Below are 41,857 nucleotides of genomic sequence, written 5' to 3' on the forward strand. Positions count from 1 at the left end.
AGACGAAGAAACGTATACCATCGTAGGAAGTGCAGAGGCAGATCCTTTCGAAGGTAAAATCTCAAATGATTCTCCGATTGCAAAAAGCCTGATTGGCCGTACGGTTGGGGACGAAGTAACTGTCCAGACACCTGGGGGAGAAATGAACGTACGTATTGTCTCCATTAAATAATATTTTTAAATTCGAATTGTTTGAAATCAGAAAACCTCGTCAAGACTTTTGACGAGGTGTTTTTTATGTGGAGAAAAAGAGCAGTTGGCTGGCTTATTATAAGTTTTACGGTCTTATGTTTGCTTGGGGGAAGGCTGATTCAGCTTCAGCTCGTTTCAACTGAACATTTTACAGACAGGGAAATAAACCTGCTCGAATCAAGTGTTCGCCAGAGATCCCAGGAAATGGTCATAGATACTGGCAGGGGAAACTTTTTGGATCGAAACGGCAGGCCTCTAACTCATGAGAATATTCCTGTCCTTATTTTATTTCCGTTTCTGGCAAAAATGGATTGGGATATAGAAGGGGTTTCGGAAATTACAGGTGCATCGGAATATTCTCTCCGATATTCGGTTGAAAACGCCAAGGAGCCTTTTGCCTTTGGCAAGCCTGAACCGCTCCAGCTGACTGAGGAACAAATGGAGAAAATAAATGCTCTGAAGATTCCAGGAGTTTTTGCTGTTGAGAAGAAGTACAACCTTTTAGAGAGTCCCGCTGCACAGTTAATCGGAATTACCGGAGAAAATCAAAATCTCGTAAAGGAAAGATACCCTGATAAAGAGCTATCCATTAACACAATGGTCGGCATAACCGGAATGGAGAAGAGCTTCGATGAATTTTTGCTTCCCGAAGGTGCTTCTAAGCTTGTCTATCATGTGGATGCAACTGGAGGCCCCTTATTTGGCATTAATGTGAAATATGTAGAGCCTGCCAATCCTTTCTATCCTGTCAATATAAAGACAACCCTGGATTATGATCTGCAAATGATGGCTGAAAATTTGGCTGATCAGCATGCCATCAAAAAAGGAGGAATTGTTCTCCTGGATATTGAGACGAATACGGTATTGGCTATGGTATCGCGTCCATCCGTTAATAATGATAATCCTTTTGATAAAGAAAGCGGCGGAGCTGTTAATCAGATGATAAAACAGCAAATTATGGGGTCTGTATTCAAGACTGTGGTTGCCGCAGCAGCTATTGATCATGGACTGGATGATCCTGCAAGGCAATTTGATTGCAGTAAGAAAATTAATGGGCAGCCAGACCCGAAGTACCAGCATGGAATGCTAAATTTCAATGATAGCTTTGCAAGAAGCTGCAATAATACATTTGCTACTGTAGCAAAAGAATTAAAAGATATTGATTCTGAATTGCTGGAGGATTATGCAAAGAGGTTATCGCTAACGGGTCCTGTGAGCTGGCAAGGCGATATATACCATTTCAATGACTTCATGCAGCTTCAGGACGAAGAAAAGGGACGTGTATTTTTATCAGAAGATGCCAAAAAGGACCGCAATTTTGTTTCCCTAACAGGGATTGGCCAGCATGAAGTCAGAGCAACCCCCCTTGCTGTTGCCAATATGATGGCAACAATAGCGCGAGGCGGACAGAAGGACATGGTCCGGGTTGCTTCAGAAATAGAATATAAAAACAGTACATCTCTTTTGGAGTTTAAGGAGCAAAAGCTGGACGGAGAGACGATTGCTCCTTATACAGCAATGAAACTTCAAAAACTTCTCAGAGAGGTAGTGATCAATGAGGATGGAACCGGCAGATGGTTCAAAGAACTTCCATATGAGGTAGCCGGCAAATCCGGTACTGCCGAGACAGGAAGAATAGTTGGCGGCAAGCAGCTCCATAATAAATGGTTTGCGGGTTATTTTCCTTATAAAAACCCGAAATATGCTCTTGTTACAGTAAATCTTGGGGTAACAGAGGACACAGGTGGTGTAAATCCCCTATTTGCAGACTTGGTGAAAGGGATATACAACTTTAATCATAAAGGAGAAGTTCCGCCCTTTGGCTCTGCAGACTCATAAACAAATATGATATATTGTAACTTTCCTGAAGGCTGGAGGATCTGTTTTACTGATGGAAATAAACATACACCATCATTTTTTTCATGGAAAAGGTTATTTCTTTTAAGATAGCCTTATGTCGTGTTAGAATGTTCACAGCCGCAATTTGGGTAGTAACGACTTAAAAGTGGCGTGGCTAAATAGTATTATGCCTTTCATTAGCATTATTACGTGCAATCCTGATAAAAGTTTGGGGAGGAGAAAGTCTTGAAAGGGAATGAGCATTCATCAAGAGAGTCCCGATTAGGTAAACGGGAAAAAAGAAAAAAAACCAATATTATTTTAAATAGTCTAATTGCGCTTGTTATATTACTGATTATTGTTGTGTCTGCTAAAATTTTCTTTGGCGGGAACAATGATGAAGCGCTCCAGACGGATGAACAAACAGCATCTGAGAATGAGATAAAAGAAAATGAAAATAAAACAGATGATCAAGCCGGTGATCTTGAACAGGAAAAAGAAGATGAAGAAGAAATAGAAAAGGCAAGAGAAGGCGAAGAACAGGCAGCGGAAGAGAAGGAAGAAGCTGAGAAAGCCGAAGAGGAATCAGAAGAAGATGAAAAAGTCGTCACCGAAGGCGGCAGCTCGCCTGATGTTGAAAAAACAATCGAAAATCCAGCCTGGGAACCGGTTGGCACTTCCCAATCAGGTGAACACACAGCAGTCTATGACCAGAGTGCTGTGGACTGGCAGGAAATGCTCCAGGCAATCTCTTATGCTACTGGAGTGGACCAAGGCAATATGACGGTGTGGTTTCTTGGCAATAATGGGCCGAACAAATCAGTAGGAACCATATCAACAAAGGATCAAAGCGAAAAATATCGTGTCTATATAGACTGGGTGGACGGCCAAGGCTGGAAGCCGGTAAAGGTAGAAGTACTAAATGAAATTAATTAATAAAAAATAGACTATGTTAATGTTCATTGTTGATTTTGGCACTCTGTTGATTGGAGCGGAAGATGCGAGCTCCTGGAAAATGCCTTCGCATTTCCTTTGTGCGGTGTTTATTCACGGATGCTTATTCAAAGTCCTGGGGGGGAAGCGAGTCAAAAAGAGACCCCTCAGGAGCGTGTGCGCCGAGGAGGCTTCCGGACCGCCCGCGCAACGCTTGAGCGCCTGTAGCGAAAAACAACAGACACGTTAACAGGGCAAAAAAATAAGGACGTCTGTGCGTCCTTACAGACTGTAGACAAACTCGATGAAAATCGGATTTGCCTACAGTCTTTTTAGTCCGTCTGTGAAATGGGTCTGTTGATTTCCGTTCCAGGTGCTTCGCTTTCCGCGGGCGGCCCGGGGAGCCTCCTCGTCACTCCGTTCCTGCGGGGTCTCCCCTGACCCTTGCTCCCGCAGGAGTCTTCGCACCTTCCACTCCAATCAACAGAATTTTAAAATTGAATGTGGCAGTAGAATCTAGCATATTTTAAAATAGATCTATTTAACGCTTGAGGTGATGAACATGCTTTCGAAAAACAATCCGATTCAACGAGACCAACTGGAGAAGGTTGCTTTAGACCAGCTGGTTCCACAAGACCACTTAGTCCGCAAGATGTAAGGACGTCTGTACGTCCTTATTTTTTTGCTTTGAAATGTACAACGGCAGAGTAATAAGTTCTGCCATTCTCGTCGAGATGCATTTGATGGGAAACATGATGGACAGAAAGAAGAATCGCCTTATTGTGTTCGATTTGGCTATTTATTTTCTTTTCAAGCTCCTTTAAAGAGGGGGCCTCATAAAATTCAACTTTATCTTCAATTAAATCAAACTTAAAATTCATAGACAGAATCATCCTTCCTTAAGCAAAGTTCAAACTAACAATTTCTATCATTTATTTTAGTGCCGGCAGTCTGTTCTGGCAAATTTCTGCAGTATTTAATCATTCTGGCGGTGAATACACATAAGCTATTGCACTTTAAGAGATGCTGATAGAGACAATAGAATTGCGATATATGGAAAACTTCCTCGAAGTGGTGGTAGAATAGTTTTTGCAGATGCAAATAGCAATCTCCTGAAGTTTACATACAGCGTGGGTTCATGTTTCCCTGCACAAGTTTAGCATCTGCAGGAGCCATAAGGACTAGTTTGAAAAGCATGGCTGCTTGTGCCATTCACCTGGTAATATAAAGCGCCAAAGAAAAATATGAAAGAGGTTTTAAGATGAAAATAGCGATTATCGGAGCGATGGAAGAGGAAGTTACTTTACTCAGAGATAAAATAGAAGGCAATGGGCAGGAAACCATCGCCGGTTGCGAGTATACAACAGGAAAGATGAATGGAGCGGAAGTTGTCCTGCTGCGTTCCGGAATTGGGAAAGTGAATGCAGCCATGTCAACCGCTATCCTTTTGGAGCGGTTTAAGCCGGATTATGTTATTAATACTGGGTCGGCTGGCGGTTTTAATCCTGATTTAAATGTGGGGGATGTCGTTATTTCCACAGAGGTAAGGCATCATGATGTAGACGTTACTGCTTTTGGCTATGAATATGGACAGGTTCCGCAATTGCCGGCTGCATTTGCAGCGGATAGCAGCCTCGTGCAAATTGCAGAGGCATGTGCGAAAGAAATCCAGGATACCCAGGTTGTCAGAGGATTGATTGCGACTGGTGACTCCTTTATGAACGATCCGGCAAGAGTGGACTATATCCGTGATAAATTCACAGGTCTGCAGGCAGTAGAAATGGAAGCAGCTGCTATCGCCCAGGTCTCTTATCAATTTAAAACCCCTTTTGTGGTGATACGCTCTCTCTCCGATATTGCAGGAAAAGAGTCCGATATTTCTTTTGATCAATTTTTGGAAAAGGCAGCTCTTCATTCGGCCAACTTGGTTATGAAGATTGTTGAGGCCATTAGACAAAATAAATAGGAAAGCTATAAGAATATAGCAAACACAGGTTATGAGGCGGTTTTCATTGAGGACCGCCTTTCTCTTATTGGATGATCTTCTTGTGCTTACAATATTTACATCACCTGTACTACTGCTTTCTATGTTAAAGTAGGATTATAGTCTTTTAAAAAGACCTATAAAATAGAAGGTGATAAAAATGAAAAATGAAGCAAAGCGCTTATTTGAGAAAATGGTGGACTTCAAGCGGTTTGCTATTGCTCTGCTTGCTGTCGGCTCATTTTTTTACCTGGGTTTAATTATTCCGGACACTGCAAATACAATGCTGGAATTATATATAATGGCTGGATCTTCTACCGTTTTTTTGATTGGTTCCATTTATTTCTTTGCGCTCTCCAAGCATTGCCGTGCAAAGCTAAACGAAATGGATGATGGCCAGGAATTCCTGATGAAAAAATAATAGAATGCAAACGCCCTGATTCAGGGTGTTTTTTTATGGGCTCATACTTTCAAAAAAAATTTGAAAAATAGCCAAAAAAAGGTTTACAAACTATATGAGTGTGGATATAATTACCAGTGTAAGTGAAAAATTCAAACAAGGAGGTCGGATGAAATGATGGTTAAAGGAATTGCAGTAAAAGCAGAATTAAATAATTATTCTACGAATTCGACCTACATGGAATGGATCTCTTAAATTTTTGACATTACATATCCATGCCGCAGGGAGAATCGTGCTCTGCGGCTTTTTTATGCCTTCATGACCAAGCTGCAGAGAGTGTGTCTCTTTGCGGCTTTTTTGTGCCTTTAGGCGGGATATGAAAGAGGAGGTGGAAAATCTAATGACCTTAAATATATTATTTTTGACTGTAACCATTAAAAAACGTCAATTATCCGCAGAAGACATTATGCGTGAACAAATGATCAAAAAAATACAGGACCAAAACCGTGACCGTCAGTTTTCAATGTATCGCCCGTTTTAATAATAGTGATTTTAAAAAAACTTGAAAGGTGGTTAGGAAAATGATTTTTCTTATTCAAGGACGCCAGGCAATTTTCTGGGTGGAGAAAGACTCCACCTAACCATACTGTGTTAGGAGGCAATTAGGTATGTCACTGCATATTTTGATTTTAACTCTTGGATTCCGGAAAAAAAGGAAATAACCTTTCCCATAGCTGGGATTAACAGAATGTTCACATTCACCTGCTATTTAGGTGGAAAAACCATGGTACATTAAAGGAAACCAGGAATTTCTAAAGGGGTGTGGGAGATGTTCTCGATTGTTATGGGGTTAGTTATTTGCGGAGCAATTGGCTGCATCATTGCCGCTGAGGTAAGCGTAACAGAGTAGCAAGATAAAAAAGATTCGGGCAATAGCATGAAAAAAGGACTGACTGCAAATGAGTCAGTCCTTTTTATTTGGAAGTAACCATAGAAATACTACAATTGCGACTGTTGCCAGTAATAATAGTAAAGTCTTTAAAGAAAAGCCTTCAAAAATGAATTTTGCCAGGCTATCCAGCAAAACAATGAAAAAAACAAGTGCCAGAATTATACGCTGCGCGTTCAAAAGTAAGACCTCTTTCTCTTTTTATATAATCTCATCATAACGAAAAAACCTAATAAATGTCCATTTGAAGAGGAAGAAGGAAAAGGAAATAATTTCTGTGTGAAAATATCTATATGGGACAGACAAAAACAACTCCATACTTACATAGGAATTAGTTATAGGCTTTTTTTGAACACGCATTAAAAGCGGGGGTGGAACAATGTCCGGAATTTTAACTGCACTTGGTTATTTGGTTAAGGAAATTGTGTTCCTTGTATCTTATGTAAAAAATAATGCATTTCCTCAACCGCTGTCACCTGCAGATGAAAAAAGATACCTGCGACTGATGGCTGCTGGAGATGCGCATGCCCGTAATATGCTGATTGAACATAATCTTAGGCTGGTTGCCCATATTGTAAAAAAGTTTGAAAATACCGGAGAAGATTCCGAGGATCTGATATCTATAGGGACCATCGGGCTGATAAAAGCAATTGAGAGCTATTCAGAAGGTAAAGGAACAAAACTGGCCACTTATGCAGCCCGCTGTATTGAGAATGAAATCCTCATGCATTTGCGGGCATTAAAAAAGACCAAGAAGGATGTATCGCTTCACGACCCCATTGGACAGGACAAAGAGGGCAATGAAATATCCCTTATTGATGTACTAAAGTCAGAATCCGAGGATGTTATTAATACGATTCAGCTGAATATGGAGCTTGAAAAAGTGAAGGAATATATTGATGTTTTGGATGACAGAGAAAAAGAGGTCATTGTCGGAAGGTTCGGGCTCGATTTGCAAAAAGAAAAAACCCAGAGGGAAATTGCAAAGGAGCTTGGCATCTCAAGGAGTTACGTATCCAGGATTGAGAAGCGGGCATTGATGAAGATGTTCCATGAGTTTTATCGGGCAGAAAAAGAAAAGCGCAAAAATAATTAAAGGGACAGCTCGGCTGTCCCTTTAATTATTTTATTCTGCCATTTTTTAATAAAATCTTCCAGTTTTCGCCGCTATCTCCAGACTCATATAAATCTTTTAAATAGGTCGAGAAAGAGATTCTTCCGCTATTTTGATAATCAGCTGCAATGTATGTAATCGGGTTGTCATAGCTAAGAAAAGGGATTTCAACCGGAGAGGTTTCCATGGTTTCAAGGTCAATCTTGTTCAGTAATACCTTTTCCTGCTTTGCAAATGCATAGTACAAGCTGTCGTCCGTGAAAGCCAAGGCTGTAGCCATGATTGGTTCAGATACTAATTCTACTGTTTCTCCTTTATCTCGCGAGAAAAAGATTCCGCTCCTCGTGGACATAGCCATTATATCGGCATCATCAGGATGTGCTGCGATCATGCCAAGCGTGTCAGCCTCGAGCCCTTTTAAACTGACTGGCTCCCAGGTTTTCCCTTCATTTTCTGATCGATATACCCCAGGACCAAGCTTAGTATTCTCCTCCTGATTGATTACATAGATCATACCGATATTGTAGCCAGCGGATAAAAAAGGAAATGTACTTTCACCGTAAAACACCAGATCTTCGAACGATGCGCCTTTATCTGTGCTTTTAACGATGCCAAGGGGATCTTTTAAATCAGAATCTTTGTCTGGATGGCCGCTGGCAATATAACCATCTTTTATTGCCTGGAAACCCATGTAGTCGTGGTTATGGGTGGATGTTTCATGCCAGGAGCCATCTTTGAAAAGCTTTAATCCATCGCTGGATGAGAGATATAGCCCTGTATCATTTCCAGGATAGCCTATTCCTTGGATATGTTCAATTTGCTGGGCTGAAGCCTTGGTAAATTCATAGGGAGATTGCTCGTCCGCCTTTTTGGAAGGTTCCTCCGGTGGGTTTTCACTTTTTTGCTCTTCTGAAGAACAGCCAGTTGCAAGTAAAACAAGTGAGAATATGAATAGTAGAACCCCTTTCTTGCAGTGTTTCATTTTTTTCACTCCAATTGACCGTAGTCCGATGTTTCTTTCCGTTGTCATTATAAAGCATTTAAAGTCAAAATAAAAAACCCTTGCCTGCGGAAAGGGTCCATAGCTGGTGGGAACTGTAGGTTATGGGCCTAAAGGGGAATAAGTGAACTTTTATGTCTTTTCTCTTTCTTGATATCTGAAATGTTTTTTGTCATTTTTCCTGTTCCTTTGCAGACAGGGCAGGCTTTCTTTATAAATTTATAAGCGGTTATGCTGCCTGTTCCTTTGCATTTCTTGCAGATGGATATGATTTTCATTTAACACTCCTCCCTTAATTTTCCTTTTGCCATTATTATATGATACGTTTTTATGGCGGTGCTCAGGAAAATATGGATTTTGCTTATCTATCGCAGGAATTTTGATGTAAATGCCTAAACGCTCATCCTGTTGGACACATACCTTAATAATAGAAAGCGAAGGGAGGTAGAAGCATTATGCCTTATGGTTATTACGGCTATCCGGCCCCACCTTATCCTGGAGGATATTACGGGGGTGGAGGATTCTGGCTTGCTCTGGTGGTTGTGCTGCTGATCCTGCTGCTTGTTTTTGGAGGATTTGCATATTATGGCGGTTATTATAAATAGTAAAGATTACAACCTGGCTCATACCCAATGCGGTGTGGGCTTCTTTTTTTGGGATTAAATATCTTAAATGCATCATCCTTCTGTCTTTATTTAAAGGATCTGTTAAAGCTTATTGTTGTTTTTAGCACTGTTGATGGAGCGGAAGGCACTAATCCCGCGAAAATGCATTCGCATTTCCTTCGTGCGGTGTTTACTCAAGAATGCTTATTCAAGGTCCTGCGGGAGTGCGGATCAAAGGAAGACCCCGCAGGAGCAAAGCGACGAGGAGCGTCGGACCGCCCGCGGTTCGCTAAGCTTCTTGAGCGGAAATCAACAGGCAGTTTAAGATAGCCTAAAAAATAAACTATTCGGTCATTTTGATAGAAATTTCGGAAAAATTACTTTATAATACTTCTATATACGAAATATTATTACAGGGGGAAAATCATGACTGCTACAGCATATTCGACAGTTTGGGATTTGGATGTTTTTTTTAAAGGCGGAAGTGCTTCAGAGGAGTTTGGACAGCACTTGCAAGAAACAAGAAAACATATCGATTCATTCTATAATCAGGTACATAAATGGCAGCCTTCTAATTCAGCTGCAGATGCACAGGCAATCAGCGAGTATATAGATTTATTCCAGCAAACGGCTAAAAAGCTTCACCAGGCAGGAGCCTTTGTCAGCTGCCTGCAGGCTCAAAATACAGAAGATAAAAAGGCAAAAGCCCTTAGAGGATCAACTACTGAGCTGAGTGCATCTTTCCAAACTGCCTTAACGATTTTTGATCAGAAGCTTGCGGGTTATGGTCAGGAAGTATGGACCGAAATAATAAAGGACGAAAGCTTGAATGAACTGGCTTTTGTATTAACAGAGCGGCGTGAGAGTGCAGCAGAAAAATTATCCCAAGAGGAAGAATCTGTGATTAATGCTTTAGCAATTGATGGTTACCATGGCTGGGGCCAAATGTACGATGTTATTGTCGGGAATATTAAAATTCCTTTCCGTGAAAATGGAGAGGATAAACAGTTTTCTGTAGGCCAGGCAGCAAATAAATTTTCAAGCCCCGACAGAACTCTGCGGAAGGAAGTTTTTGAAAAGTGGGAAGAAGCATGGAGCAGCCAGGCAGATTATCTATCTAAGACCTTAAATCATTTGGGGGGATTTAGGTTAAATGTTTATAAATTAAGAGGCTGGGAGGATTTCTTGAAAGAGCCCCTCGATTTGAACAGAATGAAAAAAGAAACCTTGGATACAATGTGGGAGGTTATCTCTAAGAATAAAGCGCCGCTTGTTAAATACCTGAATAGAAAGGCAGAGCTTCTGGGCATTGAAAAATTAAGCTGGTATGACCTGGATGCACCGCTTAGCAAGACAGAGACGAAAGTATCCTACCAGGATGGCGCAGAATTTATCCTGGAACAGTTTTCTCTTTTTGGGGAGGAAATGACGGCTTTTTCCAAAAAGGCATTTGAAGATAAGTGGATTGAGGCAGAAGATCGCCCTGGAAAGGCTCCAGGCGGTTTCCATACCTACTTCCCGGAAAGCAGCCAGTCAAGAATCTTTATGACATATTCCGGAACACCATCTAACATTTCTACCTTGGCACATGAGCTTGGACACGGGTTCCACACTTATGCGATGAGAGACCTCCATTTATTGAACCGCAGCTATGCGATGAATGTAGCAGAAACAGCATCAACTTTCGCTGAAATGATCGTTGCAGATGCTTCAGTTAAAAATGCCAAGGCAGAAGAGGAAAAACTTGCACTTTTGGAAGAAAAGGTTCAAAGATCGGTAGCGCTTCTAATGAACATCCATGCCCGTTTCCTTTTTGAATCTCGTTTTTATACAGAAAGAAAACTGGGCAATGTGAGTACAGAACGATTGAATGAGCTGATGGTGGAAGCGCAGAAAGAAGCTTATGGAAACGCGCTGAATGAGTACCATCCATCTTTCTGGGCTTCGAAGCTGCATTTTTATATTACAGGCGTGCCATTCTATAACTTCCCCTACACCTTTGGCTATTTGTTCTCGCTGGGCATTTATGCTCAGGCTCTTAAGGAGGGGAAAGGATACGAGGAAAAATATATAGCTATATTAAAAGATACGGCTTCCATGACGGTTGAGGACTTAGCGATGAAACATCTAAATGCTGATTTAACAAAGCCGGAATTCTGGGAAAGTGCAGTTCAATTGTGCATTGATGATGTAGAAGAGTTCCTTTCATTAACAGAAAACAAATAAGAATGAAAGTAGCCGCGCTCAGGTGAGCACGGCTCTTTTTTACATTTTTTTAAGCTTGAAAGGGCTTATCATCAAAAAAGAAAGGATCAGCATGATAAAGAGGAAAAAAGGTTCGGGCCAATAAGGCACAGCAAGAAAACTCAATGTAGCAAGGCAGCCTGCAGCTGTAATGGGAAGACCGGTAAAATAGCCGTTATTTTCGCTTATATTAAACCGCGCAAGCCGAAAAGCTCCGCACCCGATATAAAGGATTGTGAAGAACGAACCAGGTACTCCCAATCCAGACAAAATCCCCTGATACAATATAAGTGCAGGAGCAACTCCAAAAGATATGATATCACTCATAGAATCAAGCTGCTTTCCCAAATCCGATTCAATATTCATTTTTCTTGCTGCCATGCCGTCAAAGCGGTCAGCAAGAGCTGCCACAAAGATAAGCAGCACACTTAAATTAAGATTTCCATTAATAGAAAATAAAATGGCGAAGCCTCCTAAAGACAAATTAGCCAGTGTAAGGACATTGGCTGTCTGTGCCTTTAGCTTCTTGATGGTTAAATCAAGAACATCAGATAAAAACATTTTATACACTCCTTGTAAGTCAAAGGGATAGCAGCTGGTTTGACAGATATATATACATTCTAAAAAAGGATGGCAAAGCTGGGGGAGTTTGTGGCAAACTTAGTTTAATTTGTTATATAATAATATTTTATTCTATGGTTTTTATGCCTGTTCGTAAAGAACATATTTCATTTAGGGGGCCTGCCAGTTGATTAAGTCTTTATATCGCCTGATGATTGAGCTTACAAATCGGAGATGGACATCCGCACTGCTGCAAAGTTTTGCACGATCAAAATGGAGCAGATGGGCCATTCCTTCATTTTCAAGGATCTATAACATAAATGAGAGAGAGATGGAAAGGGAATTAAAGGAGTACCCTTCTCTTCATGAGTTTTTTATCAGGAGGTTAAAAGAAGGGGCACGAATCACGGATGAAAGCCCTGATTCGGTTGTCAGCCCTGTAGATGCTGTTATTGAGAATATAGGGAGCATCCAATCCAGCCGTATCATAACTGTGAAAGGAAAAGACTACTCCATCTCAGAGATGCTGGGTGAGAATAAAGCAAAAAAATATACTGATGGCACTTATATGATATTTTACTTAAGTCCCAGCCACTATCACCGTATCCACAGCCCTGTAACAGGAAAGGTAGCAGACCAATGGGTACTCGGTTCAAAATCTTATCCAGTGAACAAATGGGGATTGAAATATGGGAGGAGTACCCTTTCAAAGAATTATCGAAGCATTACAGAGGTAATGCATGGAACTGCATCTATCGCAATTGTAAAAGTGGGTGCCATGTTTGTTAATTCCATTGAGCTTATCCATGAAGGAGATCAGCTGGAAAAGGGAAAGGAAATGGCTTATTTTACGTTCGGTTCAACTGTCATCCTTCTTTTCGAGAAAGGAAGGTTTGAACTGAATCCATCCATTAAGACACCGGCTCACATAAAAGTAGGGGAGCGTATTGGAAATATTTTATAGAAAGGCTATGTTAAACATGTCTGTTGATTTCCGCTCAAGGAAGCTCTGCGAACCGCGGGCGGTCCGACGCTCCTCAAGCCATAAGCATGCGGGGTCTCCCTTTGACTCGCTTCTCCCGCTGGACTTTGAATAAGCATCCTCTAATAAATACCGCACGAAGAAAATGCGAATGCATTTCGAGGATCTCGCGCCATCAGCTCAAATCAACAGAGTGCCAAAATCAGCAATGAGCTTTAACATAGCCCATAGAAAAAAAGCCCTGTTCAGGGCTTGTACTTTTTAAGAAGAGACTTTTATTCTGTTAGATAATGAGCGCCGGTGGATTTCTGTTTCTATTAAACGGATGAAGTCTTTGCTGAGCTGCAGTTCCCTTGCTTTATGATAGGATTCAATAAGTAATTCATCTGACAATTTGCGCATGCCTGCCCCACCTCCAGGAAAAAAAATGTACGGTTCTAACTGATTATTTTTATACATATAATGTAAGATTTTATGTTGTACCCCTACTCTAGCAAAATTAAACAATTAGAACAACTGTTCTGTTATCCACAGGCATTGGTGGATAACCTGTGATTATTTTGTTTATAAAAAGGGGAAAAGTATAAGAATCACATTGGATTATGTGCATAAAGTTATCCACAGCTATCAAAGGAAGTTGGATTTTGTCGAAAAATTTTTAAATTTAGGTAAAAAATCCTATATTCAGCATAGAATTTCCCTTTGTTTGAGTGTCTTTCAGCTTTTTGTGGAATCGTATAAAATAGTACCGCTGGAAAAGTACTGGCTGTCTTGATGTGGATATGTACTTTTTAGTACTTTAGTGAAGGCATATTGGTGTTTGTTTTGAAAGAGCGGATAAAATTGGTTATGATGTAATCGGTAATTGTCTTTTGCGGACAACAATTGGAAAAATGGACAATACGAATAATGATTGAGGTGTAAATATAGTGTTAAAGCATTTTTTGCCTGACCAGCATGTGAAAAGCATTTTTGAGATAACTCCTCAAAGTTTAAAGGAAAAAGGTGTTAAAGGAATTATAACGGACCTGGACAATACTTTGGTGGAATGGGACAGGCCAAATGCAACTCCCAAGCTGATTAGCTGGTTTGAAGAAATGAAGCAAAGCAATATAAAGGTAACAATTGTATCAAACAATAATGAAAATCGTGTTAAGGCATTTTCCCACCCTCTTAATATTCCGTTTATTTATCAGGCAAGAAAACCAATGGGACGGGCCTTTCTAAGAGCTCTATCAGAAATGGGGCTGAAAAAAGAAGAAACTGTGGTCATAGGCGACCAATTGCTGACGGACGTACTGGGCGGAAACTGCAGCGGCTTCCATACCATTTTGGTTGTGCCTGTTGCACAAACAGATGGATTTGTTACAAAGTTTAACCGCTTAGTTGAAAGAAGAATTTTAAATTGGTTTAGAAAAAAGGGAATGATTCGGTGGGAGGATTAAATAGTGAGTGAAGAGCAATTTGTTTGTATAGGATGCGGGGTTAAAATTCAAACGGAAAAACCTGAAGAGATGGGCTATGCCCCTCAATCAGCACTGCAAAAGGAAGCGATCATATGCCAGCGCTGCTTTAGGCTAAAACATTATAACGAGGTGCAGGATGTAAGCCTGACTGATGACGACTTCCTGAAAATCCTGAACGAAATTGGACAAAGTGATGCGCTCATCGTCAAGATTGTTGATATCTTTGATTTTAATGGAAGCTGGCTTCCGGGGCTGCACCGTTTTGTTGGAAACAATAAAATTCTTCTTGTCGGAAACAAGGTGGATTTGCTTCCGAAATCAGTGAAGACAAATAAGCTGATTAATTGGATGAAGCAGGAGTCAAAGCAGCTTGGCTTAAAGCCTGAAGAAGTGTTTTTGGTAAGTGCTGCGAAAGGCCATTTCATCACTGAAGTTGCAGCTGCTATTGACCAGTACCGTGAAGGCAAAAATGTATATGTAGTTGGCTGTACAAATGTTGGTAAATCTACTTTCATTAACCGAATCCTGAAAGAAGTAACCGGAGAAGGAGATGTCATTACTACTTCTCATTTTCCTGGTACAACATTGGATATCATTGAAATTCCTCTATCGGATGGAAAAGCTCTGGTTGATACACCAGGAATTATAAACCATCATCAAATGGCCCACTATGTCGATAAGCGGGATTTAAAGGTTATTACACCTAAAAAAGAAGTTAAGCCTAAAGTTTACCAGTTAAATGAAGGGCAGACGCTATTCTTTGGAGGGCTTGCAAGATTTGATTATATTTCAGGAGGCCGCAGTTCATTTGTTTGCCATTTTTCTAACGAAATTAATATACATCGCACAAAAATGGAAAAGGCCGATGAATTATATCAAAACCATGCAGGAGAAATGCTCACCCCTCCAAGAAAGGAACAGATGGATACCTTTCCAGAGCTTGTTAGGCATGAGTTTACAATTAAAGAACCGAAAACAGATATCGTTTTTTCCGGGCTTGGGTGGATTACAGTAAACGAAGCAGGTGCAAAGGTAGCTGCTTATGTTCCGAAAGGTGTTCATGCATTAGTGAGAAAATCTTTGATATAATATATTTTCGGTTTAAGGGGAGAGGAATTTGAAAAAGCTCTTTGGTGTTATAGGCGATCCAATATCACATTCGATGTCGCCTGCCATGCATAATGATCTATTTCATGCTTATGGCATTGACGCCCATTACCAGCCATTACATGTGAAAAAAGAAAACCTGGGGGATGCGATAAGAGGGCTCAGGGCGATAGGAATATCAGGATTTAATATTACTGTACCGCATAAAGAGGCGATCATGCCTCTTTTGGATGAACTGGATCCATTGGCAAGGGCCATTGGAGCTGTAAATACGGTCGTAAATCAAAACGGTAAGCTTAAAGGCTATAATACAGATGGAAGCGGATATGTAAAAGGTTTACTGGAGGAAATTTCGTCGGTAAGAGATAAGAAGGTTTTAATAGTGGGTGCCGGTGGAGCTGCAAGAGCCATCTATTTTACATTGGCAAAAGAAGGCCCCCAATTACTGGATATCTGCAATCGGACTGTATCTAAAGCTGATTTTATCGTGGAGGATTGTCCTTATCTTGTCCCCGCTCGGGCTTTGGATATACAGGAAGCTGAGAAAATTCTAGAGACATATGATCTCATCGTTCAGACCACGCCAATTGGCATGCTTCCGGACATCCAAAAGAGTCCGCTTTCTATACATAATCTTAAGTCCGGAACCTTTGTGAGTGATATTATTTACAATCCGCTTGAAACACAGCTTTTGCGGGAAGCTAGTAATAAGGGTGCCGGAATCCAAAATGGACTGGATATGTTTGTTTATCAAGGAGCCTTGGCTTTCGAAAAATGGACTGGCATTGAACCGGAAATAAAAAGAATGAGAGATAAAGTCTTAAAACAACTGGGAGGATTATAATGCTAACAGGAAAGCAAAAGCGTTTTTTACGTTCTAAAGCCCATCATTTAAACCCAATTTTTCAAGTTGGCAAGGGCGGGGTTAATGAAAACATGATTAAACAAGTAGGAGAAGCCTTGGAGGCCCGTGAATTATTAAAAGTCACTGTACTGCAAAATTGTGACGAAGATAGAGATACGGTTGCAGAGCAGCTGGTAAAAGGCACAAAAGCCGAGCTTGTCCAAGTTATTGGGAATATTATTGTTTTATATAAAGAATCTAAAGAAAACAAACAAATCGAACTGCCTTAAGAGACACTTTCATATTCGGGCATACGGAAATGGAGGGGCGAAAGTGGACAAAGTAGGTATACTGGGAGGCACCTTTAATCCTCCTCATCTGGGACATCTTATTATTGCAAATGAGGTTATGTGCTCACAAGAATTGGATGAAGTTTGGTTTATGCCGAACCAGGAACCGCCTCATAAGGAGAAATCCAATGCTGCCAGCAACCGTGACCGGATAGAAATGCTGAAGCTTGCTATGGATGGTCATCCAAAATTTAAATTGGAACTGATTGAGCTGGAAAGGCAAGGGCCTTCATTTACCTATGATACGATTTTGCTTTTAAAGGAAAACTATCCTCACAAGCAGTTTTACTTTATTATCGGGGCTGACATGGTGGAGTATTTGCCTAAGTGGCACAACATTGATAAACTCCTTAAAATGATTACTTTCGTTGGCGTGAAAAGGCCATCTTACAATCTTCAGACTACCTATCCCATTCTTTATTCGGAGGTTCCGGAAATGGGTATTTCATCCAGTATGATCAGAAGCAGGCTGAAGGAAGGTAGAACGGTTCGTTACCTAGTCCCTGATTCAACTAGGAAATATATTAAGGAGAATCATTTATATGAATCGTGATCAGGCCCTGGCAATTGTTAAGGAACAATTAACCGAACACCGCTTTCTTCATACTATAGGTGTTATGGAAACGGCCATAAAGCTTGCGGAAAAGTATGGTGCAGATGAAAAGAAAGCAGAACTGGCTGCAATCTTCCATGACTATGCCAAATTTCGGCCCAAAGATGAGATGAAGGAAATCATTATAAGCAATGGCATGCCCGTTGAGCTTCTTGATTACAATAGTGAGCTCTGGCATGCCCCGGTTGGTGCCTATTTGGCTGAAAAAGAAGCAGGAATTAATGATAGCGAAGTTCTCGACGCAATAAGATACCATACTTCCGGAAGGACAGGGATGACTTTGCTTGAAAAAGTCATCTACCTTGCTGATTACATTGAGCCCGGAAGGCATTTCCCAGGTGTTGAAGAGGTGCGAGAGTTGGCCGAGTCCAGTCTGGGTAAAGCACTAATAAAATCTGTACAAAATACGATTATGTTTTTAGTGAAAAAGGGGCAGCCTGTTTTTCCGGCTACCTTCCATACTTATAATGACCTTTTAATGAAAACGGAGGATTGATTGAATGAGTGAGAATACATTGCTGATGACTGCAGTAAAGGCAGCGGATGATAAAAGGGCAGAGGATATTACCGTCCTAAATATGAAAGGCATTTCCTTAATCTCTGACTACTTTATTATATGCCATGGGAACTCTGATAAACAGGTACAGGCCATTGCGCGGGAAATGAAAGAGAAGTCAGAAGAAGAAGGATTCAATGTGAAAAGAATGGAAGGCTTTGATGAGGCCAGGTGGATTCTTGTGGATATGGGGGATGTTGTTGCCCATGTTTTCCATCGTGACGAAAGAAGCTATTATAACCTGGAAAGGCTTTGGGGCGATGCGCCTGTTGAAAACGTCCAAAGCATGCTTAATCAATGAGCTACGGCAAGTTCGCATATCTTTACGATCAGCTGATGGAAGATGCACCATATGATAGCTGGGTGGAATTAATCATCCAAAAGGTAGAAAAGTTTAGTGTTTCAGGCAAAAAACTGCTTGATCTGGCATGCGGAACAGGTCAGCTTTCGATTAGGCTTGGAAAACAGGGATATGATGTTACGGGTGTGGACTTGTCCGGGGATATGCTGGCTGTAGCCCAGGTTAAGGCTGAACAAAATGGCCTGCGAATTCCCTTTTATCAACAAAATATGGCTGAGCTAGAAGGCTTTGGAGAATTCGATATTATAGGGATTTTTTGTGATTCATTAAATTATCTAGAGACAGAATCAGAGGTGAAAGCAACCTTTCAGCGTGTTCATGGACACCTAAAAGACGATGGTCTCTTTATATTTGATGTCCATTCCATTTATAAAATGATGCAAATCTTTATGAACCAGACATTTGCTGAAAATGATGAAGAAATTTCTTATATTTGGCATAGCTATCAGGGGGAATACCCCAACTCTGTTGAGCATGAACTCTCCTTTTTTGTTTTAGATGAAGCAACAGGAAAATATGATCGTTATGATGAACTTCATTTTCAGCGGACCTACCCTGTTGAAAGCTATGAGGGATGGCTCCGGGAATGCGGCTTTGAGTTGCTGGAGGTTTCAGCTGATTTTGAAGATACTGCTCCGGGCAGCCAGGCAGAACGGATATTTTTTATCTGCAGAAAAAGTGCATTCGCTAAAGATAAATAATTTTTCCGCTCCATAAGTCAAATCCATGATAAGCAAAAAGGCCAGATTGCGAATAGGCAATCTGGCTATAATTTTTTATTTTGAATAAGGAGGATTTTTATGCCTGATAAAGAATTATTATTGAAGTGTGTACTGTTTTTTTACCTGTACAAGATCCTCGTCAAATTTCGAATGGGTTGCCTGGAACAAATGCTCAAATACTTCACCAAGTTCGCTTTCAAGCACCCGGATTCCTTCTCCGGTAATTCCTCCTTTGACACATACTTTCTCCTGCAATGTCGGCAGAGTATAAAACCCTTCTTTTAGCAAATCCCCCAACCCGATTAGCATCTCGCCTGCAAGCTTAGTGGCAGTCTCCTGGTCAATTTCTGTTTCTGAAACTGCAGCGTTGATGAAGCGCTGTGTCAAATAGCTGAAAAAGGCAGGTCCACAGCTGACGATATCAGAAGAAACTCTTGTAATGTTTTCCTCAATAGATACTGGCGTGGAAATACTCTCAAAAAGCTTCTTGATTCGTCTTTTCCATTCCTCCTGGCACTGTTCCCCAAATGATAATAATGAGACTCCCGATAAAGCCCGATTCGTTATACTGGGAATAGCTCTGGCGGCAGAACAAGGCAATACTGATTCTAGCTGTTTTACACTTATAGGGCTCGTGATTGATACCACACACTTATCTTTTGACAGGAACGGCAGGATATCCTGAATTACATCATAAACATCATGAGGCTTTACGCATACGAAAATAAGAGAAGAGTGCCGCGCAGTCTCCCTGGCATCTTCCTTAACCGCAATTTCAGGGTATGTTGCCATTATCTCCATCGCTTTCGCAATTGTCCTATTGGTAATAGTCATGGAGGAAGGGGAAACGGCTCCTCCGTCGAGGAATGCCTCTGTCAATATTCTCCCCATATTACCTGTACCAATGATTCCGATTTTCATTGTTCCATCCCTCCTTCAAAAGCAGGCTCTCTCGTATAACAATATGTGTTGAAAAAACATTTATGCCAAAAAGAAAGGATAAGACGTTTATGGCCGAATGGATAAAGAGCAATAAACTATATTTTTTTGGAGGTGCACTTGCAATGTGTGCCCTCCTATATTATTTATTCATCCCCCCTCAAGAAACAGAAGCCCTTCCCGAAATTGACCAAGCGGCATTAGCGGAAAGGGAGGATAGTGTCCCAAAGAGCCTTGAAGATGAAGCCCCGGCAGATGGACAGCCTCAAGTTATAATAGTCGATGTGAAAGGAGCAGTTAAAAAGCCGGGTGTATATAATGCAACGGAGGGCGACAGGGTTATTGATGTCCTGAAAAAGGCAGGCGGACTGATGGAAAATGCTGATCGCAATCAAATAAACTTTGCTCTAAGGGTATCTGATGAATTGGTTATTTATATTCCTGAAGAAGGAGAGGGACTTTTTGAAACTAATGGAGCTGAGGGAACGACTTCGATATCAGTCCAACAAAATGATGGAAGAATTAATCTGAATAAAGCAACTGAAGCAGAATTGCAGACTTTGCCCGGAATCGGTCCGTCCAAGGCAGCTGCCATTCTTGAGCACCGGGAAACAAATGGACCATTTAAGGCTATAGAAGATCTAAAATTAATTGCAGGGATAGGAGATAAGACCTTTGAAAAATTGAAGGAGCGGATAAAGGTAAAATAGAAATTCTTCCTTCCATTGACCTTGTATCATTTGGGGCTTAAACTTATGGTGAGAAAATGAGGATTTCCTACAAGATTATAGCAGCGGCTGGTACCAGCTTGCGGAAAGATGGAAGGGAGAGGCAGACAAGATGGAACGTATATCCTGGAATCAATACTTTATGGCTCAAAGCCATTTGCTGGCTCTAAGGAGCACATGTACAAGATTGGCGGTAGGCGCAACAATTGTCAGGGATAAGAGAATCATAGCGGGTGGATATAATGGTTCGATTGCAGGCGGGGAACATTGCATGGATGAAGGCTGCTATGTTATTGATAACCATTGCGTTCGCACCATCCACGCAGAAATGAATGCGATATTGCAATGTGCCAAATTCGGTGTTCCTACAAGTGATGCAGAAATTTATGTTACACATTTTCCTTGTCTTCAATGCTGTAAAGCTATTATCCAGGCAGGTATTAAAACGGTTTACTACGCACAGGACTACAAAAATCACCCTTATGGGATTGAACTTTTTGAGAAGGCAGGGGTTAAAACTGTCCAGGTTGAAGCTGAAAAGGTTTCATTTGATGAAAGCAGGCAAGAAAAACACGATTTTATTGAGGAATTGATGAACGAGCTTGAGAAGAACGGAACAAATCAGGAATTATTGAAAGCTTACAAGGAAAAAAAGGACAAGCTATTTAATCCTTGATTTGTTTGCAGGAATAGAACTCGCGGAAGACGCGGATTTTATTCCTGCATTCTATTAAAACTAAAAAAATAAATAGCAAAGGAGCAAATTTCATGAAAGGCAGATGGATTTATGTAGCTGCTGCCTCACTTTCTGGAATATTAACAGTTTTTTTAAAACCGGCTGTTTTTATATTCATTATGATTATAGCAGCCATTCTGCTCTATAAAAGAAATATCCTTACTCAAAAGCAATCTGGCCTGCTATTAATCATCTTCCTTTTCTTTCTCATTCGAAGCGTAATAGCGGAAGACCATAATGTAACCCGTCTGGCTGGCGACGAAACTCTTTTTGAAGTAAGGATTAAAGAAGCTGTTAGAATAGATGGAGACCAACTAACTGTCCTTGTTGAAACAGTTTCAAATGAAAGGTTAATGGCTAAATATAAAATTAAATCCGAAAAAGAAGAAAAAATCCTCAGCAGCTATTTGCGGGTTGGACTGACATGCAAGGTAAACGGAAACTTGCAGCCCCCGCCAACAGCCACAAACCCCAACGCGTTCAGCTATAAAGAATACCTCGATCATAACAAAATCTTCTGGATCCTCGAAATTAAGCAGCTATTCCTCTCCGATTGCAATTACCGTGAAAACAGCCTCCCTTTATTACTTTTAAAAATTAGAGAAACGGGAACAAATTACCTATTGAAACATTTTCCTGAAAAGACTGCTTCCATAGCGGTTGCCCTCATATTTGGAGATCGAGACTTCATTGATCATGATATCCTTGAATCTTATCAGAGACTGGGAATCATCCATTTGCTTGCTATTTCCGGTCTTCATGTTGGAATGCTTGCGGGCATGTTTTTTCTTGCCGGAATTCGTGCGGGGATAACGAGGGAGAAAATGACAAGCGCACTGATCCTGATTTTGCCAGGATACGCCCTTATCACAGGCGCAGCACCATCTGTCATCCGAGCTGTTTTTATGATGCTTTTAGTGTTGTTTGCCAGGAAGTTAAAATCAACTGTCCTGATCATTGATGTATTCTCCATTGTTTTCATTATCTATCTATTTATTTCCCCTTATATCCTGTTTAATGCCGGCTTTCAGCTTTCATTTGCTGTTAGCTTATCACTCATCTTATCAGCTCCGCTTATATTAAAACGATTCTCCAGCCCCATTGCCATCATTTTGGCTGTGTCCTTTATTTGCCAAATCGCAGCCCTGCCGATATTGCTCTGGCATTTCTTTGAAGTGTCCATTATTTCCGTATTTGCTAATCTAATCTTTGTTCCAATGTTTTCAACTCTTGTTCTGCCGGCAATACTAATTCTTTTCCTGCTTCATTTGTTAATAGGCGGGAAGGCTGGTTTTTTGCTTATCCCTTTTGATAAATTTATAAATTTAATTGATTATATAGCTGAAAAACTTTCAGGGATTCCACATACATCTCTTGTTTTGGGCCGGCCTTCTGTACTAGCCCTGCTTCTATATGTTTTCCTCATACCCGCTTTTTTCGCCTTATGGGAAACGGCAAAAGGCAAGAAACCGTTTCTTTTAAGTTGTTCACTCCCTTTATTTGCGGTAATGATTCATTTTTTTACGACAGCTATTTCCCCAAATGGAGAAGTCACGTTTATTGATGTCGGACAGGGTGATAGCATACTGGTTAAGCTTCCCTATGGAAAAGGGAACTATCTAATTGATACAGGCGGCACAGTCAGGTTTCAAACAGAAGAATGGAAGATGCGGAGTGATCCATATGAAGCAGGGAAGGATACCGTTGTCCCTTTTCTTAAGAGCAAAGGAATCAGTACAATTGATAAGCTTATTTTGACGCATGGGGATATGGACCATATTGGCGGAGCTGCGGCGGTCATCGAAGAAATACGGGTTAAAGCAGTTATGCTGCCGATAGCCAGTGACATTTCTGAGTTCGAACAAGAAGTTATTTATAAAGCAAAAAAGAGCAATAGTATAGTTTTATTCAGTAAAGCAGGAGACAGATGGACTGAGGAAGAAGGCTTTTTTCAAATACTTTCTCCGTCAGAAGGAATAAAAACAGAGAGGAATGACGGGTCCATTGTGCTATATGCCAAATTGGGCGGCTTAAGCTGGCTGTTTACCGGAGATCTTGAAGCTGAAGGAGAAAAAAGGCTGGTTCAGTCTTATCCCAACTTAAAAATTGATGTATTAAAAGCAGGGCATCATGGAAGTAAAACCTCTTCAACAGATCTATTTCTCTCAAGTATTGAGCCGCAGATAGCCATCATTTCGGCGGGGAAAAACAACCGCTACGGGCATCCCCATACGAATGTAATTTCCAGGCTTCACAGCAGGAATATTCGAATTTTAAGAACGGATGAGCATGGGGCGGTTACCTATATTTTTAAAGGCAATTCAGGAACCTTTTATGTTCAGCTTCCATAGTATATCTTAGAAAGTACAGTACTTGAGCCCTTTACTTATTTAAGATTCACAAATACCTCGAAAAATGAAAAAGAGACTGCAAGTATGCAGCCTCAATGTTTTGGCCTGGGCCATTCATTTTTACTCACTTTATCGCAGATTAACGGGCAGTAATACCCCCACATTAAGACTTCAAGAAAAACAAGTAATTAAACTGCCCGTAAAGGCCCGATTATCAGAACTCAGACTAAAGGCGCCACGTCCTGTGGCCACGTCTGAGTGACCCGCATCGTGCGGGCCTCAACTAACCATCAGTGGGGGAGGAAGAAAACTCCCACTGATGGAAGTTTCACTTTATGTAGCCATTAAGCTCCTAAAAATTTAATGACTGTTGCAATAACAAATAACGTTGCGAAGAAACCGAATGATACGATAAATCCTACGCCAGAGTCGATAGCATCATTTCGTTTGCTTTGGACGTTCTTTTCAAATTCGTTCACAGTCTACCCCTCCTATTTCCTATATAGTATAAGACATTCAATAAAAAAAATCTAGCGTTCCCCGGCCCTTTTCCTGTATTAACAAGAGTTGTCACAAATAAGGCTAAACATCAAGGGGAAAATAATCAAACAAAGGGTGCACCGCAGCTTCCTGAGTATCCCGGGTCTCAGGGAGCGGCGTTCTATATAGATCAGGAATTGGCGTTCATAGCGGGCGCCAATTTCTTATGTATAACTTGTCAAAACGCTTAAGCTTCTTTAGGATAGAAAGAGAATAAAATGCAAGTTGAACGGAGCGAAAGAAATTGGTTTTTGATATATGGAAACAAATAAAAGCAAAGCGGTTTGCTCCTGTATATTTATTATATGGAACAGAACCCTATCTTATAAACGAAACAAAACAGCTGCTGATCAATTATGTGTTAAGCCCAGAGGAAGCTGACTTTAATTTATCCTCTTATGACCTTGAGGAAACCCCAATCGATACAGCGCTTGAAGATGCCGAAACATTTCCTTTTATGGGGGAAAGAAGGCTGATTTTCTTACATAATCCAGTATTTCTAGCTTCTGAAAAGTCTAAAGCGAAAATAGAGCATAATCTGGCTAAGCTTGAAGCCTATATTAAGGAACCTGCGCCATACTCGGTTTTGGTTTTGGCAGCCTCCTCTGAAAAGCTGGATGATCGGAAAAAATTAACAAAACAATTAAAGAAAACGGCGGCTGTTCTCGAAGCAAAGAAGCTTAACGAAGGAGAGCTAAAAACATGGATCAGGGAACGGGCGGCATTAAACGGGGTCCAGATTGATGAAGCTGCAGTTGAACAGGTATTGACCCTGGCAGGTACCAACTTGTTTATTCTGACAAGTGAAATTGATAAACTGGCTTTATATGCAAGTGATACAAAGCGAATTGACGAACAGATGGTTGAAAAGATGGTTTCACGGTCACTGGAACAAAACATTTTCTCGCTGGTGGATAAAATTGTCCATCGCAAAATAGAAGAGGCATTAAGAATTTATTATGATTTATTAAAGCAAAATGAAGAACCGATAAAAATTTTATCCGTGATAACCGGCCAGTTCAGGCTAATATACCAGGTAAAAGAGCTTGCCAGACGGGGGTATGGACAGCAGCAGATCGCTGGCTATTTAAAAATCCACCCATTTCGAGTTAAGCTGGCTGCGGGGCAGGCGCAGCTTTTTGGCGATGAAGAATTAACGGTCATTATGAGCTTGCTTGCAGATGCAGATTACCAAATGAAAACTGGGGGCATGAATAAAACCATGCTGATTGAAATGTTCCTGTTTCGCCTTCAAAGCCAAGCTTTGCAAAAAAATACGCAATAAAAGCGGTCCTGGCAAGGACCGCTTTTTTGTGCATTATAAAAGGCTATCCCTTAAAGATAGCCGATATCTTTAAACATTAAGCGTTTAAAGAGTTCATTTTTTTCATTAAACGAGACTTTTTACGAGCAGCAGCGTTTTTGTGGATTAGACCTTTTGCAGCAGCTTTGTCTAGTTTACGAGCAGCATCAGCGAAAGATTCAGTTGCAGCAGCAGCATCGTTGTTTACGATCGCAGCATCAACTTTCTTAACAGCTGTACGCATTGAAGATTTGATTGTAGCGTTATGAGCGTTGCGAGCTTCGCTAGTTTTAACACGCTTAATAGCAGATTTAATGTTTGGCATTCCATTCACCTCCTGAAAAAGCATCGAGATTCTATAACTCGACATTCACATTCATTAACAATAATTAAGAACAAGTGATATTCTATCAAACACGCGGCCATAATGCAATACTCTGTAATTAAAATTGCTGATTGCAATTCTGTTATGAAGATAAACCATCCTATGCATGTTTTTGCCTTTTGAAGGCAATGATAGTACATATCCGAATTCTAGTATATTATGGGTTATTTTCCATAAAACCAAATAAGCAGAGAATGTGAGGGATTAACTTGAAGGAATCAATAGATTTAAGCAAGTACTCGGTCCGAACGGATCTAGCGATTGAAGCAAGGGAAATGGTCATAGCGGACAGGCGGAGAGACAATGTCCACGAGCAGGAAAACCTTTCGCAAATTGAGGGCGTTATTATAAAGGAAAAAGAAGAAAACGATATAAAGATTTCATTTGTAGAAGTGACAAAACAAGGTGCAGAGGCATTAGGAAAAAAGGAAGGTAAATATTTGACACTTGAAGTGACGGGCATCCGCCAGCAGGATACCGAACTGCAAAAAAAAGTGGAGTCTGTTTTTGCAGGTGAATTTTCCCAGTTCATTAAGCAATTGGGGATAAAAGAGAACGCCTCATGCCTAATAGTCGGCCTGGGAAACTGGAATGTCACTCCTGACGCACTGGGCCCGCAAGTTTGTGAAAACCTCCTGATTACAAGGCATCTCTATCAGCTGCAGCCTGAAAGTGTAGAAGAAGGCTATCGTCCGGTAAGCGCCATATCCCCTGGAGTTATGGGGTTAACCGGCATTGAGACAAGCGACATAATTTATGGAATTGTTGAAAAAACAAAGCCCGACTTTGTCATTGCGATAGATGCGCTTGCCTCCCGCTCAATCGAAAGAGTTAATTCCACGATCCAAATATCGGATACAGGCATCCATCCCGGATCCGGTGTGGGAAATAAACGGAAGGAAATCAGCAAGGAAACATTGGGCATACCAGTAATCGCAATAGGAGTCCCTACTGTTGTGGATGCCGTGTCGATAACAAGCGACACTATTGATTTTATTCTGAAGCATTTTGGAAAGGAAATGAGGGAGGGAGACCGTCCGTCCCGGTCACTTGCGCCCGCTGGCATGACCTTTGGAGAAAAAAGAAAGCTGACTGAGGAAGATTTGCCTGAGGAACATCACCGAAAAACCTTTTTAGGCATGATTGGAACCTTGCCTGAAGATGAAAAGCGAAGGCTTATCTATGAAGTGCTTTCCCCGCTCGGCCACAATCTAATGGTTACACCGAAGGAAGTTGATGTATTTATTGAGGATATGTCAAACCTTATTGCCAATGGCTTGAACGCAGCGCTCCATCAAAAAGTGAACCAGGATAATGCCGGTTTTTATACTAGATAGAAAATATTTGTTCTATCTTCTCTAGCAAAGTCATAACATTTACTAGACTTGCAAAGAGAGGTGGAAAAATGAAACCTTTGAAGACGAATGGACTGGTTGTAACAATTCAAGGGACAAGCCTGTTAAAAGCCATAGGCGGATTTTTGCTCTTTCTATTTATGATATTTTCAATAAGCGGAGCTCTGACATCTTTAAAGCCGGAATATAGAATCAGTTCTTCTTCCGTTAATACAGCGGCGACGAATCTAACAGGAGAAATGCTATATCATTTCCTTGGCTGGGAAAACCACGCCTTTCTCAAGGCGATGCCGGAAGATAGCTTTCCTCCCAGATTTACAAATATGGTTTTTAAGCTATCAACTAATGTAAATCTTGATGATCCGAGAAGCTTATTAGGGAGGGAACTGCCTTTCTTCTCTCTTTATGACAGCAAAATTCTAGTTGCCGGTGAAGGAACTGATTATACCAACATGCCGGTAGAGTCTTCGCCGCCTTTGGAAGTATTGAAAGCTGAGCAGGAAGCAGCACTGCAAAACACTGAAGGCCTGAATTCAAATGAAGAAAATAGCCAGTCGGGAACACCTCCTATGACTACCGGTGATCAAAAGGCAGTATATGTTTATTTCAGCCATAACCGGGAATCGTTTCTTCCTTATCTAAAAGGTGTGAACGACCCGAATGCTGCCAGCCATTCTCAAATTAATGTGACAAAAATAGGGGACAAGCTTAAAGAGGAACTGGAGAGCAGAGGGATCGGAACAACAGTGGATAAAACCGATATCCAGGGTACTTTAAATAAAAAAGGATGGAGTTATGGACAGTCCTATGAGGCTTCACGGGAAGTTGTTCAGGCAGCAGCTTCCACTGACCGGGATTTAACATATTTCATTGATATTCACAGGGATTCGCGAAGAAAAGAGGATACAACAAAAGAAATTAATGGAAAGTCATATGCGAAACTTGCATTTGTGATAGGAGCGGAGCATCAAAACTACGAGAAGAATTTAAAGTTTGCCAGTGAATTGCATAAAAGACTCGAGGAAAAATACAAGGGCTTGAGCAGAGGAATTATCCAGCTGCAGGGAGAAAGGACGAATGGGAAATTTAATCAGGACCTTTCTGAAAATGCAATCCTGGTAGAATTTGGAGGGGTCGATAATACATTTGAGGAATTGGATCGTTCAGCGGAAGCTCTGGCAGAAATCTTCAGTGAATATTATTGGCAGGCCGAGGAAGTAAATTCAACCGCACGCGGGGAATCGGAAAAGAAATAATGTTTAGGTGTGATTTGTAATGAAGATGTTTATGTTAAAGGCGACTTTTCTGGCTGCCATTATGTTTGTATCCGTCTTGTTTGGGATGCAGCAGGCGAATGAAGGAATACAAAGAATGAAGGGCTATTCTGATGATGATTTCAAAAGTGCGCTTACCTTAAGTGAAAGTGAAGAAGGTGAACTTCAGGCTTCAGTATTGGGGAATGATGTATCCAGCCATGATCTTCAACAGAAGAAACAAAAGCTTGAAGAAATGAAAGCTTATAACTTCTTTTCGTCTTTGGGAAAAAGTATCTCCGAAGGCCTGTCAGGATTAACAGAAAAATCGATCGCTTTCATTACAGAATTATTAACTGGAGAATAGGGCTGCTCAAGGGCAGCCTTATTTTTTTGCACTAGGTATGGCAAAGCTTAATATTGATTATAGGACTCTGTTGAATTGAGCGGAAATCAACAGACAAAGTTAACAAAGCCTTGCACTAATAAGGCCATACAGCTTAGCATTGAATCTTCATAAGCGTACTGCTATAATCAAAAATAGTGTATAAACTAATAGGACTAACTGAAAATAGATTAACACTTGGCTCCAGACGCCCTTTAAAAGGCGTCTTGCGCTTTTCTTATAGTAGGAGTTGAATTGTAAACCATGAACAGAGAAGAGAGACTAAAAAGGCAAGAGAAAATAAGGAATTTTTCGATTATCGCCCATATTGACCATGGGAAATCGACTTTGGCTGACAGGATCCTTGAAAAAACCAATGCGCTTACAGCCCGTGAAATGAAGGATCAGCTCCTTGATTCCATGGACCTTGAAAGAGAGCGCGGCATTACCATCAAATTAAACTCAGTCCAGTTGAAATATAAGGCCAAAGATGGAGAAATTTATACTTTCCACTTAATTGATACTCCGGGACACGTCGACTTTACTTACGAAGTATCCCGCAGTTTGGCAGCCTGTGAAGGGGCAATCCTTGTGGTGGATGCAGCCCAGGGGATTGAAGCGCAAACCCTTGCAAATGTTTATTTAGCTTTGGATAACGATTTGGAAATCCTTCCGATCATCAACAAGATTGACCTTCCGAGTGCAGACCCTGAGCGCGTTCGCAATGAAATCGAAGAGGTAATCGGACTTGATGCTTCTGAAGCTGTACTTGCCTCAGCAAAGGCTGGAATCGGCATTGAGGAAATCCTCGAACAGGTTGTTGAAAAGGTCCCTGCCCCCGTTGGCGATCCAAACGCTCCTTTAAAGGCGCTAATCTTTGATTCGCTTTATGATGCTTACCGCGGAGTTGTTGCTTATATCCGTGTAGTGGAAGGAACCGTAAAAGTTGGGGATAAAATAAAAATGATGGCGACAGGCAAAGAATTTGAAGTAACAGAGGTTGGTGTATTTACACCTAAATCCACTCCACTGCCTGAATTATCTGTTGGAGACGTAGGTTTTTTAACAGCAGCCATTAAAAATGTAGGCGATACCCGTGTCGGTGACACCATTACAAGTGCAAAGAACGGTGCAACCGAAGCTCTTCCTGGTTACCGAAAGTTAAATCCAATGGTTTATTGCGGTTTATATCCAATTGACAGCGCCAAATTTAATGATTTGCGGGAAGCTCTTGAAAAGCTTGAGCTTAATGACTCTGCACTTCAGTTTGAACCGGAAACTTCCCAGGCACTGGGCTTTGGATTCCGCTGCGGATTCCTTGGATTGCTTCACATGGAAATCATTCAGGAGCGAATTGAGCGTGAATTCAAGATTGACTTAATTACAACGGCGCCAAGTGTTATCTATGATGTCATCATGACAGACGGCATCGAAATTAAAGTAGATAATCCATCCAATATGCCTGACCCGCAAAAGATCGATCGTGTGGAAGAGCCATATGTAAAAGCCACAATGATGGCACCGAATGACTATGTTGGTGCCATTATGGAACTTTGCCAGGAAAAACGCGGCATATTCATTGATATGCAGTACATGGATGAAACAAGGGTTAATATAATTTACGAAATTCCTTTATCTGAAATTGTATATGATTTCTTTGACCAGCTTAAATCCAATACAAAAGGATACGCTTCTTTCGATTATGAACTAATCGGCTATAAGCCTTCCAAGCTTGTTAAGATGGATATTCTATTAAATGCTGAAAAAGTTGACGCATTAAGCTTTATTGTCCATAGAGACTTCGCTTATGAAAGAGGAAAGGTTATCGTTGAAAAGCTCAAGGAACTTATTCCTCGACAGCAATTCGAGGTGCCAATCCAAGCGGCAATCGGGCAAAAAATCGTTGCCCGCTCAACGATTAAAGCGATCCGCAAAAATGTATTGGCAAAGTGTTACGGTGGAGACATTTCCCGTAAGCGAAAACTTTTGGAGAAGCAGAAAGAAGGTAAAAAGCGGATGAAGCAGGTCGGTTCTGTTGAAGTTCCGCAAGAAGCTTTCATGGCTGTTCTGAAAATGGACGACAATAACTCTAAAAAGTAATATATTTGCTTTGTTTAAAGAGGTTAGATATGCTGTCATAATAATAGCAGCACTAGCCTCTTTTTTATATGAACAGGCTTATTGATAAAGGTAGTGAAAATATATGATTAAAGCAGCTTATATACACATCCCATTTTGTGAGCACATATGCCACTATTGCGATTTTAATAAAGTTTTTCTTAAGGGCCAGCCGGTTGGAGATTACCTTGGCTCTCTGGAGAAAGAAATGGAAATTGCCCTGCTGGAAACGCCAACAAGGCATTTGGATTCCATTTTTATTGGAGGCGGCACACCAACAGCGCTAAATGAGCAGCAGCTTGAAAAGCTTTGCGCCATTATTAAAAAGCAGCTTCCTTATGACAGCTCGACAGAATACACCTTTGAAGCAAACCCTGGGGACCTTACTGAGGAAAAGCTTCAATTATTGTATGACGCGGGAGTCAACCGGCTCAGCTTTGGCGTACAGACTTTCAATGATGAGCTTTTAAAAAGAATCGGAAGGGTCCACAGAGCCAAAGATGTTTTCCACTCTGTTGAAGCAGCAAAGAAAATAGGTTTCAAAAACATAAGCATTGATCTCATCTATAGCCTTCCCGGCCAGACTCTAAAGGATTTTAAAGAAACACTCGAAACATCCTTCACTTTGGATATTGTCCATTATTCGGGTTACTCACTGATTATTGAACCTAAGACTGTTTTTTATAATCTAATGCGAAAAGGCAAACTGCCAACTCCCGGAGAAGATGTGGAAGCTGAAATGTATGCTTTGTTAATGGAGCAAATGGACAAACATGGCTTTAAACAATATGAAATCAGCAATTTTGCAAAAACTGGCTATGAAAGCCGGCATAATATTACTTATTGGGATAATGAATGGTATTTTGGATTTGGCGCAGGTGCCCATGGCTATGTAAATGGAATGCGCAGGTCTAACCACGGACCGCTCAAGAAATATATGGAGCCGATAGCAAATGGACAGCTTCCTGTGCTTGAGGAGCATAAAGTTACACTGGAAGAACAAATGGAAGAGGAGATGTTCCTTGGCCTGAGAAAAAGGGATGGTGTCTCCATTAGTCGTTTTAAAGAGAAATTTGGCAGAGATCCTATAAATTTGTTTGAAGACCAAATTGTGCAGCTGGCGGGCAAAGAATTAATTGCTGTTTGTGAGGATCAAATAAAGCTGACAAGGCAAGGGCGATTCCTTGGAAATGAAGTGTTCCAGTCCTTTATAGGATAATTGGTCAGAGCAACTTGCATGTTTTAAAAATGGATGCCAAATTATTGACACTGCACGCTTGATTTGTTAATTTATTAGTAGAATTAGCACTCGTGAACAAAGAGTGCTAACAGAGGTGATAACTGTGTTAACAGATCGTCAATTATTAATTTTTCAAGTGATTGTTGATGATTTTATTCAAACTGCACAGCCTGTCGGGTCGAGAACCTTGTCGAAAAAGGAAGAGATTTCTTTTAGTTCCGCAACGATCAGAAATGAGATGGCTGATTTGGAGGAACTAGGGTTTATTGAAAAAACACACACCTCATCGGGGAGGATTCCTTCTGAGAAAGGGTACCGCTACTATGTGGACCACCTTTTATCCCCGCAAAAATTAAATCAGCATGACATCTTTAAAGTAAAGTCAATTTTTGCTGAAAGAATTTATGAGCTGGAGAAAATTGTTCAAAGATCAGCCAAAATTCTGTCTGAGCTGACGAACTATACATCCATCGTCCTTGGGCCTGCAGTAAGGGACAACAAGCTGAAAAAAATTCAGATTGTTCCTTTGAATAAAGAAACAGCAATAGCCATTATTATTACCGACACAGGCCATGTGGAAAACAGGATGTTCCACTTGCCGGAAAACATTGATGCCGGCGATTTGGAAAAGGTAGTCAACATCCTAAATGACCGATTGGCAGGAGCACCGATCGAAAGCCTGAACAATAAGCTATACAAAGAAGTGGCCGTACTTTTGCGGCAGCATATCAATAATTATGATTTTATGCTGCACTCAATTGCTGATACCATTCAGATTTCAGCGTATGAAAAATTATTTTTTGGCGGAAAAACCAATATGCTTAGCCAGCCGGAATTTCATGATATTGAAAAAGTTAAAAATCTCATGAATATGATTGAGCAGGAGAAAGGCATATATGATTTAATCCGTAAAAATAAGGCGGGAATCAATATAAAAATTGGACGGGAAAATAACAATTCTGCAATGGAGAACTGCAGTCTGATTACAGCGAGCTACTCGATCGGTACCGAGCAGCTGGGTACCATAGCCATCCTCGGACCTACCAGGATGGAATACTCAAGAGTGATAAGTTTGTTGGATTACATCAGCGCAGACTTATCTGCTGTTTTATCGAAGTTGTATCAAAACGGCTGACGGTGGAAATATTGATTAAGGGTGGAATGGCCTTTTCCATCCCTTTCCCTGTGTTTTTTTATATAGTGCGGTGCTGTGATGCACTGGATTATCCATTCTTTAAGGGAGGTGAACAAGTTGGCAGAAGAGAAAGAAACGCTAAATCAAGATTTAAATGAACAAACGAACAAACCTGAAGGAACTGAAAATGAGGCTCCTATTGAGGAAGTGTTTGCAGAGGCTGAAGAAGCAGATGCTAGCCCGGAAAATACGGATGCTGAGCTTATTGCAGCTAAGGAAAGAATTGCTGAGCTGGAAGGCAAGCTGGAGGAAGCAGAAAATCGCATTTACCGCCTTCAGGCTGATTTTGAAAATTCCCGACGCCGTGCAAGGCTTGACCTTGAAGCGTCTGAAAAATATAGAGCACAAAGCTTAATCTCCGATCTGTTGCCTGCAGTTGACAACTTTGAGAGAGCTCTTCAGATGGAAGCTGAAAACGAACAGGCAAAATCCATCCTCCAAGGAATGGAAATGGTTTACCGAAGCGTCCTGGAGGCTATTAAAAAAGAAGGTGCAGAACAAATCGAAGCAGTTGGGAAGGAATTCGATCCGCATTTGCACCAGGCTGTTATGCAGGTGGAGGATGAGAATTTTGATTCCAATATTGTAGTCGAAGAGTTCCAAAAAGGCTACAAGCTAAAGGATAGAGTCATTCGACCAGCAATGGTTAAAGTAAATCAATAACTACATATTTGGGGAGGTAAAGAACATGAGCAAAATTATCGGGATAGATTTAGGTACAACAAACTCATGTGTCGCTGTACTAGAGGGCGGCGAACCAAAAGTAATTCCAAATCCGGAGGGCAACCGTACAACACCTTCAGTTGTAGCGTTTAAAAACGGTGAACGCCAGGTCGGTGAAGTGGCCAAACGCCAATCCATTACAAACCCGAACACAATCATTTCCATTAAGCGTCACATGGGAACAGATTTTAAAACTGAAATTGAAGGAAAAGAATATTCACCTCAAGAGGTATCTGCTATTATTCTTCAATATTTAAAATCTTATGCTGAAGACTATCTTGGCGAAAAAGTTACAAAAGCCGTAATCACTGTTCCTGCATACTTTAATGATGCTGAGCGTCAGGCTACAAAGGATGCAGGCAAAATCGCAGGCCTTGAAGTAGAACGTATTATCAACGAGCCTACTGCTGCAGCTTTGGCATATGGCCTTGATAAAATGGATGAGGATCAGACGATTCTTGTTTATGACCTTGGCGGCGGTACATTTGACGTATCCATTCTTGAACTTGGTGATGGCGTGTTTGAAGTAAAATCAACTGCCGGCGATAACCGCCTTGGCGGAGATGACTTCGACCAGGTTATTATTGATTACCTTGTAGAACAGTTCAAGAAAGAAAATGGCATCGATCTTTCAAAAGATAAAATGGCGCTACAGCGTTTAAAAGATGCAGCTGAAAAAGCGAAAAAGGATCTTTCCGGTGTAACTTCAACCCAGATTTCCCTTCCGTTTATCACTGCTGGTGAAGCGGGTCCTTTACACCTTGAAGTAACGCTTTCTAGAGCAAAATTTGAAGAGCTTTCTGCAGATCTGGTAGAACGTACAATGGGACCTACCCGCCAGGCACTAAAAGATGCTGGATTGACTCCTTCAGAAATAGACAAAGTTATTCTTGTTGGGGGATCAACACGTATCCCGGCTGTACAGGAAGCGATTAAGAAAGAGACAGGCAAGGAGCCGCATAAAGGCGTTAACCCCGATGAAGTTGTTGCAATGGGTGCAGCAATCCAGGGCGGTGTTATCACTGGAGATGTAAAGGACGTTGTACTATTAGATGTTACTCCGCTGTCTCTTGGTATTGAAACAATGGGCGGGGTATTCACAAAGCTAATTGAGCGCAATACAACAATCCCAACATCAAAATCACAAGTATTCTCTACTGCTGCAGATAACCAGTCAGCTGTAGACATCCATGTTCTTCAAGGGGAACGTCCGATGGCTGCTGACAACAAAACGTTAGGCCGCTTCCAGCTTGGTGATATCCCTCCAGCTCCACGCGGTGTACCGCAAATTGAGGTATCTTTTGATATTGATAAAAATGGTATCGTTAACGTGCGTGCAAAAGACTTGGGCACAAATAAAGAACAGGCGATTACGATTAAATCATCCACAGGATTATCGGATGAAGAAATCGATAAAATGGTAAGAGAAGCAGAAGAAAATGCAGAAGCTGATAAGAAGCGCAAAGAAGAGGTTGAGCTTCGCAATGAAGCAGACCAGCTAGTATTCACTACTGAAAAGACTCTAAAGGATCTCGAAGGTAAAGTGGACGAAGCTGAGGTAACTAAAGCTAACGAAGCTAAAGATGCTTTAAAAGCTGCAATTGAAAAGAATGATTTGGATGAAATCCGCGCGAAGAAAGATGCGTTACAGGAGGTTGTCCAAGCATTAACAATGAAGCTTTATGAACAGGCTCAGCAAGCACAAGCTGGCCAAGGTGCGGAAGGCACTGGCGAAAATAATGACGACAATGTAGTTGACGCAGAATTTGAAGAAGTTAAAGACGATAAATAATATTGAACAGCTCCAGCGCCTAGGAGCTTGAGGGTGTCACTCCTGAGCTGGGCGCCTGAGATTTTCCAATTAAAAGTCAAAGTCAGGTATTTCTTGGCTTTGGCTTTTATTCTGTTTAAGGAAACTTGTTTTTAAAGAGCATATGGCCTCCACTAAGGCATTGGAAGAAGAATTCATGGAGGAGCTTTTTTGCCCCTTGCCCGATGAGCGGATGCGGATCCTATCTTTGGGGAAGCGGCAAATCTATTCAAGGTCCAAGTGAATGGCGGTTGCAGAATATATTTAGAGAATGATACAATAACCTTTATGTGAAATGAATCGGGGAGTGGTAATCATGAGTAAAAGGGATTACTATGAAGTTCTTGGAATTAGCAAAGGTGCATCCAAGGATGATATAAAGAAAGCTTATCGAAAGCTTTCAAAAAAATATCATCCTGATATTAATAAAGAGCCTGATGCTGACGAGAAGTTCAAGGAAGTAAAAGAAGCGTATGAAGTACTTAGCGATGAACAAAAAAGAGCTCATTACGATCAATTCGGACATACAGATCCGAATCAGGGCTTTGGCGGAGGCGGTTTTGAAGGCTTTGGCGGTTTCGAGGACATCTTCAGCACATTCTTCGGTGGAGGCTCTCGCCGTCGCGATCCTAATGCGCCAAGGCAAGGGGCAGATTTGCAATACACAATGTCCCTGTCTTTTGAGGAAGCTGTCTTTGGAAAAGAGACGGATATTGAAATCCCTCGTGAGGAAACATGTGAAACTTGTAACGGATCAGGAGCGAAGCCTGGCACCAAGCCAGAAACATGCCGCCACTGCCATGGATCTGGCCAGATGAACGTTGAACAAAATACGCCATTTGGCAAGATTGTAAACAGAAGAGTTTGCCACTATTGTAGCGGTACTGGCAAAGAAATTAAGGAGAAGTGCTCTACCTGCGGCGGCTCCGGCAAGGTGCAAAAGCGAAGGAAAATCCACGTCAAGATTCCTGCCGGCATAGATGATGGTCAGCAGCTTCGTGTTGCTGGACAAGGTGAACCGGGTGTGAATGGCGGCCCTCCTGGAGATCTTTATGTAGTGTTCCATGTTCGTTCTCATGAGTTCTTTGAGCGGGATGGCGATGATGTATATTGTGAAATGCCTATTACTTTTGTGCAAGCTGCCCTTGGTGATGAAATCGAAGTGCCAACCCTTCATGGGAAAGTAAAGCTAAAGGTTCCTGCGGGTACACAAACGGGAACAAAATTCCGTTTAAAAGGGAAAGGTGTTCCGAACGTTAGAGGTTACGGCACGGGAGATCAGCATATAATTGTCCGCATTATCACCCCGACAAAGCTGACAGAAAAGCAAAGGCAGCTGCTTAGCGAATTTGCGGAAGTAAGCGGAAAAGTTCCTCAAGGGGAGCAGGAAGAGACCTTTTTTTCGAAAGTAAAACGAGCCTTTAAAGGTGAATAAAGGAAATGGAGTTGGTAGAAGTGAAATGGTCAGAAATCAGTATTCATACTACAAATGAAGCTGTTGAACCGATTTCGAATATTTTGCATGAAGCCGGAGCAAGCGGAGTCGTTATAGAAGATCCTTTGGAACTTGTAAAAGAAAGAAAGGACCAATTCGGCGAAATCTACCAGCTCGATCCACAGGATTATCCTGAAGAAGGCGTTATTGTAAAAGCTTATTTGCCTGTAAACAGTTTTTTGGGCGAAACTGTTGATGAAATAAAAGAGGCTATTAATAACCTGATTTTATTTAACATTGATATAGGGGCTAATAAGGTCAGCATCAGCGAAGTAAACGAAGAAGAATGGGCGACAGCCTGGAAAAAATATTATAACCCTGTAAAAATATCAGAACGTTTTACAATTGTTCCTACTTGGGAGGAGTATACTCCGGTCAGCAGTGATGAGCTTATCATTGAACTTGATCCGGGAATGGCTTTTGGAACGGGAACACACCCAACGACTGTCATGTGTATTCAAGCCTTGGAAAGAACAGTAAAACAAGGGGACAATGTAGTAGATGTTGGGACCGGTTCAGGTGTTTTAAGCATTGCTGCAGCCATGCTTGGTGCTGAAAGTGTAAAAGCACTTGATTTGGATGAAGTAGCAGTAAATTCGGCAAGATTAAATATTAAGCTGAATAAAGTTCAGCATATAGTTGATGTTTCCCAAAATAACTTGCTCGATGGCGTTGAGCAAGGTGCAGATGTTGTGGTCGCGAATATCCTTGCGGAAGTGATCCTGCGATTTACGGATGATGTTGCATCTGTCGTTAAGGAAGGCGGATATTTTATTGCATCAGGAATTATCCAGCAGAAGAAAAAGGAAGTAAGGGATGCCATTGCAGCAGCAGGCTTTGAGATTGAAGAGACGATTCAGATGGAAGACTGGGTAGCTATTGTAGGGAAAAGAAAGCGATAGTCAGAAAAGGGGGTAATTGATTTACCTCCCTTTTAAGTTTTGGCTGTGTTAAAGCTCATTGTTGATTTTGGCACTTTGTTGATCGGAGCGGAAGGCACGAGACTCTGTGGTAGTGTTGATCAAAGGGAGACCCCGCAGGCTTATTGCTTGAGGACTCTCCTAGACCGCCCGCGGTTCGCTGAGTTCCTTGAGCGGAAACCAACAGGCAAGGTTAACAGAGCTAAAAGTTTAGAAGAATAGCGGACAGGCTAAGGAAGAAGGTGCCAAAGGTGCAGCGTTATTTCGTAGAGGAACAGGCAATTGAAAATCGCTTTTATATTTTTGGTGAAGACCGCCATCACATTGTAAAAGTAATGCGAATGAAAGAAGGCGATTGCATTATTTGTGTGGGTCCGAACCAGAATAGCGCACTATGCACAATTGCAGAAATTACCGATGAACAAGTGACTGCAGAAGTTGTACAATGGATTGAAGGATCTTCAGAGCTTCCTGTTGATGTTACAATAGTGAGCGGACTGCCTAAAGGGGATAAGCTGGAATGGATTATCCAAAAGGGTACAGAGCTCGGTGCTCACCGATTTATCCCTTTTACTTCAGCTCGTTCAGTAGTAAAATGGGATGCGAAGAAGGCTGCGAAAAAGGTTGACAGATGGCAGAAAATTGCGAAAGAAGCAGCCGAACAGTCACACCGGACCATTATGCCTGAGGTTCATGCACCGTTAGACTTAAAGTCACTGCTGAAATTATGCGGAGATTACGACCATAAATTGATTGCCTTTGAGGAAGAAGCGAAACAGGGGGAAGCATCCGTTCTTTCCAAAACCTTGTCTTCAATGAATAAAGGTGAATCGCTGATTATATTTTTTGGGCCTGAAGGCGGGCTTGCAGACCAGGAAGTTACCTTGCTGCAGGAGCACGGCTTTCTTGCCTGCGGCCTTGGCCCGCGGATTTTAAGAACAGAAACAGCACCGCTTTATTTGCTTTCGGCTGTTTCCTATCATTTTGAATTAATGGGGTGAATAATATGCCTGCAGTTGCATTTCATACACTTGGTTGCAAAGTCAACCATTACGAAACAGAAGCCATTTGGCAGCTGTTTAAAGAAGCTGGCTATGAACGGACAGATTTTGAATCTGTTTCAGATGTATATGTCATTAATACATGTACGGTTACAAATACAGGCGATAAAAAAAGCCGACAGGTTATTAGAAGAGCTATCCGGAAAAACCCTGATGCTGTTATTTGTGTAACAGGCTGTTATGCACAAACATCACCAGCTGAAATTATGGCGATTCCTGGGGTGGATATCGTTGTAGGTACCCAGGATCGGGTTAAGATGCTCGAGTATATTGAGCAGTACAAACAGGAACGCCAGCCAATTAATGGTGTCGGAAATATCATGAAAAACCGTGTTTATGAGGAACTTGATGTTCCAGCTTTCACAGACAGGACACGTGCTTCCCTTAAAATTCAGGAGGGCTGCAACAATTTTTGTACTTTCTGTATTATTCCATGGGCACGCGGTTTAATGAGATCCCGTGACCCACAGGAAGTAATCCGCCAGGCACAGCAGCTTGTCGATGCAGGCTACAAAGAAATTGTCCTGACTGGCATCCATACAGGAGGCTATGGGGAGGACATGAAGGATTATAACCTTGCGATGCTTCTGAAAGATTTGGAAGAGCAGGTTGCAGGGTTAAAACGTCTAAGAATCTCCTCCATTGAAGCTAGCCAAATTACAGATGAAGTCATTGAAGTTATGGATCAATCCAAAGTGGTTGTCAGGCATCTGCACATTCCTCTTCAGTCGGGTTCCAATACTGTCCTGAAAAGAATGCGCCGCAAATACACGATGGAGTTCTTTGCAGAGCGTCTTGACCGTTTGAAGGAAGCTCTTCCTGGTTTGGCGGTAACCTCAGATGTTATCGTTGGATTCCCTGGGGAAACAGAAGAAGAGTTCATGGAAACCTATAATTTTATAAAGGACCATAAATTTTCCGAGCTTCATGTTTTCCCTTATTCAAAGCGTACAGGAACACCTGCTGCAAGAATGGATGACCAGATTGATGAAGAAGTTAAAAATGAGCGGGTGCACCGCCTGATTGCTTTATCTGATCAGCTTGCAAAAGAATATGCATCCCAGCATGAGGGAGAAGTGCTTGAAGTGATTCCTGAGGAAAGCTTCAAGGATAGCCCAGATAACAATTTGTTTGTGGGATACACAGACAATTACTTGAAGGTTGTCTTCCCGGCCACTGAAGACATGATTGGCCAGATTGTCAAAATAAAAATTACAAAGGCCGGTTACCCTTATAATGAAGGCCAATTCGTGAGAGTTCTCGATGAATTGGATGAAAAAGAAGAGGCAGCAGTTTAAAGGAATTACCTTAGGGTAGTTCCTTTTTTTATCAAACCTCATTGAATAAAGTATTTTGGGAAAAACTACTCTCGAAAACGGTTGCAAAATAGCTCGATATTTTTCGATTTCAATGGTATTATGTAGAGGTACGGACAACTTGTTTTAAAGGAGTAGTTAAAATGACAAATAACGTAGCAAGAATGATCGATCATACATTACTTAAAGCAGATACAACCAAAGACCAAATTGAAAAAATTTGTGCAGAGGCAAAGGAATACAACTTTGCATCCGTTTGTGTTAATCCGACTTGGGTAAAACTTTCAAGCGAATTGCTAAACGGAACTGAAGTAAAGGTTTGCACAGTCATCGGTTTTCCATTGGGAGCTTCCACTCCTGAAACTAAAGCGTTTGAAACTAAAAGTGCCATTGACAATGGTGCAACAGAAGTAGATATGGTAATTAACATCGGCGCTTTAAAAGGCGGAGATAATGAGCTTGTTGAAAGAGATATTCGCGCGGTTGTCGATGCTGCTAAAGGAAAAGCATTAACAAAAGTTATTATTGAAACTTGCCTTCTTACTGAAGAAGAAAAGGTTAGAGCATGCGAACTTTCTGTTAAAGCGGGAGCTGACTTCGTTAAAACATCTACTGGATTCTCTACTGGAGGAGCAACTGTTGAGGACATCGCCCTTATGAGAAAAACAGTAGGCCCAGATATTGGTGTTAAAGCATCTGGCGGAGTAAGAAGCGCTGAAGATGCACAGAAAATGATTGAAGCAGGTGCCACAAGAATTGGTGCAAGCTCAGGAGCAGCTATTGTCAACGGTTTGACTAGCGATTCTGATTACTAAAAAAAATGCCGGGATACCCGGCATTTCAGACCGTAGACAAACCCCATTTTCACCCTTTGTGAAAATGGGGTTTGTTACATTTAATAGTCATCTTACCTCGAAAATCAAGCTGGACATGGCCCTCGCCATGTCCAGTTTGCCAATTTTTTAAGATTTATGGCAGCGAAAGTAAGCATCGCCTGCATCGAAACTTTTTTAAGCCCTCTTAAGGTCGTCCAACGCATGCCATGCTTTTCTTTTGCGTCCGCAAAAACACGTTCAATTGTTTCTTTGCGCTTCGCATATATCGTTTTATTCAGTTCGGTATGTCTAAGGTGATCCACTTCATCTATGTAATCCTGCCATAAATGCCTATGAATCATTTTGG

At 41.3% G+C, this 41,857-nt stretch carries 44 protein-coding genes (1 of these 44 running past the window's edge); 35 read left to right on the plus strand and 9 right to left on the minus strand.

Features of this window, described 5'->3' with window-relative positions; translation table 11 throughout:
* The 3 genes from greA to IQ19_RS22700 form a co-directional block, all read left to right on the plus strand.
* Positions 1-172, plus strand: the final stretch of a protein-coding gene (gene greA, locus IQ19_RS22690; protein ID WP_110066078.1) for a transcription elongation factor GreA. The gene continues 305 nt to the left of window position 1, outside the view; 172 of the gene's 477 nt are visible here — the last part of the coding sequence; its start codon lies off the left edge, out of view; its stop codon occupies positions 170-172.
* Positions 173-237: 65 nt separating this feature from the next.
* Positions 238-2,031 carry a peptidoglycan D,D-transpeptidase FtsI family protein gene (locus IQ19_RS22695; RefSeq protein WP_144545363.1) on the plus strand — a complete coding sequence of 598 codons (1,794 nt, stop codon included), beginning with the start codon at positions 238-240 and terminating at the stop codon, positions 2,029-2,031.
* A 246-nt stretch (positions 2,032-2,277) separates the two neighbouring features.
* On the plus strand, positions 2,278-2,967 hold the full coding sequence (locus IQ19_RS22700) for a YrrS family protein (RefSeq protein WP_144545364.1): 690 nt from the start codon (positions 2,278-2,280) through the stop codon (positions 2,965-2,967).
* A 671-nt stretch (positions 2,968-3,638) separates the two neighbouring features.
* Here the strand turns inward: IQ19_RS22700 and IQ19_RS22710 are convergent.
* Complete coding sequence (locus IQ19_RS22710; RefSeq protein ID WP_110066081.1) at positions 3,639-3,845, minus strand: YrzA family protein; 207 nt, start codon at positions 3,843-3,845, stop codon at positions 3,639-3,641.
* Between the two features lie 380 nt (positions 3,846-4,225).
* Between IQ19_RS22710 and mtnN the strand changes: the two genes are divergently transcribed.
* The 4 genes from mtnN (at position 4,226) to sigK (ending at position 7,393) form a co-directional block, all read left to right on the plus strand.
* On the plus strand, positions 4,226-4,930 hold the full coding sequence (mtnN, locus tag IQ19_RS22715; RefSeq protein WP_144545365.1) for a 5'-methylthioadenosine/S-adenosylhomocysteine nucleosidase: 705 nt from the start codon (positions 4,226-4,228) through the stop codon (positions 4,928-4,930).
* Between the two features lie 178 nt (positions 4,931-5,108).
* A complete protein-coding gene (locus IQ19_RS22720; RefSeq protein ID WP_144545366.1) occupies positions 5,109-5,369 on the plus strand; it encodes a YrhC family protein in 261 nt (86 codons plus the stop codon).
* A 379-nt stretch (positions 5,370-5,748) separates the two neighbouring features.
* A complete protein-coding gene (locus IQ19_RS22725) occupies positions 5,749-5,889 on the plus strand; it encodes a YrzI family small protein (protein WP_144545367.1) in 141 nt (46 codons plus the stop codon).
* Between the two features lie 787 nt (positions 5,890-6,676).
* Complete coding sequence (sigK, locus tag IQ19_RS22730; RefSeq protein ID WP_144545368.1) at positions 6,677-7,393, plus strand: RNA polymerase sporulation sigma factor SigK; 717 nt, start codon at positions 6,677-6,679, stop codon at positions 7,391-7,393.
* A 25-nt stretch (positions 7,394-7,418) separates the two neighbouring features.
* Here the strand turns inward: sigK and IQ19_RS22735 are convergent, their stop codons facing one another.
* Positions 7,419-8,393 (minus strand): F510_1955 family glycosylhydrolase, encoded by a 975-nt coding sequence (locus IQ19_RS22735; protein ID WP_144545369.1) that lies wholly within the window; start codon positions 8,391-8,393, stop codon positions 7,419-7,421.
* A gap of 128 nt (positions 8,394-8,521) precedes the next feature.
* Positions 8,522-8,689, minus strand: coding sequence for a hypothetical protein (locus IQ19_RS27865; RefSeq protein WP_158638889.1), 168 nt, complete (start codon positions 8,687-8,689; stop codon positions 8,522-8,524).
* 177 nt (positions 8,690-8,866) lie between these two features.
* Here IQ19_RS27865 and IQ19_RS28200 point away from each other — a divergent pair, with 177 nt between their 5' ends.
* Entirely contained in the window at positions 8,867-9,016 is a 150-nt protein-coding gene (locus IQ19_RS28200; RefSeq protein WP_181396054.1) for a hypothetical protein, read from the plus strand.
* A gap of 426 nt (positions 9,017-9,442) precedes the next feature.
* Entirely contained in the window at positions 9,443-11,242 is a 1,800-nt protein-coding gene (locus IQ19_RS22740; protein ID WP_144545370.1) for a M3 family oligoendopeptidase, read from the plus strand.
* Between the two features lie 39 nt (positions 11,243-11,281).
* Here the strand turns inward: IQ19_RS22740 and pssA are convergent, their stop codons facing one another.
* Positions 11,282-11,821, minus strand: coding sequence for a CDP-diacylglycerol--serine O-phosphatidyltransferase (gene pssA / locus IQ19_RS22745; RefSeq protein WP_144545371.1), 540 nt, complete (start codon positions 11,819-11,821; stop codon positions 11,282-11,284).
* A 187-nt stretch (positions 11,822-12,008) separates the two neighbouring features.
* On the opposite strand from pssA, the gene IQ19_RS22750 reads away from it, so the two are divergent.
* On the plus strand, positions 12,009-12,785 hold the full coding sequence (locus IQ19_RS22750; RefSeq protein WP_144545372.1) for a phosphatidylserine decarboxylase: 777 nt from the start codon (positions 12,009-12,011) through the stop codon (positions 12,783-12,785).
* Between the two features lie 279 nt (positions 12,786-13,064).
* Here IQ19_RS22750 and IQ19_RS22755 read toward each other — a convergent pair whose 3' ends face one another.
* The gene (locus IQ19_RS22755; RefSeq protein WP_026584554.1) at positions 13,065-13,205 is read right to left on the minus strand and encodes a sporulation histidine kinase inhibitor Sda; all 141 of its coding nucleotides are present in this window, start codon (positions 13,203-13,205) and stop codon (positions 13,065-13,067) included.
* Between the two features lie 527 nt (positions 13,206-13,732).
* Here IQ19_RS22755 and IQ19_RS22760 point away from each other — a divergent pair.
* The 8 genes from IQ19_RS22760 to IQ19_RS22795 are packed head-to-tail and all read left to right on the plus strand — an operon-like array spanning position 13,733 to position 18,801.
* Positions 13,733-14,248: a YqeG family HAD IIIA-type phosphatase gene (locus IQ19_RS22760; protein WP_144545373.1), complete on the plus strand. Its 516-nt coding sequence runs from the start codon at positions 13,733-13,735 to the stop codon at positions 14,246-14,248.
* Positions 14,249-14,251: 3 nt separating this feature from the next.
* Positions 14,252-15,358 (plus strand): ribosome biogenesis GTPase YqeH, encoded by a 1,107-nt coding sequence (gene yqeH, locus IQ19_RS22765; protein ID WP_144545374.1) that lies wholly within the window; start codon positions 14,252-14,254, stop codon positions 15,356-15,358.
* A 28-nt stretch (positions 15,359-15,386) separates the two neighbouring features.
* Positions 15,387-16,220: a shikimate dehydrogenase gene (gene aroE, locus IQ19_RS22770; protein WP_144545375.1), complete on the plus strand. Its 834-nt coding sequence runs from the start codon at positions 15,387-15,389 to the stop codon at positions 16,218-16,220.
* Entirely contained in the window at positions 16,220-16,510 is a 291-nt protein-coding gene (gene yhbY / locus IQ19_RS22775) for a ribosome assembly RNA-binding protein YhbY (protein ID WP_144545376.1), read from the plus strand. Before aroE ends, yhbY begins: the two co-directional genes overlap by 1 nt.
* A gap of 43 nt (positions 16,511-16,553) precedes the next feature.
* On the plus strand, positions 16,554-17,123 hold the full coding sequence (locus IQ19_RS22780) for a nicotinate-nucleotide adenylyltransferase (RefSeq protein WP_144545378.1): 570 nt from the start codon (positions 16,554-16,556) through the stop codon (positions 17,121-17,123).
* A complete protein-coding gene (gene yqeK, locus IQ19_RS22785; protein WP_144545380.1) occupies positions 17,113-17,679 on the plus strand; it encodes a bis(5'-nucleosyl)-tetraphosphatase (symmetrical) YqeK in 567 nt (188 codons plus the stop codon). Before IQ19_RS22780 ends, yqeK begins: the two co-directional genes overlap by 11 nt.
* Before the next feature lie 4 nt (positions 17,680-17,683).
* On the plus strand, positions 17,684-18,040 hold the full coding sequence (gene rsfS, locus IQ19_RS22790) for a ribosome silencing factor (RefSeq protein WP_144545382.1): 357 nt from the start codon (positions 17,684-17,686) through the stop codon (positions 18,038-18,040).
* Positions 18,037-18,801 (plus strand): class I SAM-dependent DNA methyltransferase, encoded by a 765-nt coding sequence (locus IQ19_RS22795; RefSeq protein WP_144545384.1) that lies wholly within the window; start codon positions 18,037-18,039, stop codon positions 18,799-18,801. Before rsfS ends, IQ19_RS22795 begins: the two co-directional genes overlap by 4 nt.
* 117 nt (positions 18,802-18,918) lie before the next feature.
* On the opposite strand, the gene comER is transcribed toward IQ19_RS22795, so the two are convergent.
* Positions 18,919-19,743 carry a late competence protein ComER gene (gene comER / locus IQ19_RS22800; RefSeq protein ID WP_144545386.1) on the minus strand — a complete coding sequence of 275 codons (825 nt, stop codon included), beginning with the start codon at positions 19,741-19,743 and terminating at the stop codon, positions 18,919-18,921.
* Positions 19,744-19,832: 89 nt separating this feature from the next.
* On the opposite strand from comER, the gene IQ19_RS22805 reads away from it, so the two are divergent.
* From IQ19_RS22805 to IQ19_RS22815, 3 genes are all read left to right on the plus strand, one after another.
* Positions 19,833-20,471, plus strand: a complete 639-nt coding sequence (locus tag IQ19_RS22805; RefSeq protein ID WP_144545389.1) for a helix-hairpin-helix domain-containing protein — start codon at positions 19,833-19,835, stop codon at positions 20,469-20,471.
* A gap of 130 nt (positions 20,472-20,601) precedes the next feature.
* On the plus strand, positions 20,602-21,165 hold the full coding sequence (locus IQ19_RS22810) for a ComE operon protein 2 (RefSeq protein WP_144545391.1): 564 nt from the start codon (positions 20,602-20,604) through the stop codon (positions 21,163-21,165).
* A gap of 92 nt (positions 21,166-21,257) precedes the next feature.
* Entirely contained in the window at positions 21,258-23,576 is a 2,319-nt protein-coding gene (locus tag IQ19_RS22815) for a DNA internalization-related competence protein ComEC/Rec2 (RefSeq protein WP_144545393.1), read from the plus strand.
* 344 nt (positions 23,577-23,920) lie between these two features.
* On the opposite strand, the gene IQ19_RS22820 is transcribed toward IQ19_RS22815, so the two are convergent.
* On the minus strand, positions 23,921-24,055 hold the full coding sequence (locus IQ19_RS22820) for a YqzM family protein (RefSeq protein ID WP_019382872.1): 135 nt from the start codon (positions 24,053-24,055) through the stop codon (positions 23,921-23,923).
* 305 nt (positions 24,056-24,360) lie between these two features.
* Here IQ19_RS22820 and holA point away from each other — a divergent pair, with 305 nt between their 5' ends.
* A complete protein-coding gene (holA, locus tag IQ19_RS22825) occupies positions 24,361-25,401 on the plus strand; it encodes a DNA polymerase III subunit delta (protein ID WP_144545395.1) in 1,041 nt (346 codons plus the stop codon).
* 76 nt (positions 25,402-25,477) lie between these two features.
* Here the strand turns inward: holA and rpsT are convergent, their stop codons facing one another.
* A complete protein-coding gene (rpsT, locus tag IQ19_RS22830) occupies positions 25,478-25,744 on the minus strand; it encodes a 30S ribosomal protein S20 (protein WP_026584475.1) in 267 nt (88 codons plus the stop codon).
* Between the two features lie 269 nt (positions 25,745-26,013).
* Here rpsT and gpr point away from each other — a divergent pair, with 269 nt between their 5' ends.
* The 13 genes from gpr (at position 26,014) to deoC (ending at position 41,490) form a co-directional block, all read left to right on the plus strand.
* Positions 26,014-27,141 carry a GPR endopeptidase gene (gene gpr, locus IQ19_RS22835; RefSeq protein ID WP_144545397.1) on the plus strand — a complete coding sequence of 376 codons (1,128 nt, stop codon included), beginning with the start codon at positions 26,014-26,016 and terminating at the stop codon, positions 27,139-27,141.
* A 68-nt stretch (positions 27,142-27,209) separates the two neighbouring features.
* Entirely contained in the window at positions 27,210-28,415 is a 1,206-nt protein-coding gene (spoIIP, locus tag IQ19_RS22840) for a stage II sporulation protein P (protein WP_144545399.1), read from the plus strand.
* Between the two features lie 19 nt (positions 28,416-28,434).
* Positions 28,435-28,779 carry a YqxA family protein gene (locus IQ19_RS22845; RefSeq protein ID WP_144545401.1) on the plus strand — a complete coding sequence of 115 codons (345 nt, stop codon included), beginning with the start codon at positions 28,435-28,437 and terminating at the stop codon, positions 28,777-28,779.
* 282 nt (positions 28,780-29,061) lie between these two features.
* A complete protein-coding gene (gene lepA / locus IQ19_RS22850) occupies positions 29,062-30,897 on the plus strand; it encodes a translation elongation factor 4 (RefSeq protein ID WP_144545403.1) in 1,836 nt (611 codons plus the stop codon).
* Positions 30,898-31,000: 103 nt separating this feature from the next.
* A complete protein-coding gene (hemW, locus tag IQ19_RS22855; RefSeq protein ID WP_144545405.1) occupies positions 31,001-32,134 on the plus strand; it encodes a radical SAM family heme chaperone HemW in 1,134 nt (377 codons plus the stop codon).
* 124 nt (positions 32,135-32,258) lie between these two features.
* Positions 32,259-33,290, plus strand: a complete 1,032-nt coding sequence (gene hrcA, locus IQ19_RS22860; protein ID WP_144545407.1) for a heat-inducible transcriptional repressor HrcA — start codon at positions 32,259-32,261, stop codon at positions 33,288-33,290.
* A 117-nt stretch (positions 33,291-33,407) separates the two neighbouring features.
* Positions 33,408-34,013 carry a nucleotide exchange factor GrpE gene (grpE, locus tag IQ19_RS22865; RefSeq protein WP_199749534.1) on the plus strand — a complete coding sequence of 202 codons (606 nt, stop codon included), beginning with the start codon at positions 33,408-33,410 and terminating at the stop codon, positions 34,011-34,013.
* A gap of 25 nt (positions 34,014-34,038) precedes the next feature.
* Positions 34,039-35,865: a molecular chaperone DnaK gene (gene dnaK / locus IQ19_RS22870; protein ID WP_144545411.1), complete on the plus strand. Its 1,827-nt coding sequence runs from the start codon at positions 34,039-34,041 to the stop codon at positions 35,863-35,865.
* Positions 35,866-36,199: 334 nt separating this feature from the next.
* Positions 36,200-37,318 (plus strand): molecular chaperone DnaJ, encoded by a 1,119-nt coding sequence (gene dnaJ, locus IQ19_RS22875; protein ID WP_144545413.1) that lies wholly within the window; start codon positions 36,200-36,202, stop codon positions 37,316-37,318.
* Positions 37,319-37,338: 20 nt separating this feature from the next.
* Positions 37,339-38,280 (plus strand): 50S ribosomal protein L11 methyltransferase, encoded by a 942-nt coding sequence (prmA, locus tag IQ19_RS22880; protein WP_144545429.1) that lies wholly within the window; start codon positions 37,339-37,341, stop codon positions 38,278-38,280.
* A gap of 269 nt (positions 38,281-38,549) precedes the next feature.
* Positions 38,550-39,299 carry a 16S rRNA (uracil(1498)-N(3))-methyltransferase gene (locus IQ19_RS22885; RefSeq protein ID WP_144545415.1) on the plus strand — a complete coding sequence of 250 codons (750 nt, stop codon included), beginning with the start codon at positions 38,550-38,552 and terminating at the stop codon, positions 39,297-39,299.
* A gap of 5 nt (positions 39,300-39,304) precedes the next feature.
* Complete coding sequence (mtaB, locus tag IQ19_RS22890) at positions 39,305-40,657, plus strand: tRNA (N(6)-L-threonylcarbamoyladenosine(37)-C(2))-methylthiotransferase MtaB (protein ID WP_144545417.1); 1,353 nt, start codon at positions 39,305-39,307, stop codon at positions 40,655-40,657.
* 161 nt (positions 40,658-40,818) lie between these two features.
* A complete protein-coding gene (gene deoC / locus IQ19_RS22895) occupies positions 40,819-41,490 on the plus strand; it encodes a deoxyribose-phosphate aldolase (protein ID WP_144545419.1) in 672 nt (223 codons plus the stop codon).
* Positions 41,491-41,594: 104 nt separating this feature from the next.
* Here deoC and IQ19_RS22900 read toward each other — a convergent pair.
* Positions 41,595-41,857, minus strand: a 263-nt coding sequence (locus IQ19_RS22900; RefSeq protein ID WP_199749489.1) for a transposase, incomplete at its 5' end; no start/stop codon positions are given.

Source organism: Cytobacillus oceanisediminis (assembly GCF_007830235.1).
Lineage (GTDB): Bacteria > Bacillota > Bacilli > Bacillales > Cytobacillaceae > Cytobacillus > Cytobacillus oceanisediminis.

Excerpts from the sequence above, each read along its gene's own strand:
- IQ19_RS22695 (WP_144545363.1), top strand. The coding sequence starts at position 238 with ATGTGGAGAAAAAGAGCAGTTGGCTGGCTTATTATAAGTTTTACGGTC.
- IQ19_RS22710 (WP_110066081.1), bottom strand. The coding sequence starts at position 3,845 with ATGAATTTTAAGTTTGATTTAATTGAAGATAAAGTTGAATTTTATGAG.
- mtnN (WP_144545365.1), top strand. The coding sequence starts at position 4,226 with ATGAAAATAGCGATTATCGGAGCGATGGAAGAGGAAGTTACTTTACTC.
- IQ19_RS22720 (WP_144545366.1), top strand. The coding sequence starts at position 5,109 with ATGAAAAATGAAGCAAAGCGCTTATTTGAGAAAATGGTGGACTTCAAG.
- IQ19_RS22725 (WP_144545367.1), top strand. The coding sequence starts at position 5,749 with ATGACCTTAAATATATTATTTTTGACTGTAACCATTAAAAAACGTCAA.
- sigK (WP_144545368.1), top strand. The coding sequence starts at position 6,677 with ATGTCCGGAATTTTAACTGCACTTGGTTATTTGGTTAAGGAAATTGTG.
- IQ19_RS22735 (WP_144545369.1), bottom strand. The coding sequence starts at position 8,393 with ATGAAACACTGCAAGAAAGGGGTTCTACTATTCATATTCTCACTTGTT.
- IQ19_RS27865 (WP_158638889.1), bottom strand. The coding sequence starts at position 8,689 with ATGAAAATCATATCCATCTGCAAGAAATGCAAAGGAACAGGCAGCATA.
- IQ19_RS28200 (WP_181396054.1), top strand. The coding sequence starts at position 8,867 with ATGCCTTATGGTTATTACGGCTATCCGGCCCCACCTTATCCTGGAGGA.
- IQ19_RS22740 (WP_144545370.1), top strand. The coding sequence starts at position 9,443 with ATGACTGCTACAGCATATTCGACAGTTTGGGATTTGGATGTTTTTTTT.
- pssA (WP_144545371.1), bottom strand. The coding sequence starts at position 11,821 with ATGTTTTTATCTGATGTTCTTGATTTAACCATCAAGAAGCTAAAGGCA.
- IQ19_RS22755 (WP_026584554.1), bottom strand. The coding sequence starts at position 13,205 with ATGCGCAAATTGTCAGATGAATTACTTATTGAATCCTATCATAAAGCA.
- yhbY (WP_144545376.1), top strand. The coding sequence starts at position 16,220 with ATGCTAACAGGAAAGCAAAAGCGTTTTTTACGTTCTAAAGCCCATCAT.
- yqeK (WP_144545380.1), top strand. The coding sequence starts at position 17,113 with ATGAATCGTGATCAGGCCCTGGCAATTGTTAAGGAACAATTAACCGAA.
- rsfS (WP_144545382.1), top strand. The coding sequence starts at position 17,684 with ATGAGTGAGAATACATTGCTGATGACTGCAGTAAAGGCAGCGGATGAT.
- IQ19_RS22795 (WP_144545384.1), top strand. The coding sequence starts at position 18,037 with ATGAGCTACGGCAAGTTCGCATATCTTTACGATCAGCTGATGGAAGAT.
- comER (WP_144545386.1), bottom strand. The coding sequence starts at position 19,743 with ATGAAAATCGGAATCATTGGTACAGGTAATATGGGGAGAATATTGACA.
- IQ19_RS22805 (WP_144545389.1), top strand. The coding sequence starts at position 19,833 with ATGGCCGAATGGATAAAGAGCAATAAACTATATTTTTTTGGAGGTGCA.
- IQ19_RS22810 (WP_144545391.1), top strand. The coding sequence starts at position 20,602 with ATGGAACGTATATCCTGGAATCAATACTTTATGGCTCAAAGCCATTTG.
- IQ19_RS22815 (WP_144545393.1), top strand. The coding sequence starts at position 21,258 with ATGAAAGGCAGATGGATTTATGTAGCTGCTGCCTCACTTTCTGGAATA.
- rpsT (WP_026584475.1), bottom strand. The coding sequence starts at position 25,744 with ATGCCAAACATTAAATCTGCTATTAAGCGTGTTAAAACTAGCGAAGCT.
- spoIIP (WP_144545399.1), top strand. The coding sequence starts at position 27,210 with ATGAAACCTTTGAAGACGAATGGACTGGTTGTAACAATTCAAGGGACA.
- IQ19_RS22845 (WP_144545401.1), top strand. The coding sequence starts at position 28,435 with ATGAAGATGTTTATGTTAAAGGCGACTTTTCTGGCTGCCATTATGTTT.
- lepA (WP_144545403.1), top strand. The coding sequence starts at position 29,062 with ATGAACAGAGAAGAGAGACTAAAAAGGCAAGAGAAAATAAGGAATTTT.
- hemW (WP_144545405.1), top strand. The coding sequence starts at position 31,001 with ATGATTAAAGCAGCTTATATACACATCCCATTTTGTGAGCACATATGC.
- dnaK (WP_144545411.1), top strand. The coding sequence starts at position 34,039 with ATGAGCAAAATTATCGGGATAGATTTAGGTACAACAAACTCATGTGTC.
- dnaJ (WP_144545413.1), top strand. The coding sequence starts at position 36,200 with ATGAGTAAAAGGGATTACTATGAAGTTCTTGGAATTAGCAAAGGTGCA.
- mtaB (WP_144545417.1), top strand. The coding sequence starts at position 39,305 with ATGCCTGCAGTTGCATTTCATACACTTGGTTGCAAAGTCAACCATTAC.
- deoC (WP_144545419.1), top strand. The coding sequence starts at position 40,819 with ATGACAAATAACGTAGCAAGAATGATCGATCATACATTACTTAAAGCA.